Raw genomic sequence first — 57671 nt, 5'->3', positions numbered from 1 at the left:
TAAAGAGGATACTTTAAAAGAATTAGTACTTGAAAAGTTTAGTGAAAAAGAAACTGAGATAAAAAATCTAACTGAAGAGTTGGGGGTTTTAAGAAAATTCAAGGCCGATAAAGAAATGGAAGAATATAAAGTAGAAGTTTCTAGTATTATATCAGAGTTTAATTCTTTAACAGAAGATGAAGTTAAGATTTTTAAAGAATCCGCTATAAACAAAGAGTTATCTTTAGAGGATTTAAGGAAAGAGTTAAGTTTACTTGATTATACTAAGTTAAAAGAAAACACAAAGAAATTTAATTCTGATAAGGGACTTATAGTTGAAGAAGCAAAAATAAATTATTCATCTACATTAGAAGATGAAAATAAAAATACAAAATCATATGAACAAATATTGAAAAAACACTCAAATAAGTAGTGTTTATTTTTATGAAAAAATAAAAAAGGAGATATAAAAATGGCAGATAAAGCGATATTAAATTGTGATATAGACAAGTACCCAGATGTTGTAACAGCAAAGAATGGAAGTGATGTACTAGAAAATGGTGCAATAGTTGCATTAGGTGGCTTAGTCGATTCAGAGCTAGGAAATGATTGTTATAAAATAGAAAAGTTATCAGAAGGATGCAGATTTGGAATTTTAGACAGTGTTGCACTTCAATATGATGAAAGATTAGATGAAAGAGATTATGAATTAAAAGCAAGTGAAATAGATAGAGTTAGATTACCTCATAAGGGATTATGTATGACTTTAGCTAAAAAACATTTTGATGGTGTAGTAGCCGTTGGAGATGAATTAGAACTTAAAGCAGATACATATAAGTTTACAAAGAAAACTACAGGTGCAGTAGTTGCAAAAGTTGAAGAATTATATAGTTTCAATGGACAAGAATCAGTATATGTATCTTTTATGTAATAACAAATAGACGAGCTGGAGACAGTTTTTTAAAAATGACTAAAGAAAGGTGGAAAAAAGATGGCTATAGATATAATAGCATTAAAAGATTTATCAAATGATATATTAAACGGAAAAGTAAAAAATTATGCTCAGTGTGAGGATGCATTAAGAAAAGAAATAATAGATATATGTGGAGGTAAATGGGGACAATATACATTCTTTGAAAATAAATATAAGATATTCCAAATATTATCTGAAACAATAACTGATAAAGTAAATAGATTAACTGAAGAAGCCTTTTCAGATTTTTGTGATGTAGAAAACTTTGATTTAGGCAATAAAAAAGAATTTACAGTTAAAAATACTGACTTATTAAGAATTGCAAATATAGCTGAAGGTAAAAATAGTACAAGAAGACAAAGACTATTAGGTAAAAAAGTCCCTACATCTGCATTTAAATTAGCAATAGCTATATATGAAGAGTTTGATAGATTTATAGCTGGAAGAATAGATTGGTCTGAAATGGTAGATAGAGTATCTTCTACATTCCAACATCATATAGCAGAGGCAATAGCATCTACTATGGAAGGGGCTTACGCATCTGTACATACTAATTTAAAGACTAGTGCTGCTTATTCAGATAAGGACTTAAAGAAAATAGTTAATAAAGTAAAAGGTGCTACTGGACAATCTGTTGCTATATATGGAACTCCAGAAGCAGTAGGGAATATAGAAGGTGTTGGAGCTGACTTAGATAAAGATGACAAAAGAAATTTTGGATATGTTAAAAACTTTAGTGGAACACCTGTAATAGAATTACCTAACTATTATGATGCTGAAAGAGATAAATGGGCATTAAGTAATAGTATTTTATATGTTATACCAAATGATGAGAAGATAATCAAATTAGGATTTGAAGGTGACACAATGATAATAGAAAATACTGATGGAATAGCTAGAGATGACCAACAAATAGAGATGTTCATGTCAAGAAAAATGCATTTAGGTGTTGTTGTTGCTTCTAAATTTGGAATGTATAAAATACAATAATATTATTTAGAAGGGAGATTTTTTAATGGCTGCTAAGACAAAAAAAGATGTTTCAGAGGAAGTTGAACAAATAAAAACTTCTAAAAAAACATATAAAGAATTAAGAAATGAACTGAGGAAACTCAAAGATGAAATAGAAGTAGAGATAATGAACTTAGATACTGGAACAGTTTTATATAGAGATAGAGATGAAAGATTAGTCTTTGAAATGAATAAAGTGGGAGAAAAGACATTTATTATACTATCTGACTTATATGAAATATCAAACAAACATAGAGGTTATTTTGAAAACTATCTTATAACTATAGTTGATGTTGATAGTGATGATTATACTGTTGAGGATATATTAGAGTATTTAAGTTTAAAAGATGTTTATGAAGGTTTAGGTGGGTATGATTTAGATTACATAAATTATATATTATTAAAATTAGATAATGATAGATTTATGAATATAGTTGAAAAAGCTAACTATGGACTAATAGAGTGTTTAGGCTCAAGAGTAATCGAATTATATAAAAAGGGTAAGTTTGATTCTCATTATAAGGAACGTTTAATAGCTACTAGACTAGGTTTACAAAGTTTATTTGAAGATTAAAGGTGATGTTATGGCTACACCAATAAAAGAGATATATAAGCAATTTCTTTCTCTAATAAATGATGAAGAGATGTTATTACTTGAAGAGGAAATAATTGAGGATATGATGTATTCATATCTTCAAAAGGCTACATTTGATTTTTATGAATGTAGAAAAGATTTGTCTATAATAGGACAAGAAGAGTCTTGTATTACAATTCCAATTGACCAATTGGGATTTATTATTGAATATAATAATAAATATGCAGAAATAAAACTAATAGGAAAATATACAGATAAAGAGTATGAAATCAATAAAGATTATATTGTAGAGTTTAGAGAAGAAGACTGTATAATAACCTTTGAAACAGAAACAGAAGAAGAAATCTTATTTAAGAGTAAATATCTAGGAGAAATAATTTCAGACCTTAATTTAGAAGAAATAATTATATTAGCTTATGGAATGATGATTTGGTGGCTTCAACCTAAGATTCTTAGAGAAGAAAATTTAAAACAGATGTTAACTGACTCAGATTATAATACTAAGTCTGGTGCTAATATGTTAGCAAAGCTTTGTTTGTTAGAAGTTCAAATTAGAGAGCAACTTGCCAAATACAAGACAAGATATGTATATAAAGGTTTTAAAGGTTGGGATAAAATTGAATAGTTATATTAGTAATTATAAAAAAAGAATTGGACTAGGATGCTCAACTCCTAAAGAAAAAAGAATATTACAACTGAGATTAAGTTTTAAGAAATATTTAAAAGAAACACCAACCTGTATTGAAGTACCTATAACTGATATAGATGAAGTTTGTATAACAGAAGATACTAAAAGAGCTATAGTTGCAATTAATGATATAACTAATAATGATAAAAGGTCACTAGATGAAAAAAATCTATTAGTTGAATCGGATTTAAATGTAGATGTAGGTTGTTATCTTTTTTATGATAATTGTTACTGGCTGACTATATTTAAAGAACATAAAGAAATGGATACATATAAGCATTTTATAATAAAAAGATGTAATCAATTCTTTAATTATAAGTATAAAGGTCAGACATATAAAATTCCTCTCTCAGTAGAAAACTTAACTTTATATTCTGATGGTATGGCAGATAATAAATATACATCTGTAGCAGATACAAAAAGACAACTTTATTTTGGAAGTAATCATATAACTAAAACTATAGATATTGACACTAGAATAATGTTAACTGGTAAAACTGTATTTAGAGTTACATCGGTAAATGACTTTGAGTATAATGGCAGAGAAACAGGCTCAGATGGACTTATTAAAGCTATATGTTTACAAGATGCTTTAATTTCAAAAGATGATACAATAAATAATATTGCTTATAATGAGTTATCTGAAAATGATAATGTAATTATCCCATTTAGTAAGATTATGGGTGAAGAATTTATTAATCTAGGCGAAGAAAATGAATACACTATAGACCATACTCAAGGTGTTGAGTGGCTCTTAGAGAAGCAGTATAACTATTGTAACATAATTAATCAAGATGAGAAATTGTGCGTCTTACAATCTAACACACTAGCTAAATATTCTGGCTTAGAAGTACTGCTATTAGCTAAAGATAAAGATACAAATGAAATAATAGATACTAAAAAGATAATGCTAAGGGGGTAGATATTATTAGTTTATATGGATTTCCCTAACAAGTTAATTTCAAATATTGGAACAACTCTAATGTCAAATCAAGACTTCGCTAAATTTATGATTTATAATGATGAATGCCAAGAAGATATTCTATCCATGCCTGATATAAAAAACCCAGTTAAAGAGCTTAGAAACAAGAAGGTATTTCTAAATAGAAGAGTGGAAAAAGTATTAAAAGAAGCAGATATATCAGTTTTCATAATTATGTCAGAGTATAGACCATGTTCTGAGGGAAGTAGGACAGTTAAAAAAACAAAGATAGAAATTGGTGTTGTCTGTCATGATGAATGCCAAGATACGGCAAATGGCCTAAGAGATATTGCGTTGATGTGTTGCATAGTCGATATAATAACTCAAAATGAGGAAATAGCTGGAATAGGTAAGATTAAGTTAGAAAATGTATATCAAATGTATAATTTAAGTACTGATTATAATGGATTTGTAATAACTGTATCTGCTGAAAGTTTTGGTGATATGTAATGTTAGAAAATTATTATATTACAGGACTTCCAATTAAACTAGGTGAAACACTAGGAACTATATATCAACCTACTATTGAAGAGCTTATTAATTCAGATATGGCTAATTTAGAGATGGTCAACCCGTTTCTAATACTTGAGAAGAGTTATTCTCAGCTATGTAATGAGGAATCATTTGAACTAAAATGTAAATATGACACTATACCCATCTTAGATTTAATGATGTTAACATCAAGGAAAAACTCTTCTGAGAAAGTTGAATTACTTAGTGATAAAATAAAAAAATCTTTATCTATATTATATAAAACTGATATTAAAAATATTGAGTATATGAATAATATTAAAATTGGTATTTTAATCAAATCAGAAGATAAGAAGAAAAATGCTTTTATAAGCAGAGAAGATTTTGGACTAGTATCAGATTTAATTTTAGAAATGTTTTGTATTGACAAAAAAAGCTTCCAAGATGATGAAGATAAATGGATTGAAAATACTGGTTCTGAGAGAGAAAGAAAGTTAATTGAACACTTCAAAGAAAAGGAAAGAAAAAAAAGAGAAAAAGAAGCATTTCATTTATGTGATTATATAAATATAGTTCAAAATATAGATGGGCATATTCATATAAATGAAATATTAAAAATGACTTATTGGCAACTGATTAATATTTATAAGACTAAAATTCAATTTAAGAATTATAATGAAAACTTAGGTTATGCATGGTCTTTTAAATACCAAATTGGAGCAGATAAGATGAAACATTGGTCTAAAGAAATAAAAATACAAACTAGCACTGTTAAATAGCAGTGTTATTTTTATGTAAAAATGAGAGGATGATGAAATAATGAGATTTGCGATAAAAGATGCAAGTAATATAATAGTAAAAAATAAAACAACTGGAGAACCACTTTTTTATACAGCAGATTTAAATGCTTTTAACTTTAAATTGGATTCAGAATCAGTTTATGCTAAAGCGAAAGGTGCGAATGCCATTGCCTTTGATGGGAGCGTGACTTGTAGTTTAGCACTTGAGCAAGAGGTAATACAAATGCCACAACTGGCAATGCTATTAGCTTCTGATATGGTTGAAGAATCTACTAAGGTTGGTAAAAGAAGACTATTAACTTCTGATGGTACTAAGAAAGTTACTTTAGAAAATGTGAAACCAGTTACTAATAGTATATCTGTATATAGTGTTGAAAAAGATGGTATATCTTTAGTTAAGAAATTACAATTTACTTCAACTGTAACAGGTTCTAATACGGAGATAACAATATCTACTGCTGATTTTAATGCAGGAGATAAGGTAGCAGTATTTTATTTAGAAGAGTTGCCAAAAGCAAAAGTTATAAAAATAAAAGAGGAATCTACTGCTCCAAACTATGTAGTAGAAGCAGATGTTATGGCTAAAACTGCTGATGGTGAATATATGGTCTTATATATGACTATTCCAAATGCAAAAGCACAAAGAAGTATAGAGTTAAATCTTACTGCTGAAAATCCATCTGGATTTAATATGACACTAGATGTTTTACCAGATGAAAATAAAGAATATGTAACATTTGCATTTGTTGGAAATGAAGATGTTAGCCCTGTTAGAATGGCTTCTATGTTAGGTGCTGAATTAATAGACGAAAAGGATGTTAAATCTAAGAAATAGTGAATTGTCCTACTCTTAATTGAGTAGGGGTTATTTTTTTAAGTTCAAATATAATTTTAATCGGATTTAAACTTAAAAAAATGAAAGAAGGTGATAAGTTGGTATTTTTAGATGATAAGTTTTTATTTGATAATATCTCAAGTGAATCTATGAACATCAAGTTGGTTACATTGGGTGATGATGATATTTTAAATGAATATGGGTTACCTTATGAAGAAGCAATTAAATCTGATAATACTTTTAATAAGAATCCTTGTTACTCGGAGGATGAAACTACTATTGAACCCATAACATTACAATTCTGTTTGTGTAGTGAACATGGAGAGGCTTATGAGTGGGATGATTATACTTTAGAGAATATATGTAATTGGTTTTGGCAGAGAGAATTTAAACCATTTATATCCTTTGACAATATAGAAGAAATCTATTATCTTAAAGCAAGAAAAATAATAAAAAAGTATACAAAAGATAAAAAAGGCGTGTTAGAAATAGAGTTTCAGCCATACACAAATTATGCTTATAAAAACTTTCAAAAGGTGATAACTGTTAAAGATACAAGAGAAATTAAACTAAATAATGTATCTAATGTAGATGAAGAATATGCCCCAGTAATTGATATTGAGTGTTTGAAAGATGGAGATATAACTATTAGAAATTCTACTATCAGTGATAATGAAGAAGATAGTTTAGTTATAAGTGGATTAGAATTAAATGAGAAAATAATGATAGATAATTTGTACTATACTGTTTTAAATGACAATGGAGAGAATAGATTTAATATTGTTAATAGAAAGTGGATTAGGTTAAGAAGAGGTGTAAATATATTGAAATTTACTGGAAACTGTAAAGTTTCTATTAAGTGTAAATATCCAATAATAAAATAAGGGAGAGATAGATATGAATAAGATACAAGTAGATAAATTAATGCAAGATGAGGTTAGAGCTATTATACCTATTGTAGATGAGAATGGTAAAGAGGAGTACATAGAGGTTAGAAATCCTGATAAGAAAACTAAGGAAGAGATATTAAATAAAATATGGGCTGGTATGGAAAATCCAGATTTAGCATTGTCTCAAGAAGATATTCTTAAAATGTTGGTTGATGAGTTGACTAATATAGAACTAAATATTGAAATAGAAAATTTAATAAATGGTAATATATCTAGTGAATTAGAAACTGTGATGTATCACATAGGTCAAATAGAAAATGAATTAACTGCATCTTTATTAATGAATACTGAGGTTAAGTTAGGTCAGTTAAAAAATGAAATGTTACAAGATAGAGTACTTAAAGAGACTGAGGAAATTGAAAAAATGAATAGTATCAAAGATAAGGTAGTGAATTAGATGGTATTTAAATCATTAGACGAAGTAGTTGCTTATACTAAAGTTAAGATTGCTGCCTCTATGCCAGAAGTTGGAGAAGAAATGAAGGAAATTATGAAAGAAGAGGTAGTTAAACAGGCTTATGGAAGTTTTATTCCAAATGTTTATGAAAGAACAGGAGATTTATTAGATGCTTCTGAGATAGCTGAAATTACTGCAAATTCTGTTACATCCGAGATAAAAGATAATGGAGGATGGAGTTCTATTAGAGGTGGTCATTTCTTTCCTATGTATGGATTTGAAGGTGGTAGTGTTTGGACTCATGGTAGCACTAGAGAAGAGCCTAAATTTAGACCAAAGACAAATATAATGAGTGAAAGTGAAGCTAAAGTAAGAACTAAGATACCAAAGTGCTTTAAATCTAAAATGAATGAATTAGGTGTACCTTTAGGATAAGATTTTATCTTTGTCGAATTTTAGTGGTTTAAACATAATATATTGACTGATATAATAAAATCATAGAATATTTTAGGGGGAAATATATTATGTTTAAGAAAAAGTTAATAGCTGTAATAATGAGTTTGACTATGATTAGTATAGGGAGCTTTTCATATGCACACTCAGGAAGAACTGATTCATCTGGAGGCCATCGTGACAATAAGAATAAATCTGGATTAGGAAGTTATCACTATCATTGTGGTGGTTATCCAGCTCATCTACATAATAATGGTGGTTGTCCTTATACTGGAGGAGGAAGTAGCTCTGGAACAACAACAACTTCGGTTAATAATGAAGAAAAGCAAAAGAAATCTGTTGGAGAAAAAGGATATAATCAAGGTTATGAGGATGGGTATAAAGGAAGTTATAGTTCAGCAAGTTATAGTGGAGATTATAGTGATACATATGAATCAAAGTACTCAGAAGGATATGAAAAAGGAAAAGCTAAATTAGAAGAAGAAGAAAAGGCAGCTGAAGAGGCTGGATATAATTTAGGACTTACAGGTGTTAAATCTAATAATAAATATGAAAAAGAAGCTTTAAAAAGTGCTTATGATACTGGATATTCGAATGGATACAATGAATATAAGACTAAAAAGATAGAAGAATATAAAGCTAAGGGAATCGAAGATAGTAATAAAGATAAAGAGAAAATGACTTTTGAAGAAAATATAGATTCTGAGTTTAAAGATGCTTACAATAGTGCCTATGATGAAATACAAGAGCAATTGAAGAATGATTATAACACTCAAGGATTTGAGAGTGCTATCAAAGGAGAAAAATTTGATACATCAACTATAGGTAATGTTAAATATTCTAATTGGTTTAAAGAAGGATATGATAATGGTAAAGTTAAGTTACCTAAAGTAAAGAAAGATATCTATAATCAAGGATATAATGAAGAAGATTTTAGTGTACCAAGTGAAATGAAGTCTATTGAGACTAAGTTAAAAGGTATATATGATGATGGATTAGAAAAAAGAGAAGAAGAGAAAAGTAGAAATATTACATATGGTGTTGGAGCTGGAGCTGGAACTGTAGCAGTAGCTGCTGGAGTAGTATATAAAAAGAAAAAGCATAAAAAGATATAGATACTAGATATACCAATGATGACAAGTATATGACAAATATAATTTTAAGTATATTTACTTGAAATATATAAGGGAGGTTGTATCTGTGGGATTTAATTTTAGAAAAAACATAAACCTAGGTGGTGGAGTAAAATTAAATTTAGGTAAGAAAAGTGTAGGTATAAGTGCTGGTGTTAAAGGTGCTAGAGTCTCTGTTAATTCAAAAGGAAGAAAATCAGCTACATTGAGTATCCCTGGAACTGGAATATCATATACAAAAACTAGCACAAAGAAACGTAAACCTAAATAGAAATAGGTATTAAAAGACAATCAATTGAGGTTGTCTTTTTTATTTTAAAGATATTACATAGCTTATGACCCCATGAAGTTTTATAAAAATGATTTAATATATAGCTGTAATAATGGTAAGTGTGAAATATACATAATATGTCAATATATGCTATAATTTTATTAACTATAAAACATTGAATGTGAGGGGATATTATGGGTCAAAAGGAAGTGAAGTGTCCTAAATGTAAAGAAATCATTATGGCAGAAGATTCTAAAGAAGTTTGCTTCTGTATAAACTGTGGAGAAAAGATAGATTTAAAAAGTATAAATCTAAAAAAATCATCTCCTGATTTTAATATGTATAAAAGTGATAAATATAGAAAGCTTGCAAAATTAGCTAAATTGGAGTATGATTCAGGTAATTGGGGTCAAGCATATGATTACTATTGTACAATTCTAGAATCTAATCCAGATGATTACAACTCTTTGTTTTTTAAAGCTGTTTCAAATATAAGATATTGTGACTTAGATGATTTAAATATAGATATCTGTTTAAATTACATAGAAAAAGCTTGGAATTTATTTGTAAAATTTAATCCTAGTACTGAAAGACTTTTTAGACAGAAACGTATAATGACAACTGAATTATACAATGTTGCAATTGAAAGATTTAACTATGCTCAAAGATATTTTTTTACAAATCAAACTTCTGAAGAGCATATACGTTTATATTGGGATAATTTAGAAGAATGCAAAAAAATGTTTTCATATAATGCTAATTTTCTACAGGACTATAGAATTGGAGAAGATGAAGGTTTAAGAAATATATATTTAGACTCAGCTAAAAGTTTACTTAAATGTATCACAGAGCTTTATACGAGTCGTAAGTATGTAAAAGGTTTTAATTATGATAAGAATCAAGAGATTATAGATTTTATTAGAGTGAAAACAACTAGTGAACTTTCTGCATTATACAATGATACAGTATCAGATATAAAAAAATATGAGCCAGATTATGAAGCTCCAAGTATAAATACAGGATGTTATATAGCTACCGCTGTATATGGCTCTTATGACGCAACAGAAGTATTAGTACTAAGAAAATTTAGAGATGATATTTTATCTAAGCATTTGTTAGGAAGAATTTTTATAAAAGTATACTATACTTTAAGTCCACCTATTGCAAATTGGTTAAAGGATGCTAAGAAAGTAAATCTATTAGTAAAAAATATTCTTGATAAATTTGTACATAGATTAAATAATAAATAGTGATTTAATAGAGACAGTCAATTAAGATTGTCTTTTTTATTTAAAAGATATAATATTTTTACAGATTATTAAAAAGTAAATTATGAATTATAAAAATAATAAAGATGATAAGTATTAAAATTCCAATAGACATTTGTATTTTTTTATTATTTTTATAATTTATCCATGTCATTATACTTAATAGAGTTATGAATAATAATGTTATAATTGTTAATGGTATTTTAATTATATTTAATAATTCCAAAATTACTAATATCATTGATATCACTGAAATCATCAATGATAAATCAGATAAGAATTTCTTTTTCATAAGATACCTCCAGTTTATATTATATACTTATTATAAACTAATAAGGATTGATTTGAAATTATTTTAACATAAGTTAGCTATTTTAATGATGACAGAGGTATGACAATCATAATTAATTAAAGCATATGATTTGAATACTTGATTTTACAAATATATACAATTAATAGAGGTAATTCTACATCTTTCCTGCTATAATTATAGTGTTGGTAGAATAGGCTTTGAGGGACAGTAAAATTACTGTAAGCTTATAACGGATATTATAGGGGGGGATTTTATATGAGTGAAGATGAAAACAAAGTATCGCAGGAAAATGATAGTACTAAATTTTGTACATCATGTGGAGAAAAGTTATTAGAAGGACAACTTTTTTGTTCCAAGTGTGGTAAAGGTGTGGATGAAAAAGAAGTAAAAGGTAAAAAAGCACCTATAAATAAAAAATATATTTATATTTTTGCTGGTATAATATTGGTAGTCATAGTGGGAATTTTTGCTAATAATAGTATTAAAGAAAAAAAACAACAAGAGGCAAGAGAAAAATATATGATGACTATTATAGATTTTCAAGAGAAAAGTTATGTAGCAGGAGCTAATTTAGAAGATATTTCTGATACTATTCAGACATATTGGAAAGAAAATATTTATGATGATAAACATGGCTCTGATATTGATGCTGCTATTTTTTCAGCAATGGCAGATAAAAGTGGTGAAATAGCACAAGCTAAAACATATGATGATGAGCTTTTAAAAATATATAGTACATTAAAAAATATTCCTGAAGGTAGCGATGATTTAAAAACTATGTTAGAAACAATAGATAAGTTTTATAATTCATATACAAATTTTTATAGTTTTGCAACTGAACCAAGTGGAAGTTATGTAGATTATTCTGATAGTAATAATACTAAGACAGATGACTTTCTATCAAATTATAGGGCTTTAGAAAATATAATAAAATCAAATAGTGAATTTGCAAAGATTAAGGCATTATCAGAGAAACAAAAAGAAAAAAGTTAATATTATACATGGTTTAGATCGATAGGTGCCTTAAATTTATTAATAATGAAATTTTAAAAGATACTTTCTGTGAGGAGGTATCTTTTTTTATTGGAAAAATGTGACCTCATATATGCGTTTTTAAGGCTTTGCGAAAATGATTGCTTGTGTTTATACCTTGATTGCTTATGATCGAATATAAGAGGTTGATTTTTTATACTGAAAGTGTTGGAATTTCAACAAGTGTTCCTGAAAGGAACATTTTGTTTGGTGTTTAGCCACCATAAGAGCTTATTTTAATGTTTGAGTGGTCACTACTTTGAGTGTGATAGGATTGAGGGGGTACCAAATTGACAACGCCTCTTAGCACAATAATTTTCCATTGTGGAAAATAAAAATGTGTCTATTATGTACATGCATTGAAATTATAATGTTATTTCACTATATATCTTTTAAAAAATTATAAATAAGTATTAAAAAAATATAGCACATTCCCAAAATGGGGACATGGTCAGATTATAAAGGGGTGAACGAAATGGACACCCTTATAGTTATGAAGTGTAAAAAAGTAAATCAATTTTAAAGTTGTAGTTAGCAACTTTAGAAAAATATAAGGATAATGTAAAAGGGGCGTCCACAGTGGACGCATGTTGAGATTTCAACATTGGACTACTACATTACAAAAAAAAGAGGTATACATTAATCCTCCTCTTTTAATCGTTCATATGCATTATCTATCATTCTCTCTATAGCTTTTCTATCCATTTCATCTAGTTGTATATATTTTTTAAGAACTTCTTTGACCTCATCATTACAATCAGTATTTTCTAACAATTTATTTATGTCTTCGAAAGATTCAATGTCTTTATTTTTATCAACTATATCATAATTTGCATTAACTGAATAACTAGTTTCAGCGAAACCTAGAAGATAGTCTGTATTCACATTAAAATATTCAGCTAACTTTATTAGTATAGATGGTTCAGCAATTCCTCTGCCCTGTTCATACATATCTATCACGCTTTCACAAACACCAACTCTCTTACCCAATTCAGATTGATTTAATTTTGATTTAAGTCGTAATTTCTTTAGTATATCTCCAAATGTAATATCATTCCTACCTAATAAATAATCTAAACTTACATCAAAATAATCTGCCATTGTTTCAAGTAGTTTAATTTCTGGTATCTGTTGGTCTTTTTCGTAGCGACTTATTGAACTTTTATTTATATTTAATATAGTTGCTAGTTCTTGTTGAGTTAATTTTTTTTCAGTTCTTAATTCTTTTAGTTTTTCTCCAAATGTAGCCAATTACAACACCTCCATATATATTTATTATAACATTAAGTTGTGTATAAATAAACTAGAAGTTGCTTTTAAATAAATTTTATTGTGAAATATATTGACAAGTTGCTTTAAAGTAACTATTATGTAAATAAGAGTTGCATTGAAAGCAACTTAAAGAATATAAAAAGAGACTCCATAAAAACTTTGGCGAGTAAATGGAATCTCTGGTTGATATAATCATCAACATAACTAACATGATTATATCAATTTCTTATAAAAAATACAACTTATAAGGAGGTATTAATTATGGAAATAATTAATAGAGAAGATGAAAGAAAAATGATAAGTTTTAAAAATGAATTGTTTGGAGAAATAAGAACAGTTGAAATTGACGGTAAACTGTATTTTGTTGCAACAGATATAGCAAAAGCTCTTGGATATGCAAAGCCAAATAATGCAATTGAAAGACATTGTAGGTATACCCTAAAACAGGGAATACCTCACCCACAAAGTAAAACTAAAACTTTGGAAGTGAATATAATACCAGAAGGTGATGTGTATAGATTAATTACAAATAGCGAATTACCAAGTGCTGAAAAATTTGAACGTTGGGTATTTGATGAAGTTCTTCCATCAATAAGAAAACATGGAACTTATATGACCAATGAAGCACTAGAGAAGGCAATCAATGACCCAGACTGGACAATACAATTACTTACAGAACTTAAAAGAGAAAGAGCTACTAAAGAGAAATTAAGAGTAGAGCAAGAGAAAAATAAACCTAAGCTTGAATTAGCTAATGCAATAGAGTGTTCATCAAGCTCAATACTAATTGCTCAACTATCTAAGATATTGAATCAGAATGGTGTAGATATAGGACAGAATAGATTATTTGAGTGGATGAGAAATAATGAATATTTGATTAAAAAGAAAAGAGCTGACCATAATTCTCCAACTCAGAAGTCAATGGACTTGAAGGTATTAGAGATTTCTGAAAGTACTGGTATAGATAAAGATGGAAATACTGTAATTAGACAAACACCTATTGTAACTGGAAAAGGTCAGATATATTTTGTGAATAAGATATTGAAAGAAAATAATAAAGTGCTTAAAAGATTTATGATAAATAATGATTACATAAAAGGAATTATGGTTGAGATAGGCAAAATATATGCTATATATGACCAGGAGTATTATGGATTTATTGGAATATTAAAAAGTGTAAGAAATGAGAAGATAAGAGTAGAAGAAATTGGAGATGTTTCTAAGAGTAGAGATATTCCAATATGTATGATAGACTACATAGAAGAGGCTAATAAAGAAGATATAGATAAATATTTGAGTAAATGATTTTATGGAAATAGGAGTTTTGGCTTCTATTTCCTTTTGTAGTATAAATTTTCCTTTAGACTTGATATAATTAAAATATCAGAGTATAGGGGGGGGAAATATTTTGGAAGAATATTTAGGTCATTTTATTTTAATAGGGTTGGGTGTGGGATATATGATTATTTATTTTTTTGTATCAACTTTTGTAAATAATGCTAAAGAAAAAGAAGCAAGATTAAAAAGAATAGCGGAAAGAAATAGAGAAAAAACAAAAGTAGAACAGGCGATACAAAAAAATATTTCAATGGCTAAATGTAAGACTTTTGGTAATTCAAATAGTGATAGTGTTATATTGAGTAATAATGGAAAAATATCCATTATTCATGCTGGATTTAAAACAGCATCTAAAAAAAATATAGAAGATTTAATAAGTATTAAATTCAATATGCAAGTTAGTGAGAAGAATAAGATGAGAATAATATCCGTAGTTCCAACTTATGATAAGTATACTTTTGTAGAAAAAATATATTTAACTTTAACATTTGAGCTTAATAGTTATGAAATATTTTATATCCCACAATACAAAAATATAAATAATGCAGATATTCAAGAAAAAATAAAAGAAATGGAAAGATTTAAACTAGTTGTAGAGAATGAAGCAACTAAATTTAAAAATGCTAAAATAGAAAGCAATAATAATATAAAAAAAGATGATGAGGAGGATATATCTAAAATTTCAAATGCATTAAAAGAATTACAGAGTTTGAAAGAGCAAGAAATATTAACAGAAGAAGAATTTAATGAAAAGAAAAAATTATTATTGGAGAAAATTAAATAAAAATATTAAGACAGTATATTAACTGTCTTTTTTTATGTATTGAAAAAGGAGTTGGTTAAATGGCAGAAGAGTTTAAAATTAAGACCAGTATTGAACTTGATGACAAAAAGGCTAAGCAACAATTAGCATCATTACAGACATCTGCAAAAGAAAATAATATAAAATTAAATGTAGAAATGAACACGTCTTCTCTAAATAATTTGAAACAATTAGAAAGTGTTTTAACTAAAATCAACGCTTTAAGTGCAAAGACTCAAAATAACTTATTTGGAGGTAAATCCAGTAAAGGTTCTAGCTTAGGAGTAAATAGTTTACTATACGATTATCAGAAATTAATTAATAAGAAAAATACAATTGAAAAACAAATGTCTAAGACTACGAATGTCCAGTCATATACAGAATTAAATGGACAATTAACCAGAACTATTAATCAAATCTCTAATCTAGGTTCTGCATTAGATAATCTAAAAGGGAAAACTCAAGTTAATGATAGTGCATTTGATAATATGCAGAGGTCTTTAGCAACAACTTTTCAAAAGGCTCAAGCTGATATAGAAAAAATGCAAAATCAGATTAGTAAACTTAGACAGAATAAGCTTTTAAATAATGCTCAATTGGATGAGCTAGACAAGTTGTCCTCAAAATTGACTAAATTATCTAGTACAGAATTAAAGGGATTGAAATTCGAGAGTATGTCAAAATTACTATCTGATGTACAAGCTGTTCAAAATGGAATTTCTAAATTTAAACTTCCCAATATAAATAATAGTATGTCGGCTCAATTTAAAACACTTCAAAAAGACGCAGCTCAATTAGAATCAAGAATAGCCAAACTATCAAATTCTAAGTATGCTAATTCTTCTCAGCTAAATGCCATGTTAAATGATTTAAAAAAAATACAAAGTTTAGATTTTAGAAATATGAATAGTAGTGGAATGACCGCCGCAATTACTGGTTTAGAATCAATGAAAAACAAGGTTAAAGAAGTAGAAGGTGCTATTAAAAATACTAAGCTAGATGTTAAATTTAATATGAATCTTTCTAAAGTAATTTCAGATTTGAATAGGCTTAGACAAAAATGTTTAGAATTGGGTCAATCAACTGCTGGAATTGATAAACTTGAAAAAGAATTAATGCAATTAAACGGGATGCCTCTAGGTCAAAAAGTAAAGGAATTAGATGCAATAAAAAATAGATTAAGCAATATGAAATCTAATTTCACAGGATTAGGAACTAGTGTAAAAACAACAAGTGGTTTCTTTAGTGATTTATATGGCTCGATGAGAACTTACACTCTAGGTAATATGATAGGTATGTCTATTACAAATGGTGTAAGAAACATTAAAACAACCATTATTGAATTAGATAGTGCTTTAAGAGATATGATGAAAGTAGCACCTGATAACTTTGAAGGGACAAGTGAACAATTAAAGAATGTAAAAAATTCAGCAATCTCAATAGGGAAAGATACAGCTAGAGCATCAGAGGATATAATTCAGGGTGCATCTAAAGCTCTACAGACTGGTGTAAAATCCGTATCAGACAGTTTGAAGATAGCTAAACAATCAGCAGTTTTTGCAAATGTTGGTGATTTAGATCAAGAAACTGCCGATAAGTATTTAACTAGTGTTATGTCCGCTTATGGTGGAATGACAAAAGCATTAAAACCAATTAAAGATACTAGAGTTCAAATCAAAGGAATGAGTAAAGATTATGATAATCTTACAAAGTTTCTTGATTTATCGAATTATGCAGGTTAATAAAATAGCCCCTTTATATAGAAATATATAATTGAACTCAGAATATGCTGGAAACTCCTTAGAGCCTTAATTAGTAAGTGTATTTGGAAACTTATACATCATCTGAAAATATTAAGGATTGGACAATCAGCAGAGATAGACCTAAGTTCAAAAAAGAATATGGTAAGCTCTCAACGACTACCAATGAGCATCCTAAATGGGTGATGGTATAGTCTATTCCCTTTTAAATATCGAGAAATCGAGGGTATAAAAGAATAATTTTGCAATAACAACTGGCGATTAATTTTAGTCGCACTATATAGTAATATATAGTTAAAAACTCCTTTAATTGCTGGGAACTCCTTAGAGCTAACTAAACTACAACATAATTGGAAACGATAAATGTGAATGTTTAAAAATTAGTTGGATTGGACAATCAGCATCCAAGCTCCGTATAGGAGAAGGTTCAACGACTATTATGTAGATTCAAGTGAATCGAAATGGGGAGCATCCTTAAAGGATGAAGATATAGTCTCGTCTTTATAGAGATATAAAGAAGTTCATAAGAGAACTGATTAGGATTAACGAACCTAATTGAAGGCATCGGTCGGAGCTGCATTACAGAGAAGTGCGAGTATGTTATCATCAGCAGGTGTTTCAATGGAAGATTCTGTTGCATTGATAATTGGAGGAAATGAATCTGTACAAAATGCTAAATTTTTGGCGTGTTAATTAGAAATAATTAATATTATGAGGGGGCAAAATCGGTGAAGGCTGAGATGTTAACACCGAGGTAAATTGAAGAATTAAAAAACTTTAATCACTGTAACGCATAGGAAATGAGCCTATGCTATTTTTATGTTCAAAATAGTATAGAATATAATTTTCCCACGAGTGTCCTCCATCTTAACAAGTAACGTTGAAGATGAAAATATATGCTGAACTTATACAAATAAGAAGTATAAGAACTATGGGATAAAAAGCCTATAGGGTAACAAATTGGAAAAAGTAGGTACAGCACTCAAAACAATTGGTTAATAAAATAGCCCTTTTATACAGAGATGTATAATTGAACCTAGAATATCAGGGAAAGTCCTTAGAGCTTTAATTACCAAGCATTAGAGAAATCAAAATGTGGCATTGCTAATTACAATGGTATGGTAACAAGATTAAAGATTGGATAATCCTGAGACATAGTCCTAAGTTCTTATGAGTATGGAAAGGTCGCAACGACTACCAATGGGTATCTTATTAAAGATAATGGTATAGTCTATTCCCTTTTAAATATCTGGAAACAGAGGGTATAAAAGATAAACATGAGTGGTATCAAGGCTTCCGCCTCCACAGGAGAAATTTCACTTAATAAAACAGCAAAAACTTTACAAGAAACAGCTAAAATAAATGTATTAGATAAACAAACTGGTCAGGTAAGAGATATGATGTCAATTTTAGATGAGTTGGCAGAAAAGTGGCATAGTGTTGGAGAAGATGCCTTAACTAAAAATCAAAAAAGTGGTATTGCTGAAAGTATTTCAGGCAAAAACCACATAAATACTTTCATGGCTATCATGGATAATTGGAATCAGGTAAAAAAATTCCAAAGTTCATGGCTTAGTGGAGAAGTGCTAGGCTCTGCTTCTGCTGAAAATGAGAGATTTATAAATTCAGCAGAAGGAAAGATTATAAAGTTAAAAGAAAGTCTTAAACAATTAGTTACAGATACTATATCGACGGATATGTTTAAGAGTAGTTTAGATGGATTATCTGGTATTACTGGAATTTTAAATGGTATAACTAAAGCAGCAGATAAAATGCATGTTTCACTTCCTGTAGCCCTAGCAGGTTTATCATCTTTATTTATGACAATTAAAGCATTAGGCACTGGTAAACCAATCACGAATTTAGGTGGAAGTATATTTAGTGCCTTTCAAAACAATAGAAAATCTGTTAAATTTAAAGACTTTGAAAGAGCTACAAAATTTACTAATCAATACACAAGTGCTATAAATAGAAATACTAATGCATCAAATATGAACGCAAAATCAAACCAAATTGTCAATAATACTATAAAAAGTAGAAAGGGTGTTGTAGGAAAATATACCTCTACAACTGATAGTTTAGGAAAAGCAGTATCTAAAGAGACGAAAGTAATTAAAGAGTATGAAAAAGCTTATCAAAAATACAATCAAAAACTACATGTCGTTTCAAAGAGTAGAAAGGATACAATAAGTGATGGGCTTGGTAATATTGGTAAAGCATTTGCAGGAAGTAGTATTGTAAATTTTGGTAAAGGTATAGCAACTACAGTCGGAAATTCTTTAGTATTAACTGCTGCATTTGCAGGAGTAACTTTGTTGGCTCAAGCGATGGAAAATTATGCAAACAGAGAAGAAAATGCATATCAAGCTAGAAAGAAAAATATACAAACTTCAAAACAACAAATTAATTCATATGAAAGCCAAAAAGTTCAATTACAAGCACTTGCAGAAGAATATGATAATTTATCTAAAAAAGAAAATAAGTCTAAAGAAGATAATAATAGATTAAATGAACTAAAACAACAGATTGGAAAAATAAAACCAGATTCAGTTATAGGAACAGATGAAAATGGCATACCTATTTTAAAAGGTCAGGTCACTGATTTAATTGCTGAAATAGATAGAGCTATTAATGCAAAAGAAAGATTGATGTCCTATGATAAACATGATAATGCAGAAACTGCTGCTAAAAAATTAAATTCTCCAAGTAAAAATCCAAATAAAACTTTAGAAGAAAGAATGAGAGAAAGTGAAAATGGTAAGCTTGTAAAAATAGAAGAAGATTATACAGCAGAAGTTGAAAAGAATAAAAAGAGACAAGAAAAAGCAATAGAAAAATATAATAATTCAACTGGCAGAGCAAGAGATAAAGCTAGAAATGAATTAATGTCAGCAAAAGCAGAAGAAGAGAAGATATATTTCAAATATGATGAGATGTATAAAAATCAAGTTAATAAGATTCAAGGCTATTCAAAAGAAATAGGCGATGGAATTTTCTCTAACATTAAGAATAAAACTCTTTACAGTGGATTAGAAGGAAATGATAAGTCTAATTTTGCTGGACTTGAAAGCTTATTTGATTTTAGTGAGGTTACACCAGATACTTTAGTAGACACAGAACAAGCAGTTAATAAATTACTTACTGCAGTTAGAAGTGGAAAAGTTGATGTAGGAGATTTATCTAAAACTCTTAAAGATGCCAATGAAGAATTTGCTAGAACGCAAGATATAGAAAAATATAATAAAACAATAGATAAAACAGCTAAGAGCATAGCTAAAGCAACTAATACAGATGCTAATATATGGGAGAATTTATTTGGTCAAGTTAATCCTAATGGTATTAAAGATATGACATCAATAAATACATTATTAGCGAAGTTTGGTAAGACAAAATTAGATTTAGCCAATGGCGATGAATTTGCAATGCAACTTCAAAATCAATTTGATAGCATACAAAACATCTTAGATACAACAACAATAACTGGAGATGTAAAAGTTGATGCAAATATATTAACTGACATTAAAAATACTAAGGAAGTTCCTAGCCAAGTTAAAGGCATGATAGACTCTTTATTGGGAACAGGGGCAAGTTCCACTGATGTATTGAAGTTCACAATGGATGTTTTAATGGAGTTACAAACCGGTGACCCAGATATAACTAAACTTCAAAATGACTTAGATAACAAATTTGGAAAAGGTACGTTTACCATAACCCCAGAAATACTTTTAAGTGATGATTCAGGTCAAGCTAATGTAAATCAAATAATAGATAGTTTAAAACAAAAGTATGAAGAAGTGCCAAAAAAGGTTATTACAATAATTCAAGCAAATCCTACCACAACATTACAAGAAGCTGATTCATTAAAACAAATGTATGATAGATTTCCAAAAGAAATAAATACTATCATAGAACAAAAGGGTGCAGATGAGGGCGGCAAAAAGGTATTAGAGTTAACTTCTAAATATAAGAAGATACCATCTAAGCTTAGAACTAGTTTAGAAACAGATGGTGTTGGACTAGAAAAGGCTGTACAAATCTCAGAAATATATAATAAAATACCACCAGAACTAAAGACATACCTATTAGCTGATGGGAAAGATGCTTTATATAATGCTACAAGTTTAAAAGATGCATTAGAACATATTCCAAAAGAGAAAATAACTGAAATATATTTAAATAAAAATGAAAATAACTTTGGGATACAAGATTTAATAACCTCATTAGATAAAATTCCTATGAGTAAAGAAGTAAGAATTGACATCTATAAAGCGTTAACAGAAGGGGATATAGACGCTCTAGGTAAAGCCATTGAAAGCCTACCACCAGATAAAAGAGTAGAAGTAATTGCCGAAATAGAAAAAGCTAAAGATGATATTAAAACTATTAGTTCTTCTAAAATAGCAAATAAAATTTTTACTATAGAGGTTAAGGATTTAGCATCTGATACTATTGAGTGGATTCAAAATAAACTAAAAGAAATAAAGGGCGACAAAGATAAAAAAGACCCTGTCGAAGATGCGAAAGATTCTACTGAAAAAGCTATAGGACAATCTTCAAGCAATAAAAATCCTTTAAAATCAAAAGCAAAAGAAGCTAATGATGTAGTTGACCATATATTAAATACTCCTGTTACAAAAGAAATTAAACTACAGGTAGAAAATAGAGACTTTAAAAAACAATTAGATTCAATTACACAACTTGATGGTAGGGACGAAGTTAAATTAAAACTTGAATCTTCAGGTGTGAATATAGAACAGGTAGGAGTATTTTTAGATACAATAAAAAATCTCCCTACAAGTTCAACATTTACAAATAAATTTATAGTTGATAATGTAGATAGTTTAAAAGGATTAAAAGATTATCAAGCTGTAGTTGAATGGATTAAAAATAATCCTACAATGGCAATGGACTATGATATCAATATAAATAATTTAGAAAACTTTGATGAGCTAAAAGAAGTCTATACTAGTTTAGATACAAAAGAGAAAAAACAAGTATTTGCGGAATTTGTAATTAACAATCCAAATAAATTAGAAGAATTTCAAGAATTATATAGTAAGACTCCCGAAGATACTAAAACTGCTGTTATTAATTTTGCTGTTGAAAATGCAGACAAATTAAGAAGTGCAATTGATTTATATAATACTACACCAGAAGAGCAAAAAGATAAAGTTTTAAATTTTATATTGAATAATCCAGATAAGTTATATTTAATTCAAAGTCTCTATGATGACTTTCCTGATAATAAAGATATTATAGCCAACCTTATAGTAAATAATCCAGAAGCATTAGATGAGGTTGAGAAATTAAATGCTTTAGATTTAAATAAAGATGTAAAAATAAACATAATAAAATCTCTTGCAAATGGAGATATTGATTCATTAGTTGAAGAAATAGATAAATTGCCTCCTGATAAACAAGTTGAAGTAATTGCAGCGGTAGAAGGAGCTATTGCTGGGATAGATAGTGTTGATAAAAAAACACTAAGTCCTAAATGGGCTAAATTAAAAGCAGATGCAACTGACGCAAATAATAAAATCAACCAAACTGAGAATAAAAAGATAAGCGACAAAAGCTTCAATATTATAGGTCATGTTAGTATAATTTCAAAAGTAACAAGTGGACTTGTTGACCTTGCTCATAATGCTGGGCTTGGTGGAGGAAATAGTGATAGGAAAAGTGTACAATCTATAAATTCTACAGAAACCCCACAACCAATTCCAACTAATTTATCATCTCAACCTAGAACGTCAGAACCAGCACCAATAAGTGACGAAACTCCCGTAACAAAGCCATCTCTATTTTCAAGAGCAGTATCAAGAGCCGCAGCACCAATAAAGGCTCTTAAAACATTAACTCAAGACACTCCAATAGATAAAAATTTTGATGCCATTATAAAATATGAAATAGAGTTATTTAAAGAATTAGAGAATCAACTTTCAAAAGTAACAAATGAACTATCATTGCTAGATAAGCAGATGAAAAATGCTACTAATGAGCAGAAACTTAATTATCTTAAAAAGCAAAATGAACTATATAAAGAGCAGGAAAGACTTTTAAATAGAAAAGAAGCTCTTACAAAAGATGAAGCAAATAGATTTAAAAAGGTATTGAGTGACAAAGGTTTCAAATTTAATTCTGATGGAAACATGACAAATTATGAAGAGTTAGCTATAAAAAAGGAAAAAGAATTAGCTAAACTTGAAGCAGAGGCAAATAAAGAGAAAGCATCTGATAAGACTAAGAAGAAATATGAAGATGCTAAAAAGGCTTGGGATGAAACTAAGAAATATCGTGATGAATATTTAGATATCATGTTTACTGAACTACCAAAAGTAGTTGAAGAAAAACAAGAAGTAGTAAATGCTACAAAAGATATAGAAAAAGCAGAGCGAGATTTAAGAAATGAGGCTTGGAAGCTACACAAAGAATCTGAATGGACATCTATGAATAGAGATGTTGAAGAAGTTAATAATCAGCTTGAATTATTAGATGTACTGATGGGTAGTGCTTTTGGAGTTGAAAAAAATGATTTACTTCAACAAAAACTAGATTTATTAGAAAAACAGAAAAAAGAAATGAGTGAAACTACGGCTTACATGAAACAAAGTCAAAATGAAATAAAGGGTAAACTTCAAGGTTTTGGATTTCAATTTAGAGATGATGGTACAATAACTAACTACATTCAACAACTAGACAAGTTATTCCAAAGTAATGATAACTTTGATGAAGCAAAAGAATTAGCTGATGCCTATTTGGATTTAATGATGGATAAAATTCCTGATGCTGAAAAAGAAATGGCTAAGTTAGATGCTACAATTAAAGCAGCATTAAAAGAAAAGTTAGAAACTACTAAAGAAATAGAAGATGAGATAACTAAAGTTTATGAAAAGCAAATTGAAGAACGTAAAAAACAAATAGACGATGAGCTTAAAAAACGTCTTGATGCACTTAATAAAGAAAAAGAAGCCTACAATAAAGCTAGAGATAAAGCTGATTATCAGCGTGATTATGATGATAAATCAAAAGAAATAGAGGAACTTCAAAAGAAATTAGATATTGCTGAAAGAGATAGCTCACTATCAGGGCAAAAGAAAGTACAGGAATTAAGAAAAGAATTAGAAGAGGCTAAGAGAGCATTAGAAGATTTAGTTCAAGACCAGATTGATAAAGATGTAAATGATATGTATGATGATGAAAGTGATAGACTACAAGATGAAGCAGATAAAGCTAAAGAAGATTTGGATAATAAGTATACTAAAGAAGAATTAGCTAGATTAATCAAAGAAGCATTAAATACAGGATTATTTACAGATATAAATGGTGAGGTTCATGATTTACAACAAACATTGCTTGATTTTGCTGATAAGTATGGTGATGGATTAGGAGCTACAGGGGCTATTATAAAAAGTGAATTAGTTGGTAACCTTGAAATTGCTAAAAAAGTAATGGAGGATATGTTAGATATTCAAGATAAATTAGGTGTTGGTGAATATAGCAATTATTCAGTACCTAGAGGTCGTAGTTATCAACCTCAGCAATCTAATCAAAATCAATTTAATTACAATGCTCCATTAGTTAGTGTACAAGGTACTATGAATAGGGATATATTAAAAGAAGTAGAAAAAATGATTAAAAAATCTCAAGATGAACTTGCTAAAGAAATAGTAAGAAAAACTAAATATTAAAATATTATGGCTTTTTATTTTAAAAAAGTTATTTAATTAGAATAATGACAACATTGACAGTTGTGACAATATTGGAGTATAATTATGATATAAATGATATAAAATTTATATCATAAAGACAAAAAGAGACTACAAACTATTTGCAGTAGGGTGTAGTTCTTGAAGTTAACAATAAAAAAAATAATAGATTTATGTATTACTTTCAGAATCACTAGACCCTCCAGTCTGGTGATTCTTTAGTTTTCTAATAGATGCTTTCAAATTTAAGATTGCATCTATCAGCTTTGTCAAATGATTTATTATTCTCGTAATCATAATTATCATTATTAAAAATAAAACTAAGTACTCCATAGTCTCACCCCCTTTCCTGGGGATTTTAACTAAAGAGCCATCACCCTAATAGTCTAAACTGTAGTCTCTAAAATCATTATACCATAATTTACCACCATGTTGAATTTAATATTATATTGACTACGGCAGTAGAATAAAGATATAATATAAATAACAGAAGATTAAAAATATTTTACATAAAAATTAACTACTTACTTTAAGCCACCTTACACAAGTGGCTATTTTCTTGTATAAAATAAATTATTATAGTTAAATTTATATATATATTTATATATAAATTAATTGGTAAAGATTAATATTTGTGTTACAATTTATATATACTATTAGGAGGTGTTATTATTTTAAACAATAGAGATTTACTGATGGCTAACATGTTGAATACTATAGTTCCTATTTCTCGATTCAACAAAGGAGAAGCTAATAAGATATTTGATGAAGTAAAACAATCTGGAAGTAAAATTGTTGTGAAAAACAATGTTCCAACTTGTGTCTTGATTACACCTGAAAAATATGAAGAGATGATAAATGTTATAGAAGATTACAAACTTCTTCTTGAAGCAGAAAAAAGAATGAATAATATAAATGAAGAGGGTTTAATATCTCAAAGTGAGATTATGAAAGATTTAGATATTAGAGAAAAAGACCTTGAAAATGTTGAGGTGGATTTTGAATAATGAAATAGAATATTTTTTATACAAAAGATTCTCATAAAGATTTAAAAAAATCAGACAATTCTTAAAGAAAACAAGTTTTAAAAGCAATTGAAAAAGTTTCTTACAATCCTCTACCTAGTCCTGATGGATAGGGAAAGCCATTAGGCAATAAAGGGAATAATAATCCTACAAATTGTTTTAAAATAAAATTAAGAGGTATTGGAATAAGAGTAGTTTATAATTTAGTAATGGAAAATAATATTATGAGAATAATAGTAATATCAGTAAGAGAAGATAGCCTAGTATATGACATTGCAAATGAAAGAGTAAAGGAAATTGCGACTACAACTGAATAATAATATTTTAGTCCATCTTTAATGATGGGCTTTTTTAATGTAAAGAAGGTGATAAAATATGCATTTTAATGTGAATCTCAAACAAATCCAAAGAGATTATAATATAACCCTCCATAAAGTTAACAAAGAAATTCTAGGTGAAATTCCAATAGAATTTATAGATAGTTTAACTCGTAGCATTGATGGTACAGATGAAATTCAATTTACTATACCAAAATTTATAACAAATCGCTTTTCATTCCAAAAAATAATAAATCCATTGTATTATGAAGTAAGTAATGAACGATTTATATGTGTGGATAATAAAGAGTATTTTGTAATAAAAGAAATAAAAGAAGATGGATATAAAAATAAAGTTATTAGAGCAACATCAGCAGAAGTTAAACTGGGTAAGATAAATTTAAATATTGAAGATATGGGACTACAATTATTTACAGAAGATAAGGATGCTGGAATAATTAGTCTTAATAATTATATGAAAGAAGAAACTGGATGGACTTTAGGCAATGTAGATGACTCAATAGGTTATGAAACTACTGATACAGGAGAAAAAAGAGAAAAGGTAAGGTGGCAAGAAAGTGTAGATAGTAATTGGCATGACTTTTTAATTAATGATATTAAAGAAGAATTTGGATGCGTTGTTCAATTTGATACATATAACAAAAAAGTACACCTATATGATGTAGATAGCTTTGGAGACAATATAGAATTAGTATTATCTTATGATAACTATATAAAATCACATGAAAAGACTAGAAATTCAGATGAAATAGTCACTAGAATGACTTTAGTTGGAAATGAAGAGATGGACATTATTGGAGCTACTGTAACAGGATATAAATATATTGAAAACTATTCATATTTCTTAGAAAATAGCGAAATGAGTAAAGATTTAATAACTGCAATACTTAAGTATAATGAGATGATTAAATTAAGAGAAGTTGAGTGGTTAAAATTAATAGATGAAAAGAATAAAAATAAAAAAGAATTACGAGACAATAAAAATAAACTCCAAATAATCTATTCTACCATCAATGCACTATATAGTATTAAAAAGACATATGAGACAAATAAGGATACTATTAATGCTGCCAAGGTAGCAGCAGATATAACTAAGAATAACGATGAAAAAGTAATACTTGAAGTAACTATAAAAAATTTAGAACAACAAGTACTGGAATTAGAAGATAGTATAAAACAAATAAACATATTGTGTAAGAGAGAAACCTCAACTGATGAAAATGGACAATTAATCTTTAATGAAATATTACTAGAAGAATTAAAAGAATTTATTTATTGTGATACTTATACGAATGATTCATTTTTGAAGGTTGAAGACTTAATTAAAACAGGAAAAAGAGAGCTAGAACTTAAGTGTAGACCAACTATTGATTGGACAATAGACTCTGTGAACTTCTTAAGTAGAATTATCAACATGGAATTTAGACAACATTGGAATGGATCATTAAGTGTGGGTGACATAATTATATTCTATGATAGAGCAGAAGGCACTGAGGACATAATATATTTTGTTGGATATACACAAAACTTTAAAGATGGAAGTTTAAATTTAGATTTATCTAATAAGAAATTAAAGGAAGATAATACAAGAACTATTTCCGATTATTTAACTAAATCAAAACATACTATGGATTCAGTTAATAAGAAAAAGTACTTACTCAATAGACAAAAATTCAATAAAATGAATGTCCCAGAAAGTGTGGTGTCCTAATGGCAATATATGATAATAGTTATACACTAAGTTATATAAGAATAACAGGATGTATAGTGACTTATAATGAAGAGGTTTATACTGTACAAAATGAATCAACAAATAGAAAGTATATATACTGGAACGCAAACAACCCTTATAAACTTGAAACTTCTAATTTAATGTTGGATAGAAGTAATACAAGATTTTTAATAGTTATAAATGATAATGGAATTCATACTGAGGTACCTAATGATAGTGATATATTTAATATAAATTATGATGGTGATTCTCAAAAAAATATAGAGAAAGAGATCTATGCTCTATATGAAACAGATAAAGAACTTGGAGATAGATTTATTTCTGTTGAAAAAGATTTAGATGGAATACGACAAACAGTTGGAGATGTAAAAGAATATACTAGTTATATTAAAGAGAATATTTCAATTATAGATCAAAAAGCAGATAACATAAATATATTTGTAAAGGAAGCAACTAAAAATTTTAATGACTCTAAGGAACTTAGTAAATTAAGAGAAGATACAAATAACCTTATAATTAAGCTTAATTCTGATTTAGGATTATTTAATTCTAATATTAATGAATATTTTAGAGATGATGAAATTACAGATATTGAAAAAGCTCAAATATCTACACAAATAAGTTTATTAGATACAGACAAATCTAATTTATACACTCAAATACAAAAAATAATTGATAGATGCCAATCAAATAGTGATAGTACAAGTATTGCTGCAATTAACAGTTCTAAAACAGCTTTAGACAATGCACATAATAATCTTAAAACAATAATCAATTCAGTTATATCTGATAATATAATCACTCCTTCAGATGTAATTCTAGTTACAAATGGATTTGCAAAGTATAATTTAAAAGTTAATGAACTAAAAAATACTCTTGATGGAGTGTTCCTTAAAGGCATGGGTGGAAGTGTTTCAGAAGAATTTGCACAAATAAATGTAAAAGCCAACGAAATAGCTTTGAGTGTGAAAAAACTTGATACTAATGTTGGAGAAATGAGTTCTGAAATTAGGTTAATGGCAGGAGAAATTGCTTCAAAGGTTTCAGAAGGTGACATTTCTTCAATTATAAGGCAATCACCTACAGATATAAGAATTGGATTTAATAAGATAGCCAATTCTGTTGTTATAAATTCTAGTGGTTTAACAGTAAATCAAGGGGCTATAGCATGCGATACATTGATGACACCATCAGGGCATGAACCAGTTATAAATCTGTTTAATGATGGTTCAGCTAATATTGCATTAGATGCAAGATCTTCAAATGGAGCAGTTAAAGGAAGTGCTATAAGACTAAAATATAATAATGGAAATTATTTATTTATAAATAGATATTCTATGAATACATATATAGAAGACGAAATTCGTTTACAAGTAAATAAAGATGATACTTTTATAAAATGTGGTGGAGCTAAATTTTGTTTTACTAATGATCCATATTCCTTTTTTCCAGACCAAGATAGAACCGATTTGGGACAAAGATATAATTGCTGGAGGTATGTTTATTGTGATGAAGTTAGAACTACATCTGATGCTAAATTTAAAGAAAATATTAGATATATAAATAATAATAAAATTAAATCTTATTCTAAAATTATGGATACACCATTTATAGATTTTTTTAAGAATGATTTAAAGATAGCAACATTTAACTATAAAACACTTCATGATGAAGATAATAATCAGCAGATTGGATTTATAGCCAATGATATACAATCTAGTAAAATAGGAAAATACTTTATATACGATTATGGAGAAAAAGCTGGATTAAAATTTAGCCTTTATGGATATACAACTATTGTGGCAGGTGCACTTCAAGAGGAAATTAAAAAAAGAGAAGAATTAGAATCAATAACTAAAAATTTATGTGACAAAATTGATAAATTGGGAGGGTAATAAATATGGAAGTAAATTTACAAAATGCATACATGATAGCACTAGAAGAAATAAAAAACTTAACTAATGAAATTATAATATATAAATCATTAAATATACAACAGCAAGAAGAAATTAATAACTACAAATTAGAAATAGATAAATTAAAAAAAGAAAAAAATAAAAATCAATAGGATGTGATACTTTGAGAAATTATGAAATAAAAAATTATCCTTTAGTATTAGATTTTAGTAACTATAGAATAAATAAAAGTCTCGTAGATTCATTTATTTATGATGAAAATGATACAAACACAGCAGTAATAACAGTAGAACTTAAAAATAATGATAAATCAATTGATTTATCAGTTTATGATTACATAACTCTAAACATAAAAAAAAATGATGGAACAACAATTGATCAACAATGTAAGATCATAGATGAATCTAAAGGAATAGTAGAAATAATATTTTCAAAACAAGCACTATTATGTTCAGGTCTAAACTCATTTCAAATAGCACTAATAAATGAAGAAAGTCAGATATTCTCTCCAAAAGTTTTCTATAGAGTAGAAGAAGGCGTTTTAAATGATAGTGATATAGTAAGTTCAGATGAATACTCAGTTTTGATGATTCTTATATCTCAATATAAAGATAGTTTAAAAGAACTGAAAGATTTAAAAATAAAAATAGAAAATCTTGAAATTACTATACTTAAAAATGAAGAATTAAGAGACTCAGCAGAACAAGAAAGAATAGCCTCAGAAATTATTAGAAAAGATCAAGAAATTATTCGTCAAAATCAAGAAATAGAGAGACAAAAATCTATACAAGAAATGGAATCAGAAATTGATGATAAAATTACTGACATTCAATATGAATTTGATGAAAAAGCCCAACAAATAACTGATGATATCAATGAAACTAAAGAAAGTTTAATTGAAGATATAACAAATACTAAAGATAATATAAATCAAGACATATTGACAACTAAAACTGATTTAATAAATTCAGTTAATTCTACCAAAGAAACTCTAGTTACAGAAGTAACAACAGTCAAAACTGACTTAACAAATTCATTTAATGAAACCAGAGATAATGTAATTGCTGATATTTCAACAACTAAAACTGATCTAATAAACTCAATTAATTCTACTAAAGAAACTTTAACTACAGAAGTTACAACAGCCAAAACTGACTTAATTAATTCTGTAAATACATCTAAAGATACTATGGAAAATAAAGTACAAGAAGCCATAGATGCGATTCCACCAAAAGACGAGTTGAAGGGTAAAGATGGACTTGGATTAGAGATAAAAGGTAGTGTAGATACTGTAGATCAGTTACCAATAGACCCAACTATAAGCGATACTTATTTCGTTGGTTATGATCTATATATATATGATGGTGCTGAATGGAAAATAATAAAAGATTTAAGAGTTAAAGGAGATAAGGGTGATACTGGTTTAACAGGAAAAAGTATAGAGTTTATATGGGATAATACTCAGTTAGGTATTCGTCAAGAAGGATCAACTGAATATGTATATGTAAATTTAAAAGGAGATACTGGAGAACAAGGATTATCTCCATATGATTTAGCAAAGTTAAATGGATTTGAAGGTACAGAATTAGAATGGTTAAATTCATTAAAAGGATTGGACGGATTTACACCAACAATTGGAGGAAATGGTAATTGGTTTATTAATAATGTTGATACAGGACAATCCTCAATTGGGTTAAAAGGCGATCAGGGAGATAAAGGTGATATTGGTATCACAGGAAAATCAGCTTATGATGTTGCTATAGAAAACGGATTTGAGGGAACAAAAGATGAATGGTTATTATCCTTAAAAGGTGAAGAAGGAGATACTCCATTAATAGGTGAAAATGGAAATTGGTTTATAAATGGAGAAGATACTGGTAAACAATCAAAAGGTGATAAGGGAGATATAGGAAGTGGTTTAGAAATAAAAGGATCTTTTGACACCATAAATGAATTACCATCAGAAGGAATAATTGGAGATGCTTATCTGGTACAACAGCACTTATATGTTTGGGACAAGATAAAGAAATGGGTGGATTGTGGTATAATTCAAGGCCCCCCTGGTAAAGATGGAGCTTCTACTTGGGATGACATATTAGACAAGCCAGAAACATTTAATCCTACAAAGCATACACACTTAATGAGTGATATAACAGGATTAAAATTGGATGCAGATACTGTCACATATAACAATAAAATTAGTAATTTAGATTCCATAAATGTTCAAAAAGCAATTGATGAATTAAAAGGGATTGTGGATAGTAAATCTGATTCTATTATGTATACCAAAATTATTGAGCAAAATGAATGGAAACATACAAATGATTTGTACTCAATAGAAATTCCACATAATTTATCTTCTAAAAACTTATTTATTAGTATATTAAACAATGATACTAATATAAATTTGATTTCTTCTTATAAGATAATTGATATAGATACAATTGAGATATACAATGACGAAGCAATTAATGCCACTGTTGTTGTTTTAGGAAATAGCTCTAATGTATCATATATACCAGTAATTGGAGACAATGGAAATTGGTTTATAAACAATGTTGATACAAAAAAAAGTTCTATTGGAATTACTGGTGAAAAAGGTGATAAAGGGGAACAAGGAAATATAGGATTAACAGGTGATAATGGTAAATCAGCCTATGAAATTGCACTTGAAGATGGATTTGTTGGTTCTAAAGATGAATGGTTACTATCTTTAAAAGGTGATGAAGGTATAACACCGATGATTGGTGATAATGGTAACTGGTTTCTTGGAAATATTGATACAGGAAAAGTATCAAAGGGTGAAAAAGGTGATGTTGGAACTGGATTAGAAATAAAAGGAGCATTTGATACTGTAGAAGAGCTTCCTCAAGAAGGCAATACTGGTGATGCTTACTTAATTCAAAGACATCTATATATCTGGGATAACATAAAAAAATGGGTAGATTGTGGCGTAATTCAAGGTGAAAAAGGTGAAAATGGAACATCTAACTGGGAAAATATATTAAATAAACCAGACAAATTTAATCCAAGCAAGCATATTCATGCTATGGATGATATAGAAGGACTAAAGTTAAGTGCAGATACTGTTACATATAATAATGAAACAAGTAATTTAAAAGCTGTAAATTTACAAAAAGCTATAGATGAATTAAAAAGTGAAATAGATACTAAATCTGAGTTAATGATTCATACTCAAAATATAACATTAGATAATTGGTTAGAAAAAGATGATTTATATTATATAGAAATAAATCATAATCTCTCTTCTAAGAACTTATTTATTAGTATCTTAAATATTGATACCAATATAAATCTAATAACTTCATATAAAATTATCAACGATAATACCATTAATATATATAATGATACGCCTGTTAATGCAAATGTTTTAGTAATATCAGACAATATAAACATAAATTATTTGCCAACTATAGGTGAGAATGGTAACTGGCATATCAATAATATTGATACAGGAAAAAGCTCAATTGGTAAATCAGGTCTAAAAGGTGATAAGGGAGACATAGGTTTAACTGGTGCTACTGGCAAATCTGGTATAACTCCAACGATTGGAAATAATGGTAATTGGTTTCTTGGTGATACTGATACTGGTAAAAGTTCAATAGGGAAAACTGGTTCTAAGGGTGACACTGGTAAATCAGCCTATGAAATTGCACTTGAAGATGGATTTGTTGGTTCTAAAGAAGATTGGTTATTATCCTTAAAAGGCAATAAAGGAGACAAGGGTGATGTTGGCAATGAAGGAAAAACAGCGTATGATGTTGCACTTGAGGAGGGATTTGTTGGAACAAAAGAAGATTGGCTCAACTCATTAAAAGGAAATAAAGGTGATATTGGTATAACTGGTACAAATGGAGATTCAGCATATGAAATTGCATTAAAAAATGGATTTTCAGGTAATTCTGAAGAATGGTTAATTTCACTAAAAGGTGATAAGGGCGATATTGGTGTAACTGGTAAATCTGCCTATGAGATTGCATCTGAAAATGGATTTTTAGGTAATATTACAGAATGGCTAAGTTCTTTAAAAGGTAATAAAGGAGACAAAGGTGATTCTGGAGTATCAAATTGGAATGATATTAGTGGAAAACCTAGTTCTTTTAATCCCTCTTCTCATAATCATGGATGTACTTCTAACAAGTCTCCCACTAGCGGTTATATTTCATTAGGTTCAGATTTAGGAGGATTAATAATAGAATGGACTCAAATTAAATTATCATTCACAGGTGCTGATACCAAAAGAGGTGGTGGAAATTTACCTATAGCATTTCCTAATGCATGTATTGGTTTATACAGTGCTATATCTTCAGCTGGAGATAATGCATGCTTTTCTCATGGAGTTGCAAAAGAAAGTGGCCTAACATCTACAAAGTTTGGTTATCATGTTAAAGCAGCAGGTTCAGTCGCTGATATAGAAGGATCACTTACTTTATATATACTTGCAATTGGGTATTAGAATCTATAACTTCTAGAAGGAGGTAAAAATGAGAAAGATATTTAAGATGGGTCTGAAAAAAGATTTAAAATCATTCAATGGATTTTATATAGAAGACATCCATAAAAATAATATACCTAAGTCTTATATAAATATTGCAGAAGATCTTTGGAGTTATTTATTAGAACTAGGTGATTTTAAATTTATAGGAGATTATAAAACAAAAAAAGATTTATATACTGTTCAAGAAAAAGATGAGTTTGAAAAAATTATTCCAGATTCTTATTCTGAAAATAACATAGCCTTAGAAGATAGAATTTCTGCAATTGAACAAGCAATATTAGCCATATTATTAAAATAATTGACTGGAGGTGAGTTAAATGAACTCATTATATAACTTTCTACTTAATATGTGGAAAATTGGTAATATAGATGAAAAATATATAAACACTATGTCATCTAATAAAATTATCACATCAGAGGAAAGAGATATGATAATCTCTACATCTAAAATAAAATGTAAAGGAGTAGATAATATTGGATAGTAATAAAATTTTAAAGTTACAGGCTGAAGATATAAAATATAATAATGTTATTAGTGGATTAAATTCCACTAATACTAAAGAAGCAATAGATGAATTAAGGAATTTAATAAGGCAACCTGATTCTATCTATAGTGCAACATTAGACATTGATTTAAATGACTGGAAATTAAAAGATGATTTTTATTATAAATCTATAAAGCATAACTTAGATTCTAAATGTTTATTGGTAAGCATAATAGAAAAAAACACACAAAATAGTTTATTGTGTTCATATAAAATAGTTGACAATGACACAATTGAAATATTTAATGAAATTGTTATTAATGCAACTATAAATATAGTAGGTATCAACACAGATATAACACCTATTCCAAGTATAGGTGAAAATGGTAACTGGTTTATAAATGGAGAAGATACTGGTAAGTCATCTAAAGGAAATAAAGGTGATATTGGCAATGAAGGAAAATCTGCATATGAAACATGGAGAGGTATATCTCAAAATAAAGATAAAACTGTCCAAGAATTTATAGAGAGTCTAAAAGGGAGTAAAGGCGATACTGGGGTAACACCTTCAATCGGAGAAAATGGCAATTGGTTTATAGGTGAAAATGATACTGGTAAACCATCTAGGGGAGAAATTGGAGATTTAAATATTGACACAAACTTTAGCGAACTAGAAACTGAAAGTAAAAAAATTCTTGAAGCCATAAATGAAATTAATAAAAAAGCTGTAGATTCTAATGGAGATATAACTGGAGATATAGCTGTTGAATTAGCTATATTAAAAAATAACTATGCTATACTTCTAAATAAAATGTTAGATTTTTCAATAGAAATGGATTTAGAACAAAATGCTACAATAGATGAAGCTGGATACTGGTATGATACATTAAAAGATAATAAAAATATAATAGCTATGAATGATTTAAAATTAGATACAATAGGAAAATGTATAAGGGGTATTTATGGAAGTGTAACATTTCGAAATATTGAGATTCCTTTTATATCCAATAAACTTAGATATATTCATGAATTAAATAATAACTCAATTGATAATATTGTAAGTCAAACTTATCCTAAAGATTCTACCCAAATTAATTTAGGAAAATATAAATATAAAATAAGATAAAGAGGTGTTTTTATTGATAAAAAAAACAAAATTATTTCAAAGAGGAAAATATTTTAATAATGATAGCATAAATTTAAATAAGTTTGATAGAACTTATGATTCATTTAATTTTGTAGGTTTTTTTACTGGATATGCAGATGTTAGTTTTGCATTAGACAAAAATAATAATGCTTATGCTTGTGGAAACAATACTGAGTACATGTTAGGTTTAGGTAAAGATACTAAAACTGTTAAAACATTTACAAAACTCCCAGTAAGTAATGTCAAAATGATAGCTGTTGGTACAAATCATGCCTTATTATTAACTAATGATGGGTTTGTCTATGCAGCAGGTAGAAATGACAAAAACCAATTCGGAATTGGTAAACTTCCAGATACAATATATTATGAGTTTACTAAATTATCTCTACAAAATGTAAAATATATAGCTTGCGGAGAAGGTTCTTCTTATTATATAGATAATGATAATTTGGCATATTCATGTGGCAATAATAATTATGGTCAATTAGGTTTAGGAACAAATGCTGATATAAAAGATACACTTAATAGAGATACATTTACAAAAATTAATATAGATAATGTTAAATCGATTTATACATCTTTATATAGTGCATATATAATTAAAAATGATAGTACATGCTATTCTTGTGGATTTAATGGATCTGGACAACTTGGTTTAGGTGATAATAATAATAGAGATATATTTACAAAAATTAATATAGACAATGTAAAAAAAATAAGTGTTGGTTCAAATCATACAGCTTTATTAAAAGATAATAATGAACTATATTTTACTGGATATAATTCTAATGGAGAATATGGAGATAATACTATTATAAGTAAAAATATATTTACTCTATCTAACGAAAAAAATATACTAGATGTAAATTGTTCATATAATCATACTTTTATTCTAAAAAATGATGGAAGTTTATATAGTGCTGGTTACAATAAATATGGAGAATCTTTAATAGATAATAAATACGATATTATAAATACAATAACATACACTAAAGTAACAGATAATATAAAAAGTATCTATAGTAGTAAACAACATTCATTTCTAATAGATAAAGATAATAATATTCTAGTTGGTGGGTTAAATAACTTTAATCAATTAGGATGCTTTTTTAATGAAATGATTATATATTCTCCTACTAAGTTTAATTTTCATAATACAGATAATATAAAAAATATATTTAAATATAAAGATAAAATAATGTTAACAAAAGATAGCTGTGAAATACAAAATGTAAAACTATATGATAATTTTCATGACTATAAACAGATTCTTTTAACAGATTATACTATGTTTATATTATTAAATAACGGAAATTTATACGCATGTGGATATAATATTAATGGACAACTTGGATTAGGAGATACAAAAAATAGGTCAATATTCTGTAAAGTTCCTGTTGATAATGTAAAAGAAGTTTACTCTGATAGGCTTGGATATACTACATTTATAATGAAAAATGATGGTTCTATATGGTCTTGTGGATTAAATACTAGTGGTCAATTAGGGGTAGGAGATAAACTTAATAAAAGCTTATTTCAATTTGTTAATGTTAGTAATATACAACAAATATGCATCGAATCTAATTATACAATGATTTTAACAACTGAAGGAACTCTTTTAGGCAGTGGTAATAATTCATATGTTTTAAAGAATAATAATGTTTCTATTTTTACAAATCAAATGGATAATTTAAGTATAAAAATAAAAAAAATCGCATCTTATGATAATAATTTTTATTTAATTGAAGATTCTACTAATTATTTATATGTTAAAGGTTTAAATAATTATTATGAACTAGGACTTGATAATACAAGTACTTATTCATCTTTTGTTAAAGTATCTAATTTATATTATAGTAATAGTAGCCTGCCTTGTGTAATAAAAGATGTTATTCCAGTATATAAAGGCTGTGTAGTAATTAATATGAATGATAGAATGTTTACAACTGGTTATAGTTATATGGATTACACAGCATCAAATTCTGATAATACTTCTTCTGTAAAATGTTACCGTTTTGGAACTAAAAGAGCTTACAATGCTGTTGTTGATTTTTCAACAAGATTCTTTGAAGACTATAATAGATTAAACCAACAATATGATTCAAAATTTTTATCTAATAATGCAATAGGATTAATAAAAGCAAAAGATTCAAATAGTTATTGGGGATGTTTTTTTGAAGCGGATTACTATGACCCTCAGTTTAATGCTGACAATATAGCTGTTTTAAACTATTTCATATTGTATTCAGATAGTAGTGGTCTTAAAATTCGTCCTAATCAATATAATAAACTCAATTATGGTTATATAGAATCATATCCTATAAAAAATGTAAAAGATATTATAAGTACACAAACTAGTTCTATAATAATAGATAGCAATAACAACATATATTGTATTGGAATAAATTATTATAATAAATTTGGAATAGGAAACACAGGACATCATGCTTATACAAACAGATTAGTTAATATAACAGACCAATATAATTCTTATATTACTATGGATGAGATAAAAAAAATAGAAACATCTGACTATGCAACATTTATATTAAAAAAAGATGGTTCTCTATTTTCATGTGGCGATAATGAATATGGTCAATTAGGTTTAGGAGATACAATTAATAAAAATGAATTTACACAAGTTCCGATAGATGATGTAAAAGATATAATTATTAGTAGTGCTACTTCTTTTGTAATAAAAAATGATAATACTATATATTCATGTGGTAAAAATGATAAAGGTCAGTTAGGGTTAAATGATACTAACAATAGAAATATATTTACTGAAATTGATACTAGTTTTAATACTTCTCCCATAAAAAAAATATCATGTGCACCTAGTAATAGTTTCTTATTATTTGAAAATGGATTAGTATACTGCTGTGGAGATAATACTCATGGTCAATTAGGAATTGGTACTTTTGGAAATAACGAAAATAAATTGAAATTTGATTTAATTAATATTAATGATATAAGAGATCTTTATTGTAGTTCTAGTATCTTAGCAGTTATAAACAATAATAATGAATTGTATATGTGTGGTGATAATACATATGGACAAATTGGAATGGGTACTCAAACTAGACAACTTACACTTATTAAAAAAGGGCAAAATATAAAAGAAGTGATAATTGCAGGATTAAATACTTTTATAATTTCATATCAAAATACTTGTAGTGTTACTGGTAAAAATAGTAATAAATGTTTAGGATTAGATATGAATTCTACTATTACAACTTTTAATGAATTATCATTGCAAAATGTAAAAAAAATAGTTTGTAATAGCAACACAACTTTATTTTTAACACTAGATAATAAATTATATTCTGCTGGTCATAAAAATTATGGTTCAACTCATGCTAATTCTACTTATACTTTAATAAAAGAAAATGTAAAAGATATTTTTAATGATAGTGAATGCTGTTATTATATAGATATGAATAACAATTTATTTGGTAGTGGTACTAATTCATTTGGGCAATTAGGACAATGTAGTACTGGTGTAATAGCTTCATATATTAAAATAAGAAGTAATGTTAAAATGTTATATACTAATGCGTATTCTATTTATATTCAAAAAAATACAAATGATTTTGAAGTTTGTGGTTCTAACACCAAAGGACAATTAGGAATAGAAAATACCTATGAAAGCAGATATAACAATTATAATTATTGTACAGAACCTGTCCCTTTACCTTTTGTAATGGGAGATATAATAGATATTAAAAAAGAATATAATTATCTATTAATTAATAATAAAGTAATAGTCCCTACAGATACAGATATAAATTATTCAAATATATTTGGTGATACATATATAGAATATGAATACATATCATTACCATTTGATAATATAAAAGAAGTAGCCATATCTAGAACACATGTAATAGTTCTATTAGAAAATGGAGAAGTCTATGGATGTGGTTCTAATGAATATGGAGAATTATTTAAAGAATTAACAGTAAAAAGGTATGACAACTTTACTAAATTAGATATAACTCACATTAAACATATAGCATGTGGAAATAACTTTACATATTATATAGATTCAATAGATAATAGTTTAAAATGTATAGGAAAAAATACTAATTATGAATTAGGATTAGGACATAATGAAACTGTAAACACAGTTCAAACTATATCTTCTGTTACTAATTTAAAAGACATAAAGATAACAAATAATTACATTCTTGCTCTAACAGAAAATAATATTTTATTTGCACAAGGATTAAACATTAATTGCTGTTTTGGATTAGGATTAGATACAAAAGATGTAGTATACAAATTATTTATAAAAATAGCAGATAATATAAAAGAATTAACACAAATAGATGATAATAATATATTTTATATAGATAATAATAACAATTTACAAGTTGCAGGTAAAAACACCCCAGCTTTTCATATAGATGATGCATTATATTACATATCTAGTTTTTCACCAATTCCATTAGATGAAATAGATAATATAGTTGATATGTTATCAACTGATGATACTTTATATATAATATCAAGAATTTCATCAGAAGATACTAATATAGAATTAGTAGGTAAAACATTAAATTCTGTTAGGGTAAATATACAAGACGTAAACAATGATATAACAAAAGTAGAAATGATTATAAATGGAGAATCCATAGAAACACTATCTAAAACAAGTGTTGATTCAATTATATTCAATATACCAAAAGATAAATTAAAAATAGGTAGCAATAGAATAATGTTTAAAGCCTATTCTAAATATGAAAACCTATATGATACTATGTTTATATATAAAGAATCAACAGGTAATGAGAATATTATTGGAAGTTCAATTTTAATAAACAATAAAATTTATAAAATATCAGATGTTATAGATCAAGATATAGATGACATCATAATCATATTAGATAGAGGTTTAGAAGATGAATTACAATCTGAAGATACCATATCTATATTATTGAATAACATAAAAGTTCAAGTAAGAACAAATAAAACTGGACTTTTTAAAGATATCTTATTAAAAGAAATCAAAAAAGTTGATTCTGGATACCAAGAAATCTATGAATTCGAAGAATCAAATATGTCTATGGTACAACCAAAGATAATAGTTGAAAAAGGTGATAAATGGACGTCTATAAAAAGGCCTTCAATATTACTAAGCTATGATCCATCACAATTCCAACAAAACTAAATAATAATAGGAGGTAAGAATGTTAAAAATAGACAAAAGAAAAATACATGATATTAAAAATAGAAAAGAAAATGACATTAAGTTTAATATTATAGATACAAGTCAAATAACTCAAAACAATGACATTACAGATTTAATGTTGGCAACTGCTGAAATATGTGAAATGGTATTGGATAGCCAATCAAAACCATCTACCATGTCATTAAAAAATATAAAATTAAATGAAGGAGGAAATAGTATGGCAGCAATTTATGTAGGATTAATAGAAAGAGGTTTAAAAACAATTGACCAAGTACCTGTAAAATACAGAGAAGAGGTAAGAAAAATGTGTGAGGCACTAGAAATTCCGTTATCATAGAACTTTAAGAGTTCTTTTTTTGTGCTCAAAATAGAGAGTTACATTAGTAACTCTCTAACTTAAAGAAGAAGGTGATAAATTGTTAAATGAAGATGCAGTAAAAAAATTAAAAAATGTACCTAGTAATACTAGTGATAAAATTGAAAAAGTTAATACAAATATAGGAGATACAACACTACTTGAAACAACAGATAAAACTAGTATTGTAAGTGCAATTAACGAGGTAAAAACTAGTATAGATAGTATAGAGACAACAGCAGATAAAACAACTATAAAAGATACAGATAATTTATTTGAAAGCGACAATGTAGAGGGAGCATTAAAAGAACTTTTTCAAAATGTCGATAATGGGAAAAACCTAATTGCTAGTGCCATTACCGACAAGGGTATTAATACTAGCAAAGATGATACTTTTCAAAAAATAGCTGAAAATATAAATAAATTAGTAAAACTTAACCATCCTCCTATATTAAGTAATATAACTGTATCAAATATTAAAGTAGGAGGCTCTTATACACTGAATTATACTTGTACAGATGAAGATAAAGATACATTAATTCATAGACTTAAAATAGGAGATAATGATTTTATTTCTATTAATCCTAGTAATAATGACAATAATTTTACTTATATAGGAAATGGACTAAGTCATAATACCAGCTATACTTGTTACATAGAAGTAAGTGATGGTGATAAAATAGTATTATCTAATCCATTCACAATAACTATACCAAAAGCAGAGATATATGGAGTTAAAATTGATGAAGGTAACAGTAATCCATTAACTTGTGTGACTTACATTGAAAGTTCTCAGGGAGTAATACCTGCCAATTCAACTGGTTATAGAGGATGGTCAAATATATACCCTTTTAAAGATATAAAACCTTGTGGTTTTAAGTCTGGAAAGTTATACAAATATATTAATCCACAAAATTTTTCTAAATATTTAGATGGAAGTGATGTCATTGGAGATGTTGACGTAATGATTGAGTTTCCAAAAATATATTGGAAGTTTACCACAACAACTAATGGTTATGAAATAAGAATATCAGAAGCTAGAATTGATAATAATTATATATGCATGGCTCATACTGTTGGTTCTACTGAAAAAGAAAAAATATATATTGGTGCATATTTAGGGTATAATATTGATGGCAAATTAAGAAGTGTTTCTGGCTATACACCTACTGTGTCAAAAACTATTGGAGAATTTAGATTACATGCCCAAGCTAATGGATCTGGGTATCAACAATATAATTATTATTGTATGTTAATGTTACAAATATTATATTTAATAATGTACAAATCTCTTAATAGTCAGTTACAACTTGGGTTTGGATATACTGATGAAACAGAGGAGTATATGACTACAGGAGGAACAAATTATAATGGAATGATTTATGGGTCTAATGGCAAGAAACAAATTAAATTTTTAGGAATAGAGGATTTGTGGGGGAATTATAATCAATGGGTAGATGGGTTTTATAGTGATAATGATTTAAACATGATGATAAGTGATAATTCAATATTTAATGATAAGGGAACTGGATATATAAATCGAGGTCGTGGTGCAAATCAAGAATTAGGTGGTTCTATCAGTAGAGTTCAAGCTACTAATCATGGTGGATTTATAATAAAATCATCTGATAATGGAGCAAGTGATAAATATTATTGTGATGCTGGTGCCTTATTTTCCAATTCTGTACCAATAACAGGAGGATTTAAGGGGATTGAGTCAGTTGCAGGAATTTTTCTTTTCATGGTTAGTTATTCTTCTTCATACTCTGATAATAAATTTACTTCTAGGTTAGTGTATATGTAAAAAATTAGTTATTTTAGCATGAATATATAATTCTAAACGATAAATTTATCTAGGTAATAATATAAAACATTTGTTTATAATGAGTATTTAAAAATACTATGCAAGATAAAAAGTTATTTTAAGAATGTTATAATCAAAAAAACATTTTACATTATTTATATGTTTGCAAAATATGGATGTGATATAAATGAATTTATTAATACTTTTTAAAATGTATAAAAAACATCAATCATCTGTTAGTAATTCTATAAAGTTAATACAAAAGAAATTTAAGGATTATTTAGATTTGATTGTTGAATCTAAATAGCAAAGTTTATAAGAACAGAAATTATATAGAAAGCTAAGATATATTGTCGTGATCAAGAAAGACTTAGTAAGAACTATATTATATAGTTCTTTTTTTATTGAAAGAAACTAAGGACTATACATAAATATAGTCTTTTAAATAAAAAAAGAAGGTGACAAATTGTTAAATGAAGATGTGGTAAAGAAATTAAAAAATGTACCTAGTGATACTAATTCAGAAATTAATAAAAAAACAACTATTAATGATGCAGAAGAATCTGAGACTACAACGTATTCATCAAAAAAAATAAAAAGCTTAGTAAATACCATAGAAAATACAGCTAATAAAGTAACTATAGAAGATATAGCTAATAATTTTACAAGTGACAATGTAGAGGGAGCACTAGATGAGCTTTTTCAATCTGTCAGTAATGGGAAAGAATTAATCGCTACTGCTATTACTGACAAAAAAGTACCAACTAATAGTAGTGATACATTTCAAACTATGGCAAGTAATATTAGTAGTATAAAACAAATGCCAGATATGCCTGATGATGTTGAAGAAGTTTGGTGTTTTTACAATGATTCAAGTGTAAATTCAGTATGTGTAGATTCTAAAGATAATATTTATAATGCTAGTAGTGATATGTCAGTTAAGAAAATATCTCCATTAGGAAAAGAAATATGGAGATTTACAAAGCATACACATTTTGTGAATTCAGTAACAGTAGATTCTGATTTTAATGTTTATAGTGGTGGGGTTGACAGAATCTTAAGAAAAATATCTTCTTCTGGAGATGAAATATGGTCTTTTCCAGGTTTTAAAAACAATATAACATCTATATGTATTGATTTAGATAATCATATAATAGTTGGAATTGCAGATAGTAGTCTGGTTAAAGTATCATATGAAGCGACAAAAATATGGGAATACACAGGAAACACTAACAGTATATTATCAGTAGATGTAGATTCCGCTAATAATTATTATATTGGAAGTGCTGATGAGAGTATAAAAAAATTATCTAAAAACGGATCATTAATATGGAGTTATATGGACAACATGGGTTCAGTTTATTCAGTGTGTATTGATTCTAACAATAATCTAATAAGTGGTGGAAACGATAAGATTATAAGAAAGTTTAATTCTAATGGCGAGATAATCTGGAAATCTATAAGCCTTTCTACTATATTTTCTTTAACAGTTAATAATGAAAATGAAATATATTGTGGATGTGATGATAAAACTATAAAAAAGATATCTCATGATGGATTAAAAATATATGAATTTATGGTACACACTAATCGAGTAGAAACTGTAACTTTAGATAGTAAAAATAACATACTAAGTGGTAGTAGTGACAATACCTTAAAAAAATTTCAACAAAATTTAGGTATTCTAGTTACAAAAGATAACCAAAGCGAAATACATAAGGTAACTAAATTAGGAACTCTTGTAGAAGAAGTATCTCCTTATCCTGATAATATATGGACAACTAATCTTGATGTTGACATAATCATGTCAACATGTATAGATTTCAATGATAATATAATAAATTGTGATGGATTTGATAGATCAGTAATTAAAACATCACCTTCAGGTGATCTTATCTGGAAATATAATTTTTTATTTAGTTTAGGTATATATTCAGTATGTACTAATAATGACGGTTTAGTGTACTGTGGAGGCATCAGCAATCTAATGTTTTTATCTGATCCTGATGTTGTTTCTAATGAATTGCCTTTACATTCAGATATCATTATTAGTCTAGCAATTGATAATAGTAATAATTTAATAAGTGGTAGTTATGATAATACTATTATAAAAACATCATTAGAAAGAGACGATACATTCATGAAGTCACTCTGGACATTTACAGGACATACTGATCATATTACTGTAGTTACAGTTGATTTACATGATAATGTGTATAGTGCTAGCAATGATAAAACAGTAAGAAAAATATCTTCTGATGGTGTTGAAATATGGAAATTTATAGGTCATACTGATTCTGTAAATTCAGTGTGTGTAGATTCTAAATATAATGTATATAGTGCTAGTAATGATAAAACAATAAGAAAAATATCTTCTAATGGTGTTGAGATATGGAAGTTTTCAGGTCACACTGATTCTGTAAACTCTGTATGTGTAGATTCAGAGTTTAATATTTATAGTGGCGGATCTGATAGTACAATAAGAAAAATAGCCCATAACGGTGTTGAGATATGGAAATCAACATCTTTTACTAAGTCAATTAAATCAATATTATTAGATTCATCTAATAATATTGTTATAACTTATAATCTTAATACTATAAGTAAATTGAAAAATACACATGTATTACAAAAAGTAGCTTATTATAACTAATTTTAGGAGGAAATAGAATGCAAAAATACTTAACAGGATTGGAACATAAGGAAGGTAACATTTATAAAGTGAATTTAATACATAATATGCCATTTGATAAAGTTAATGGCTTAGGAAAATCAGCTCAAGAATTGGAATTGAATGGTGTTCTAATTGATACATTAATTGAAGCTGAACATAAGGAAGGGTTTGCATCTATTATGTATGTAGATAAGACAACAAAAGAGATTACATATGAGTATGTAGAAATACCATTGACACCAGAACAAGAAGCTCTAAAGAAAGTCAAAGAATTAGAATTAGAAAATGCTAATATAAACTATGCACTAATGATGGGAGGATTAATATAATGTTAGGATTTGAGAAGATAAAATATTACTATGATAATAAAATGTGGAACAAAGAAATGGTTAAAAATGCAGTATTTAAAGAAAAGATAACAGCAAAAGAATATAAAGAAATAATAGGCGAGGACTATATAGCATAGTTCTTTTTTTATTGAAATAAACTGAGAAGCATATTTATATGTAGTTCTTTAAATAAAAAAGAAGGTGATAAATTGTTAAATGAAGATGTAGTAAAAAACATTAATAGATTAGATAAAGAGCAGGATGACATTAATTTAGAACTTAGTAAAAAAGCAAGTAAGGAAGATTTAGAAAAAGTAATACAAAATGGTACTAATGTAGCTGTATCTAAAGATATTTCAACAAGTGATTGGATACTAGAAGAAAGTACATATACAACTATAATTGAACATAACCTTGTAACTAGAAAAGTACTTATAAGCTTAATTGATAAAACTACTAATAACAATGTATTTTGTTCATATAAAATTTTAGATGATAATAGGATAAAAGTTTTTAATGAAACCAATGATGAGCTTGAATGTATAGTTGTAAATGGAAACTCAGCTATAAATATGACTTCAGCAACTATTGATGATAAGAGAAGTACTGAAACAACCACTTATTCTTCTATAAAGATAGAAGCTTTATTAAAACCCTTAGAAAATAAAATTGATGATATAGAAAATCTCAAGGAAGTTGACAATATAAAATGTAGTACAGATATAGGAGAATATACTATAGAAAATAGTAAGAAAGGTTATCTAACTAATTTTAATATAGAAGGAAAGACTCTAATTGATTTATGGGGAAAAACTAGTTCAGATTTTTCTTTATGGAAAACCACTTTTTTAGATGGAAAAATAAACATACTAACAGAAAATGATATAAGATATTCTAATTTTTTTACTACCAATTATACTTTATATAAACCAGATACTATATATACAATAATAGTTGATGTTGATAAAAATACTTTACCTAGTACAAGTGGAATATATATTCATAGTTTAGGAGAAGAAAATTCAGTATTTATTCCTAATCTGACAAATATAGCTATATTAGGAGGAGTGATTGGGAAATTCAGATATACATTTACAACAATATCAGACTTAAGTGATTGTAATGTGGCCTTAAGGAGTGTTTTAGATAATGATACACTTGCATCTGGTTATGAAGTAAGTTTGAAAATTACCATATTAGAAGGAGATTATACAGATATTAATATAAATTACTCTAATGAACTATTAAGTGTTGGGCAAAGAGATAAAGTGGAGCTTTTAAGTTATCCATATAGTGGAATTAATATCTTTAATAAGAATGCCAATTTTAAAGATAATTATATTTTACAATATCTTAATGGAGAGGAACTTATTTCTGAGGCTAGTAATCATAAATATACATTAGACTATATAGAAATAGAACCAAATACAGAGTATACTTTTTATAATTGTAGTAGAAATATTTGTTGGTATGATATAAATAAAAGTTTTATTCCAACACCATTAAATGAAAGAATAATAGGAGATAAAGATATTTTTTATGTTGCTAGAAGCCCTAAAAATGCAAAGTATCTAAGAGTTACTATAATAAAAGATTTGCATGATGATGGTAATAAAACAATTATAACTAAAGGAAATAAATATGATAAAAAGAAAATTCCTTATACATTAAGAAGCTTACCAAATGGAATAAGAGATAAAATAGTCTACAAAAATGGTTCATATAAACTAATACAAAGATGTGAAGAAATAGTTTTTAATGGTAATGAAAATTGGATAGAAGTTCATGGAATGTATGAGTTTAGATTAAATTTAGATATATCTGTATTAAGATTAGATATGTCTAAGTTTGTAACTAACTTATACAAGCAATCTCATGTAGACTATATATATAATGTTCAAACTGAATCAGCATTATCTATATCAACAGAAAATGGAATAGGTGTAATAGATATAGTAGATACTTCAATATCTCCTTTTAACATTGCTAACTTTAAAGAAAAATTAAAGAAAAATCCTTTGAAAATAATTTATGAATTAGAAACACCAAGAGAAATTAAACTTAGTCTACTAAATTTGGAGCAATATGATAATCAAACTAGATTTATTTGTAACTCAGGCATTGCGATACCAAATATTAGTTTTGAAAGGACACAAAATTTAGGTAGCCATATAGAAGTTATTAGAGAGAATTTAAAAGACATTACATCAATAATTAAAACTGAAAGTAATATTGATTTTAAATTTATAAATGGATGGGATAAAGTGTGGCAATCAGCTACTATTACAAAGGTAGGAAAGTATTTATTTATAAACATGATTGTAACAAAAAATACATCAGCTACTGTTTTAGAAGAAGCAATAATTAAATTACCTTTAGGAATATCAAGACAAAACTATTCTTGTCCAGTTATGAATTCTTCTTGTGAACAAGTTGACACTGTAGGGATAGCTTGTGTAAATAATACTATACTAATGTTAACTCCAGGTCATGATATTACGAATAAAGGAATTTTAATTAGTGTTGTTGTAAATTTGGAGGTCTAAAGTATGGATAAAATGAAATTTAAAATAATAAAAGAGCATAATTTCTCAAAAGAAGAAATTGACAACATAGAAATTGACAATTTTTTTATTACAGGTAATGGACAATTATGGACTCCTTTAATAAGCAAAGAAGGAGAGCTAATTAAGACAGGTGAACAGTCTTATAACGAATGGTTAGAATTACAAAAGAATCCACCTAATCCAGAACCATCAATTGAAGAAATAAATGCAAATAAAATCACAGTTTTAATAGAAAATCAAAAGGAGCAAGACAATCTTTTAATAGATAATGCTTATAGAATAGCTATGTTAGAACTTAACACAAACAATGTGTTATAAAATTATAAAAACAGGAGGTGATAATATGCATAATATTTTAAAAAGAATGATTGAACAAAAAAACTTTAAGGTTAAAGAAGAGTTACAAACTAAGCTAGATGTATTCTATGCAATGAATAGAATAAAAGAAAGTGAATATACAGAGTTAACAAATTTATTAATTAAAGAAGAAACACCAGTAGAACCAAGTGAAATAGTATAGGTTCTTTTTTTATGTTTAAATTTAGAGGGCTGACTAATCTCAGCCTTTTTATTTATTGAAAGGAGTGGTAATTTTGAATATAAAAACATTAACAATTCATGCAGGGCATAATCCAGATGGTAAGGTTGGCTCTGGAGCAGTAAAGTATATAAAAGAATCTACAGAGGCAAGAAATGTATTAAAATATCTAATACCTTTAGCTCAAAAAGAGTGTAAAGTATATGATTGTACATGTAACAATGGAACTTCTCAGAGTGATATATTGAATAAAATCATAGCTAAATGTAATTCATATAACTCAGATTTAAATGTAAGTGTTCATTTTAACTCAGGTGGAGGTAGAGGTGTAGAAGTCTTAGTGTATAACTTAAATGACAAAGAGACTGTTGAAATAGCTTCAAGAATTTGTGAGAAGATAACAAAAACTTATCATAATAAAGGGGATAAAGCTTTTAAAAACAGAGGTGTCAAAGAAAAGAAAACTCTAGCATTTTTAAGAAGAACAAAAGCAAAATCACTTTTAGTTGAATGTTGCTTTGTAGATACAGATGATACTAAAAATTATAATGCTAAAGATATGGCCATAGATATTGCTGAAGGTATATTTAATAAATCTATAAATCAAACACAGGAAGAAAAAACGAAATATACAATAGTTTATGAAGGTGAAGTTGATAAAGCTATAGCGAATGTAATGGCCATAAATTATAAATCTGATGAAGTCTATGTATGTGAGTTAAAAAATTACATACCTGGTCATTGTCAAAACCTTTATGTAATAGGTTCAGCCAGTGACAAAATTAAGACTAGTGAAAGATTCACTAAGTTACAAGGTGATGATAGATGGGCTACACTTCATAAAGTATTAGATTTTATAGGGAAGTAGGAGGTATTAAGATTGAATATTTTAGATAAGCCAACGGCAACATTAGAACAGGTCTTTGCATATTTAGACACATTAAATAATAACTCCAATCCACCACATTATTTATGCAAAGCTATAGCACCAATAATATATAAAGAAGCAGAGAAAAAAGGTGTAAATCCAGTTATTGCAATTGCTCAAGCATTTGTAGAAACTGGATATTTTAATTTTGGTAGAGTTTTAAATCCTTCATATTGCAATGTATGTGGACTTAAAGGGAATAAAGGTGGTGGAGATTTAGACCTATCAGCTCATACAAGATTTAGTTGTTGGGAAGATGGAGTAGCAGCATTTATAGACCATCTAGCTCTATATGCTGGAGCTAAAGGTTATCCAAAATATAGTGAATTAGTTGGTAAAAATGAATACAAAGTTAATGGAGTTACATTAGACCCTAGACATTTTCCGTATTTGCATGGAGAAGCTAATACAGTTGAGAGTTTATCTGGTAAATGGTGTCCGGATATGGGCTATGACCAAAACATAATAAATATATGCAATAAGATAAGTTCAATGAAAATAGAAAATAATGATATAAAATTAGAGAAAATAAAAACTAAAGTAAAAGAATTAAATGAGATTCTTGGATAGGAGGAAGTTATATGGATATAATGCAGTTTATACCTCAGAATTTGATAATGTTAATAGGTGGACTTTACATATTGGGGACTTTTATAAAAGAATCAAATATTAAAAATAAATATATACCTTTTACATTATTGATTATAGCAATAATAAGTAGTTGTTTATTTATGAATGAGTTGTCAATAGAAGCTATCTTTGAAGGTATTTTATGCTGGGGAGCGTCTATAGGCATAAGTCAAATACAAGTACAAAATAAAAAGGAAAAATAGATGTTATCTAAAGAAATGATTGAATTATTAAGCCAATATGGATATACAGCTATACTATTAACAATAGTAATATTATGGTTTGGCAGATATTTAGAAAAAAATAGACAACTGGAACAAGATGATAGAAAAAAAGAAAGGGCTTATTTTTCAAGAGAAATTAAGGAACAAAGAACTTTATTTGGTAATACAATAGATAAATTTGATGATAAATTAGATAAATTTGCAGAAGCATTAAACACTAATAATAGTAGACTTGAAAGAGTTGAAACAGACATAACAGAAATAAAAGATAGATTAAAGACTAGGGATTAATTTTTCTAGTCTTTTTAAGGAAGTGAGATATTGACAACATTTGAAAAGAGAAGTAAAAGAATTAAAATAGATGGAGATATAAACAAAAATAATGAGAAATTAATAAAAGGATTTCTTCAAGCTAAGAAAATAGCTGGATTAAGCGAAAAAACTATCTATGTATATAGGTGTGATTTAAATACATGGTCTAGATATCTACATGATGAAATGGGTGATTTACTTATTGAAGATTGTACTGAAGACGATATAATGGAGTATATCTCATTTAGGATGGAAGATAATCATGTTAATAGAATCAAAGTAATATTCTCAGGCATTTCATCTCTATATGACCATCTTAGAAGGAAAAGAATCGTAAAAGAAAATCCAGTATCACTAATAGAAAGACCTAAAAAAGGATTACCTGTTGTAAAAAAACATTTTTTAAATATAGAACAAGTTAAAGAACTACAAGATAAATTGTCAAAACAAGATGATTTGCAATTAGAAGTTTATATAAATTTTGCTTTGTCAACTGCTGGTAGAGTTACAGCTACAAGTAATCTGACTTGGGAAAATATAGACTTTGATAATAGAGTATGTGAGAATATCAAGGAAAAAGGTGGAAAGATAGTAGATTTTTACTTTAGTGAGAAAGTAAAAGATTTATTATTAAAACTAAAAAAACTGAGAGAAGAAGAAAATATAATAAATGATTATGTTTTTTTAGTTAGGTATGGTGGAGAATATCATAAAGCCACATCAGATGTATTAAGAAGTTGGGCTAAGAAGGCTGGTAAATTAATATATATAGATAATTTAGCACCTCACTCATTAAGACGAAGTTTTGCAACTATAGCTAAAGCTAATAACTTACCACTTGAAGATATCTCAACTATCCTGAATCATGAATCCACTGATACAACTAAGATATATATAAAAGAAGATAAATGTAAAATTTCTAAATCTAAAGATTTAATAGGATTATAAAATTAAAAAGAAGTGATATTATGGCATGTAAAGGTAAGAAAAAAGGAAATAGATAATAATAAGCCCTCTAGGGATTACTCTTAATTGAGTTTTCTTTAGAGGGCTTTATTTTTTTGTCCATAATGACTTTTTATGCAAATTTTCTATGTTTGTAAAATTCCATTCATTAGTATCTTACTTTATTAAAGTTACGTTTTTTCATTAATAATTAAACAATATTCTAAAGAACCAATAAAACTTTCTATAGAATTAGAGTGTACTTCTTCTAGAAATCTTTTGGTTTCAAATGCTTTATATTCTCTTTCTGTTATAAGTATTGTGTAATGAGTATATTTCTCTATTTTTTCCGCATCCAAAAAATTCTTTTTAACTAGTCGCGATAAAAGTGTTAGAGTTGTCGTTGCCTTCCAGTCCCATGCAAATTCCATAGCATTGATAACTTCTTTAGATATTACTATATCATTTATGTGCCAAATAAACTTCATAACTTTCAATTCCGCTTTTGGTATGTTTTGTATTAACATATGAACAACCCTTTCTAATTCAAAATAAGTAACAATTAGATTTTTAATTCCCTTACAGACAAATTCTTATGAGATTAGCTATCTTATTTGCAAAAATTATTTTAGACTTAAATGCCCTATATAAATTATTCATGTATATAGATTATTATATTATACTCTGTAAATGGTTACAATATAAAAAACAGAAAGGAGAGTATAATTATGGATGTAGATTATAAAGCATTAGGAAAAAGAATCAAAATTGCAAGAATTAAAAATGGGATAACTCAAGAATCTGTTGCTGAGGAAATAGATATAACCCCATCTCATATGAGCAATATCGAAACTGGAAAAACAAAGGTAAGTTTGTCTGTGTTAGTTAATATTGCTAATGCTCTTTCTGTTACGATAGATGAATTGTTATGTGATAATGTATTAAATTCTAAAATTATATTTGAGGGAGAAGCTAAAGAAATTTTTAATGATTGTGATGAGTATGAAGTTAGAATACTTGTTGATGTTTTAAAGTATATGAAAGAAGCTATGCGTAAAGATAGAGAAATAAGAAATCGATTTGATATGTAAAACCCAGATTTTTTAGTTAAGTATATCAAGATTATATATTACAGTTTCAAAAATAGAAAACATATTAAAATTCTAATTTTAACTAGTCTTTAAATTCCAATTTAAGGAATAGTATGTATACGATATAAAATCTATTATATCTACTCTTTCTCATGTTATGTAATTAAAAATAAGTTATTTTATGCATTACGATTTATTATATTTAATGATATAATAAGATTAAGTATGACAATGTTGAAAGGAATGATATTATGAAAGAACATGAATTAGAGATAAATATCTCAATACCAATTTCTCTAGTTATTCTTTATTTAGCTATAGTCTCTATAGTAATGCTAGGTATGTCATCTTTAAATAATTTTGCTAACATATCATCTATACCTGTAAATGCTTTAGGTTCGACAGTTGGATTTGTTATGTTTCAACTTTTAGTTAGTTTTTTTAAAAATAGAAAATCTATAGATTAAAATATTATTTACATTAAATTTTGTTTTAATATTTTTAATTTGTGGTATAATAAAAGCAAGGAAATATATTTTACTTAACTTTGAGTGATGTTTCCTTCAACAAATTATTTTGAAGATTTATTTTTCTGGAACTTTATATTAAGTTCCCAACCACTCTTAGCTGCCGACTTTGAGTGGTTTTTTAATCTATCATAAATCCAACAAGCGATTAAACCTGCTATAACATTCATCATTAGATTCACCATAAGTTTCACCTCCTTCCTAAAAGAAAGTTAAGGTGACTTTATGGAAATACCACTCTTAGATTTTCAAATATATTCCTTGCTATATTTATTATATCATAAATATTGGAAATATAGAATTTTAAATATCATCTAAAATTTGACGCTCTATACGTCATTCTAAGGCTTTATAATAATCCTACATTATGTTTATACCTTTCAATTTTCATCATACAAATTATATATGGGATATAATTTAAATTCTTTCAATAATTCTTCGTTCATGTCAGACATATTATTTCTAGCTTCTTCAAACTTTTCAATTAATATATTTACTGCACATTGAATGGCTATATCTTCTGAGTTTTTATTCTTAATGTCGACTAAATCAATAACCTCATTCATATTAAAACTTCTAAGCCTTTTTATTATTTGATATTTGTTAATCTTGTTTAGATATATATCATCTTTATCTTCAATCCATTCCAATAAATCTAAAGCTTTAAATAGATATTTTTTATTATGAATGCTATCGTAATATTTGATTAGTTCTAAAATATATAATATTACTTTACTAACATATTCTGGTGTTTTTATATATTTTTTAATATCTATATTAGCTTTATCTTCATCAAAATTAATACTATCCATATAATTATGTGTTAAAAAAACATATGGACTACACATTACATTTTCATATGTAAATTTATTTTTTTTATCAAAAAAGTTGGTAGGACATAGTTCATCTCCTGAGCTTTCTCGATATAACAATATTTTTTTTCCATTTATCTCTATGGGTACAATGCCTGAATTTTTATTCATACCTTCTCTTTTAAATTTTTTATTTTCAATAAATATATCTATAAGTAAATTTAAGTTTTCATAATCTTCATATGACATATTCTCTAATAAAAAGTTACTTTGATTTATATCTAGTATTTCCAACACTTTCTTGACATTTTTAAAAAATACACAATCTTCTATTATATCATCTTTACTATATCGTATATCTCTTAAATGTAATTTAGCCAACTCTTCTTTGGTTGAATGTTTTTTAATAATCATTTTTTCGTATTCAAAGACATCTAACAATATTTCAAGATTTTTTAAGTGACTATCTACAGTTCCTCTAGCCTCTTCTAATATAAATTTTACATCCTCTGTCATTTCATCATCTGGTTCATCTTTTGATGAATAGTTCAAATACATAGTAATAAAATTATTGATGTTTATTTTATATTTTTCTTTATATTGAGTTAGTATACATACATTATCACTATATATTTTTTCATTGATAAATATATCTATAATAATTTTTTTATTTAATTGTGTGATTTTCAGTCTAGTTATGGGAGCCTTAATATTTGTATCATTTAATTTGAATGGTTTATATACATACAGTGACCTTTCAAACAAATCATATTCATTATCTATATCCGCAAAATCAATTATAACTCTTTTATCATTATTATTTATTTTTATCTGCTCATCAACTAAATTTTTTGTTTGTTTATCTATATTACGATAAAAAGCATCAACTATCTTTTCAAAATGATTATTTTCAGGTCTCAATTCATAAATCTCAATATCTTTAGTTTTCTGATTACTATATTTGCCCTTTTTCTTTCTATTTCTATTTTTTTTATCTACTTCATTAAGTATATGTTTTAAATCTAAAGGTAATAAATTTCTATAGTATATTTTTATTTTATCGAAATCTACAATTTCAACATAAAATAATATAATTCCCTCATTATTATAATAATTTCTTAAATCGCTAATTTCCATCGAATACTTTATTTTTTTTTCACTCAATTTTTTCACTTGAGATGACTTAAGTTGTATATTTATCTTTTTTAATAAATTTTCTTTTTTATTACTGGCTACAGAGCATTCTTCAAATTCATATTTTTTATATAAAAATAAGCTTCCATCCCATGATGGTGTTTTATCATTTGATTGTATATCTGCCTCAATATTACCTGCTCTATCACAAAGACTTTCAATTGATCTTATTGATAATCTTTCCTTTTGTGTATTTGTAAGTAGTCTATTACCCAAAAAAATCACCTCCTTTATATTATATCATTAATTAACTTTAAATAAATTTTCAGATATTCTATCAGAAGCTTCTTTATCCATTTCTTTAAGTACATGAGAATATACATTAAGAGTAGTATTAATATTTGAATGACCTACCCTTTCAGATATAACCTTAATTGGTACTTTAGAATTTATAAGTAAAGTAACATGTGAATGTCTTAAGTCATGGAATCTGATATGTGGTAAATCATTATTCTCTAAAAACTTTCTAAATCTCTTACTCATAACATCTTCAGCAATAGGATTACCTTTTCTATCGAAAAATAATAAGTTATATTCATTTCTAATAATACTTCTTAATAATTTCTTATTCTGCTCTACCTTATAATCTTTTAATAAATTCATAAGCTCTATTGGTGCGAATATTTTTCTAATCGAGCTTTCAGTCTTAGGCTCTTTAAGTATAACAGAACCATCTAATCTACTAGTTATCTTACTTACTGTTATTGTGTTCTCATCAAAATCAATATTATCCCAAGTCAATCCTAAGACCTCTGAAAGTCTCAATCCTAGCCCTGTAGCCAGACTGATAGGTAGCTCCATATCGGTATTCTTAGCTACTTCCAATAATTTTAGCATCTGTTCTTTATTATAAATTTCATTTTTAAATTTTTTAATTCTAGGACTTTCTATACCATCTATAATATTTTCTTTTATTAATTTAATTCTATAAGCTCTCTTTATTGCAAGTCTTAACACATTTATATGAACTTTTATTGTTTGTGGATTTAAATTACCAGCTAAATCATCTATATAATTTTGTATATGAATATTTCTTAGCTCTTGTAGACGATATCTCCCAATAGAAGGATTAATATGATTTTTACAAATGGCCATATAACCATTGTATGTGGAAGCCGATATATTATCTTTGTACTTCTCAAGAAAATCTAATAAAAAATCAGATAGTGTTATTTCATTTGGAATAAGAAAGCTATCTTTATATATACTATCCTTAACTTCGGCCAATCGTTTGTTAGCATCCCTTTTTTTATCAAATGCTCCCATATTCTTTTGTTTTCTTTTTCCTGATTCATCATCTCTAAATTCTAAGTACACTACATAGTTTTTATTTCTTTTCCTTATAAAAGCATTCAT

At 27.3% G+C, this 57671-nt stretch carries 52 protein-coding genes (1 of these 52 running past the window's edge); 45 read left to right on the top strand and 7 right to left on the bottom strand.

Annotated features, from left to right (window positions below):
- From ACTG45_RS20850 to ACTG45_RS20780, 15 genes are all read left to right on the top strand, one after another.
- Positions 1-412, top strand: the 3' end of a protein-coding gene (locus tag ACTG45_RS20850; protein WP_021383059.1) for a hypothetical protein. It extends 971 nt beyond the left edge of the window; the window shows 412 of its 1383 coding nt (coding positions 972-1383); the start codon falls outside the window, past its left edge; it ends in the stop codon at positions 410-412.
- 39 nt (positions 413-451) lie between these two features.
- The gene (locus tag ACTG45_RS20845; protein WP_479918861.1) at positions 452-910 is read left to right on the top strand and encodes a hypothetical protein; all 459 of its coding nucleotides are present in this window, start codon (positions 452-454) and stop codon (positions 908-910) included.
- A gap of 60 nt (positions 911-970) precedes the next feature.
- A complete protein-coding gene (locus tag ACTG45_RS20840; protein ID WP_021383027.1) occupies positions 971-1942 on the top strand; it encodes a hypothetical protein in 972 nt (323 codons plus the stop codon).
- Between the two features lie 25 nt (positions 1943-1967).
- Positions 1968-2537 (top strand): hypothetical protein, encoded by a 570-nt coding sequence (locus ACTG45_RS20835; RefSeq protein ID WP_021383078.1) that lies wholly within the window; start codon positions 1968-1970, stop codon positions 2535-2537.
- Between the two features lie 10 nt (positions 2538-2547).
- Entirely contained in the window at positions 2548-3183 is a 636-nt protein-coding gene (locus ACTG45_RS20830; RefSeq protein WP_021383120.1) for a hypothetical protein, read from the top strand.
- Positions 3176-4168, top strand: a complete 993-nt coding sequence (locus tag ACTG45_RS20825) for a hypothetical protein (protein ID WP_021383105.1) — start codon at positions 3176-3178, stop codon at positions 4166-4168. The genes ACTG45_RS20830 and ACTG45_RS20825 overlap by 8 nt, the downstream gene beginning before the upstream one ends.
- Before the next feature lie 60 nt (positions 4169-4228).
- On the top strand, positions 4229-4678 hold the full coding sequence (locus tag ACTG45_RS20820) for a hypothetical protein (RefSeq protein ID WP_234781083.1): 450 nt from the start codon (positions 4229-4231) through the stop codon (positions 4676-4678).
- Entirely contained in the window at positions 4678-5478 is an 801-nt protein-coding gene (locus tag ACTG45_RS20815) for a hypothetical protein (protein WP_021383097.1), read from the top strand. The genes ACTG45_RS20820 and ACTG45_RS20815 overlap by 1 nt, the downstream gene beginning before the upstream one ends.
- A 40-nt stretch (positions 5479-5518) precedes the next feature.
- On the top strand, positions 5519-6334 hold the full coding sequence (locus ACTG45_RS20810) for a hypothetical protein (protein ID WP_021383072.1): 816 nt from the start codon (positions 5519-5521) through the stop codon (positions 6332-6334).
- A 98-nt stretch (positions 6335-6432) separates the two neighbouring features.
- Entirely contained in the window at positions 6433-7218 is a 786-nt protein-coding gene (locus tag ACTG45_RS20805) for a phage tail domain-containing protein (protein WP_044212497.1), read from the top strand.
- 13 nt (positions 7219-7231) lie between these two features.
- A complete protein-coding gene (locus ACTG45_RS20800) occupies positions 7232-7681 on the top strand; it encodes a hypothetical protein (RefSeq protein ID WP_479920334.1) in 450 nt (149 codons plus the stop codon).
- Entirely contained in the window at positions 7682-8116 is a 435-nt protein-coding gene (locus ACTG45_RS20795; RefSeq protein WP_479920333.1) for a hypothetical protein, read from the top strand.
- A gap of 89 nt (positions 8117-8205) precedes the next feature.
- A complete protein-coding gene (locus ACTG45_RS20790) occupies positions 8206-9249 on the top strand; it encodes a YHYH domain-containing protein (protein ID WP_479920332.1) in 1044 nt (347 codons plus the stop codon).
- Positions 9250-9334: 85 nt separating this feature from the next.
- The gene (locus ACTG45_RS20785) at positions 9335-9538 is read left to right on the top strand and encodes a DUF4236 domain-containing protein (protein ID WP_479920331.1); all 204 of its coding nucleotides are present in this window, start codon (positions 9335-9337) and stop codon (positions 9536-9538) included.
- Positions 9539-9732: 194 nt separating this feature from the next.
- Positions 9733-10788 (top strand): CFI-box-CTERM domain-containing protein, encoded by a 1056-nt coding sequence (locus tag ACTG45_RS20780; protein WP_479920330.1) that lies wholly within the window; start codon positions 9733-9735, stop codon positions 10786-10788.
- Between the two features lie 58 nt (positions 10789-10846).
- Here the strand turns inward: ACTG45_RS20780 and ACTG45_RS20775 are convergent, their stop codons facing one another.
- Entirely contained in the window at positions 10847-11098 is a 252-nt protein-coding gene (locus ACTG45_RS20775) for a hypothetical protein (RefSeq protein WP_479920329.1), read from the bottom strand.
- 276 nt (positions 11099-11374) lie between these two features.
- Between ACTG45_RS20775 and ACTG45_RS20770 the strand changes: the two genes are divergently transcribed.
- Positions 11375-12112 carry a zinc ribbon domain-containing protein gene (locus ACTG45_RS20770; protein WP_021383139.1) on the top strand — a complete coding sequence of 246 codons (738 nt, stop codon included), beginning with the start codon at positions 11375-11377 and terminating at the stop codon, positions 12110-12112.
- A 678-nt stretch (positions 12113-12790) separates the two neighbouring features.
- On the opposite strand, the gene ACTG45_RS20765 is transcribed toward ACTG45_RS20770, so the two are convergent.
- Positions 12791-13402 (bottom strand): helix-turn-helix transcriptional regulator, encoded by a 612-nt coding sequence (locus ACTG45_RS20765; protein ID WP_479920328.1) that lies wholly within the window; start codon positions 13400-13402, stop codon positions 12791-12793.
- Positions 13403-13684: 282 nt separating this feature from the next.
- Between ACTG45_RS20765 and ACTG45_RS20760 the strand changes: the two genes are divergently transcribed.
- From ACTG45_RS20760 to ACTG45_RS20740, 5 genes are all read left to right on the top strand, one after another.
- Positions 13685-14728, top strand: a complete 1044-nt coding sequence (locus tag ACTG45_RS20760; RefSeq protein WP_479920327.1) for a phage antirepressor — start codon at positions 13685-13687, stop codon at positions 14726-14728.
- 103 nt (positions 14729-14831) lie between these two features.
- A complete protein-coding gene (locus tag ACTG45_RS20755; protein WP_479920326.1) occupies positions 14832-15545 on the top strand; it encodes a hypothetical protein in 714 nt (237 codons plus the stop codon).
- Between the two features lie 59 nt (positions 15546-15604).
- Positions 15605-17305: a phage tail tape measure protein gene (locus ACTG45_RS20750; RefSeq protein WP_479920325.1), complete on the top strand. Its 1701-nt coding sequence runs from the start codon at positions 15605-15607 to the stop codon at positions 17303-17305.
- A 573-nt stretch (positions 17306-17878) separates the two neighbouring features.
- Positions 17879-18016, top strand: coding sequence for a hypothetical protein (locus tag ACTG45_RS20745; protein ID WP_479920324.1), 138 nt, complete (start codon positions 17879-17881; stop codon positions 18014-18016).
- Positions 18017-18600: 584 nt separating this feature from the next.
- Positions 18601-25011, top strand: a complete 6411-nt coding sequence (locus ACTG45_RS20740; RefSeq protein WP_479920323.1) for a rhoptry family protein — start codon at positions 18601-18603, stop codon at positions 25009-25011.
- A gap of 189 nt (positions 25012-25200) precedes the next feature.
- Here ACTG45_RS20740 and ACTG45_RS20735 read toward each other — a convergent pair whose 3' ends face one another.
- Complete coding sequence (locus ACTG45_RS20735) at positions 25201-25362, bottom strand: hypothetical protein (protein ID WP_018112694.1); 162 nt, start codon at positions 25360-25362, stop codon at positions 25201-25203.
- Between the two features lie 362 nt (positions 25363-25724).
- Here ACTG45_RS20735 and ACTG45_RS20730 point away from each other — a divergent pair, with 362 nt between their 5' ends.
- From ACTG45_RS20730 to ACTG45_RS20625, 22 genes are all read left to right on the top strand, one after another.
- A complete protein-coding gene (locus tag ACTG45_RS20730; protein ID WP_207713637.1) occupies positions 25725-26036 on the top strand; it encodes a type II toxin-antitoxin system Phd/YefM family antitoxin in 312 nt (103 codons plus the stop codon).
- A gap of 393 nt (positions 26037-26429) precedes the next feature.
- A complete protein-coding gene (locus ACTG45_RS20725; RefSeq protein ID WP_479920322.1) occupies positions 26430-28103 on the top strand; it encodes a hypothetical protein in 1674 nt (557 codons plus the stop codon).
- Entirely contained in the window at positions 28103-30019 is a 1917-nt protein-coding gene (locus tag ACTG45_RS20720; RefSeq protein WP_479920321.1) for a tail fiber domain-containing protein, read from the top strand. Before ACTG45_RS20725 ends, ACTG45_RS20720 begins: the two co-directional genes overlap by 1 nt.
- A gap of 5 nt (positions 30020-30024) precedes the next feature.
- On the top strand, positions 30025-30192 hold the full coding sequence (locus ACTG45_RS20715; RefSeq protein WP_223153101.1) for a hypothetical protein: 168 nt from the start codon (positions 30025-30027) through the stop codon (positions 30190-30192).
- Positions 30193-30203: 11 nt separating this feature from the next.
- Positions 30204-34517, top strand: coding sequence for a gp53-like domain-containing protein (locus ACTG45_RS20710; protein WP_021383033.1), 4314 nt, complete (start codon positions 30204-30206; stop codon positions 34515-34517).
- A gap of 28 nt (positions 34518-34545) precedes the next feature.
- Entirely contained in the window at positions 34546-34857 is a 312-nt protein-coding gene (locus ACTG45_RS20705; protein WP_021383049.1) for a hypothetical protein, read from the top strand.
- A gap of 19 nt (positions 34858-34876) precedes the next feature.
- Positions 34877-35041 (top strand): hypothetical protein, encoded by a 165-nt coding sequence (locus ACTG45_RS20700; RefSeq protein ID WP_021383122.1) that lies wholly within the window; start codon positions 34877-34879, stop codon positions 35039-35041.
- Positions 35034-36170, top strand: coding sequence for a hypothetical protein (locus ACTG45_RS20695; RefSeq protein WP_479920320.1), 1137 nt, complete (start codon positions 35034-35036; stop codon positions 36168-36170). The genes ACTG45_RS20700 and ACTG45_RS20695 overlap by 8 nt, the downstream gene beginning before the upstream one ends.
- A 13-nt stretch (positions 36171-36183) precedes the next feature.
- Positions 36184-41364: an RCC1 domain-containing protein gene (locus ACTG45_RS20690; RefSeq protein ID WP_479920319.1), complete on the top strand. Its 5181-nt coding sequence runs from the start codon at positions 36184-36186 to the stop codon at positions 41362-41364.
- 19 nt (positions 41365-41383) lie between these two features.
- Entirely contained in the window at positions 41384-41722 is a 339-nt protein-coding gene (locus ACTG45_RS20685; protein WP_021383123.1) for a CD1375 family protein, read from the top strand.
- 79 nt (positions 41723-41801) lie between these two features.
- Positions 41802-43544, top strand: coding sequence for a hypothetical protein (locus ACTG45_RS20680; RefSeq protein ID WP_479920318.1), 1743 nt, complete (start codon positions 41802-41804; stop codon positions 43542-43544).
- Positions 43545-44010: 466 nt separating this feature from the next.
- Positions 44011-46197, top strand: coding sequence for a WD40 repeat domain-containing protein (locus tag ACTG45_RS20675; RefSeq protein WP_479920317.1), 2187 nt, complete (start codon positions 44011-44013; stop codon positions 46195-46197).
- Positions 46198-46214: 17 nt separating this feature from the next.
- Positions 46215-46547 (top strand): hypothetical protein, encoded by a 333-nt coding sequence (locus ACTG45_RS20670; RefSeq protein ID WP_167640762.1) that lies wholly within the window; start codon positions 46215-46217, stop codon positions 46545-46547.
- Positions 46547-46684: an XkdX family protein gene (locus ACTG45_RS20665; protein ID WP_479920316.1), complete on the top strand. Its 138-nt coding sequence runs from the start codon at positions 46547-46549 to the stop codon at positions 46682-46684. Before ACTG45_RS20670 ends, ACTG45_RS20665 begins: the two co-directional genes overlap by 1 nt.
- A gap of 72 nt (positions 46685-46756) precedes the next feature.
- Positions 46757-49093, top strand: a complete 2337-nt coding sequence (locus ACTG45_RS20660) for a hypothetical protein (RefSeq protein ID WP_479920315.1) — start codon at positions 46757-46759, stop codon at positions 49091-49093.
- 3 nt (positions 49094-49096) lie between these two features.
- Positions 49097-49432, top strand: a complete 336-nt coding sequence (locus ACTG45_RS20655; RefSeq protein ID WP_021383117.1) for a hypothetical protein — start codon at positions 49097-49099, stop codon at positions 49430-49432.
- Between the two features lie 25 nt (positions 49433-49457).
- Positions 49458-49634 carry a hypothetical protein gene (locus ACTG45_RS20650; RefSeq protein ID WP_479920314.1) on the top strand — a complete coding sequence of 59 codons (177 nt, stop codon included), beginning with the start codon at positions 49458-49460 and terminating at the stop codon, positions 49632-49634.
- A gap of 73 nt (positions 49635-49707) precedes the next feature.
- Positions 49708-50520 carry an N-acetylmuramoyl-L-alanine amidase gene (locus tag ACTG45_RS20645; RefSeq protein WP_479920313.1) on the top strand — a complete coding sequence of 271 codons (813 nt, stop codon included), beginning with the start codon at positions 49708-49710 and terminating at the stop codon, positions 50518-50520.
- A 12-nt stretch (positions 50521-50532) separates the two neighbouring features.
- On the top strand, positions 50533-51150 hold the full coding sequence (locus ACTG45_RS20640; RefSeq protein WP_479920312.1) for a glucosaminidase domain-containing protein: 618 nt from the start codon (positions 50533-50535) through the stop codon (positions 51148-51150).
- A gap of 11 nt (positions 51151-51161) precedes the next feature.
- A complete protein-coding gene (locus ACTG45_RS20635) occupies positions 51162-51413 on the top strand; it encodes a phage holin family protein (RefSeq protein ID WP_167641148.1) in 252 nt (83 codons plus the stop codon).
- Positions 51414-51725, top strand: a complete 312-nt coding sequence (locus ACTG45_RS20630; protein WP_479920311.1) for a hypothetical protein — start codon at positions 51414-51416, stop codon at positions 51723-51725. It begins immediately after the preceding gene.
- A gap of 30 nt (positions 51726-51755) precedes the next feature.
- Positions 51756-52694 carry a tyrosine-type recombinase/integrase gene (locus ACTG45_RS20625; protein WP_479920310.1) on the top strand — a complete coding sequence of 313 codons (939 nt, stop codon included), beginning with the start codon at positions 51756-51758 and terminating at the stop codon, positions 52692-52694.
- Positions 52695-52882: 188 nt separating this feature from the next.
- Here ACTG45_RS20625 and ACTG45_RS20620 read toward each other — a convergent pair whose 3' ends face one another.
- Positions 52883-53218, bottom strand: a complete 336-nt coding sequence (locus ACTG45_RS20620) for a BlaI/MecI/CopY family transcriptional regulator (protein WP_479918819.1) — start codon at positions 53216-53218, stop codon at positions 52883-52885.
- Between the two features lie 201 nt (positions 53219-53419).
- Here ACTG45_RS20620 and ACTG45_RS20615 point away from each other — a divergent pair, with 201 nt between their 5' ends.
- Both ACTG45_RS20615 and ACTG45_RS20610 read left to right on the top strand, forming a co-directional pair.
- Complete coding sequence (locus ACTG45_RS20615; protein WP_021383128.1) at positions 53420-53782, top strand: helix-turn-helix domain-containing protein; 363 nt, start codon at positions 53420-53422, stop codon at positions 53780-53782.
- Positions 53783-54033: 251 nt separating this feature from the next.
- Positions 54034-54249, top strand: a complete 216-nt coding sequence (locus tag ACTG45_RS20610; RefSeq protein WP_021383082.1) for a hypothetical protein — start codon at positions 54034-54036, stop codon at positions 54247-54249.
- 104 nt (positions 54250-54353) lie between these two features.
- On the opposite strand, the gene ACTG45_RS20605 is transcribed toward ACTG45_RS20610, so the two are convergent.
- The 3 genes from ACTG45_RS20605 to ACTG45_RS20595 form a co-directional block, all read right to left on the bottom strand.
- The gene (locus ACTG45_RS20605; protein ID WP_021383152.1) at positions 54354-54494 is read right to left on the bottom strand and encodes a hypothetical protein; all 141 of its coding nucleotides are present in this window, start codon (positions 54492-54494) and stop codon (positions 54354-54356) included.
- A 195-nt stretch (positions 54495-54689) separates the two neighbouring features.
- Positions 54690-56531 carry a hypothetical protein gene (locus ACTG45_RS20600; protein ID WP_479920309.1) on the bottom strand — a complete coding sequence of 614 codons (1842 nt, stop codon included), beginning with the start codon at positions 56529-56531 and terminating at the stop codon, positions 54690-54692.
- 27 nt (positions 56532-56558) lie between these two features.
- A partial coding sequence (locus ACTG45_RS20595; RefSeq protein WP_479920308.1) for a tyrosine-type recombinase/integrase occupies positions 56559-57671 on the bottom strand: 1113 nt, incomplete at its 5' end.

Source organism: Clostridioides sp. LIBA-7602, assembly GCF_056688945.1.
Note: the sequence above shows the minus strand (reverse complement) of the source record. Positions and strands in the feature narration are given on the sequence as shown.

Coding starts and splice junctions, on each gene's coding strand:
- ACTG45_RS20845 (WP_479918861.1), top strand. CDS start 452: ATGGCAGATAAAGCGATATTAAATTGTGATATAGACAAGTACCCAGAT.
- ACTG45_RS20840 (WP_021383027.1), top strand. CDS start 971: ATGGCTATAGATATAATAGCATTAAAAGATTTATCAAATGATATATTA.
- ACTG45_RS20835 (WP_021383078.1), top strand. CDS start 1,968: ATGGCTGCTAAGACAAAAAAAGATGTTTCAGAGGAAGTTGAACAAATA.
- ACTG45_RS20830 (WP_021383120.1), top strand. CDS start 2,548: ATGGCTACACCAATAAAAGAGATATATAAGCAATTTCTTTCTCTAATA.
- ACTG45_RS20820 (WP_234781083.1), top strand. CDS start 4,229: ATGTCAAATCAAGACTTCGCTAAATTTATGATTTATAATGATGAATGC.
- ACTG45_RS20815 (WP_021383097.1), top strand. CDS start 4,678: ATGTTAGAAAATTATTATATTACAGGACTTCCAATTAAACTAGGTGAA.
- ACTG45_RS20810 (WP_021383072.1), top strand. CDS start 5,519: ATGAGATTTGCGATAAAAGATGCAAGTAATATAATAGTAAAAAATAAA.
- ACTG45_RS20800 (WP_479920334.1), top strand. CDS start 7,232: ATGAATAAGATACAAGTAGATAAATTAATGCAAGATGAGGTTAGAGCT.
- ACTG45_RS20795 (WP_479920333.1), top strand. CDS start 7,682: ATGGTATTTAAATCATTAGACGAAGTAGTTGCTTATACTAAAGTTAAG.
- ACTG45_RS20790 (WP_479920332.1), top strand. CDS start 8,206: ATGTTTAAGAAAAAGTTAATAGCTGTAATAATGAGTTTGACTATGATT.
- ACTG45_RS20780 (WP_479920330.1), top strand. CDS start 9,733: ATGGGTCAAAAGGAAGTGAAGTGTCCTAAATGTAAAGAAATCATTATG.
- ACTG45_RS20775 (WP_479920329.1), bottom strand. CDS start 11,098: ATGAAAAAGAAATTCTTATCTGATTTATCATTGATGATTTCAGTGATA.
- ACTG45_RS20770 (WP_021383139.1), top strand. CDS start 11,375: ATGAGTGAAGATGAAAACAAAGTATCGCAGGAAAATGATAGTACTAAA.
- ACTG45_RS20760 (WP_479920327.1), top strand. CDS start 13,685: ATGGAAATAATTAATAGAGAAGATGAAAGAAAAATGATAAGTTTTAAA.
- ACTG45_RS20750 (WP_479920325.1), top strand. CDS start 15,605: ATGGCAGAAGAGTTTAAAATTAAGACCAGTATTGAACTTGATGACAAA.
- ACTG45_RS20740 (WP_479920323.1), top strand. CDS start 18,601: ATGAGTGGTATCAAGGCTTCCGCCTCCACAGGAGAAATTTCACTTAAT.
- ACTG45_RS20735 (WP_018112694.1), bottom strand. CDS start 25,362: ATGGAGTACTTAGTTTTATTTTTAATAATGATAATTATGATTACGAGA.
- ACTG45_RS20730 (WP_207713637.1), top strand. CDS start 25,725: ATGGCTAACATGTTGAATACTATAGTTCCTATTTCTCGATTCAACAAA.
- ACTG45_RS20725 (WP_479920322.1), top strand. CDS start 26,430: ATGCATTTTAATGTGAATCTCAAACAAATCCAAAGAGATTATAATATA.
- ACTG45_RS20720 (WP_479920321.1), top strand. CDS start 28,103: ATGGCAATATATGATAATAGTTATACACTAAGTTATATAAGAATAACA.
- ACTG45_RS20715 (WP_223153101.1), top strand. CDS start 30,025: ATGGAAGTAAATTTACAAAATGCATACATGATAGCACTAGAAGAAATA.
- ACTG45_RS20705 (WP_021383049.1), top strand. CDS start 34,546: ATGAGAAAGATATTTAAGATGGGTCTGAAAAAAGATTTAAAATCATTC.
- ACTG45_RS20700 (WP_021383122.1), top strand. CDS start 34,877: ATGAACTCATTATATAACTTTCTACTTAATATGTGGAAAATTGGTAAT.
- ACTG45_RS20685 (WP_021383123.1), top strand. CDS start 41,384: ATGTTAAAAATAGACAAAAGAAAAATACATGATATTAAAAATAGAAAA.
- ACTG45_RS20670 (WP_167640762.1), top strand. CDS start 46,215: ATGCAAAAATACTTAACAGGATTGGAACATAAGGAAGGTAACATTTAT.
- ACTG45_RS20665 (WP_479920316.1), top strand. CDS start 46,547: ATGTTAGGATTTGAGAAGATAAAATATTACTATGATAATAAAATGTGG.
- ACTG45_RS20655 (WP_021383117.1), top strand. CDS start 49,097: ATGGATAAAATGAAATTTAAAATAATAAAAGAGCATAATTTCTCAAAA.
- ACTG45_RS20650 (WP_479920314.1), top strand. CDS start 49,458: ATGCATAATATTTTAAAAAGAATGATTGAACAAAAAAACTTTAAGGTT.
- ACTG45_RS20635 (WP_167641148.1), top strand. CDS start 51,162: ATGGATATAATGCAGTTTATACCTCAGAATTTGATAATGTTAATAGGT.
- ACTG45_RS20630 (WP_479920311.1), top strand. CDS start 51,414: ATGTTATCTAAAGAAATGATTGAATTATTAAGCCAATATGGATATACA.
- ACTG45_RS20620 (WP_479918819.1), bottom strand. CDS start 53,218: ATGTTAATACAAAACATACCAAAAGCGGAATTGAAAGTTATGAAGTTT.
- ACTG45_RS20615 (WP_021383128.1), top strand. CDS start 53,420: ATGGATGTAGATTATAAAGCATTAGGAAAAAGAATCAAAATTGCAAGA.
- ACTG45_RS20610 (WP_021383082.1), top strand. CDS start 54,034: ATGAAAGAACATGAATTAGAGATAAATATCTCAATACCAATTTCTCTA.
- ACTG45_RS20605 (WP_021383152.1), bottom strand. CDS start 54,494: ATGGTGAATCTAATGATGAATGTTATAGCAGGTTTAATCGCTTGTTGG.